Below are 57671 nucleotides of genomic sequence, written 5' to 3' on the forward strand. Positions count from 1 at the left end.
TCGATCAGGCCTTTGACTTCCACGATGTCACTGGGGGTGTCCAACCGCTCGAGCTCGACCATTCCCAGGTTGCAGTTTTGTAGGAAGTTGCCTTCGTAATCCCAAATGTAGGCGATACCGCCACTCATACCGGCCGCGAAATTGCGACCCGTCGAGCCCAGGACGACCACACGGCCGCCGGTCATGTATTCACATCCGTGATCTCCGACTCCCTCGACAACAGTGTGCGCACCGCTGTTCCGGACACAGAATCGCTCGGCTGCCCGACCTCGGAAGAAGGCCTGGCCCCGCGTTGCCCCGTACAGGCAAACGTTGCCCACCAGCATGTTCTCTTCCGCCTTGAAGGAACTTACTTTCGGTGGATAGATGATGACGCGACCGCCCGACAGGCCCTTGCCGACGTAGTCGTTCGCATCCCCTTCCAACTCCAGGGTCACCCCGGCAGCCAGGAAGGCACCAAAGCTTTGACCTGCCGAACCGGTCAAGTTGACCTTAATCGTTTCGTCTGGCAGACCGTTTTCGCCATACCGCTTGGCAATTTCATGGCTGAGCGTCGTGCCCACGGTACGGTTGATGTTGATGATCGGCGTTTCGATCTTGACCTTTTCCTTCTTCTCGAGGGCTGGCTGAGCCTGCTCGATCAGAGTGTTGTCCAAGGCCAATTCCAGGCGGTGATCCTGCTTCATCACGTTGTACTGTGGCGAATTCGGATTCTTGTTTTCCGCTGGCTTCAACAAGGCCGACAGATCGAGACCATCTGCCTTCCAGTGCTGAATTGCCTTGTTGGTTTCCAACAGGTCGACGCGGCCGATCAACTCGTCCATCGTCTTCACGCCCAACTTCGCCATCAGTTCGCGAGCTTCCTCGGCGACCATGAACAAGTAGTTGACGACGTGTTCTGGTTGACCCTTGAACTTCTTTCGCAGTTCTGGGTCTTGCGTGGCGATACCGACCGGGCAAGTGTTGAGATGGCACTTACGCATCATGATGCAGCCCAGCGTGATCAGCGGAGCAGTCGAGAAGCCCATTTCTTCGGCCCCTAGAATTGCAGCGATCACCACGTCGCGACCAGTCTTCAAACCACCATCGGTTTGCAGAACCACGCGGCTGCGGAGGTCGTTCATCACCAGGGTCTGGTGGGCTTCGACAATGCCGAGTTCCCATGGCAGACCGGCATGCTTGATACTGGTCAGTGGCGAAGCACCGGTACCGCCGTTGTCGCCGGCGATCAGGATATGATCCGCCTTGGCTTTGGCCACACCGGCAGCAATCGTACCGACACCGATTTCCGACACCAGCTTCACGCTGATACGTGCCGCGGGATTGGCATTCTTCAGGTCGTGAATCAGCTGCGAAAGGTCTTCAATCGAGTAGATGTCGTGGTGCGGCGGAGGACTGATCAGACCGACGCCTGGGGTCGAGTAACGAAGGCGAGCGATATATTCGTCGACCTTCTTACCTGGTAGTTCACCACCTTCGCCCGGCTTGGCACCTTGCGAGATCTTGATCTGCAGCTCGTCGGCGTTGGTCAGGTAATTGATCGTGACGCCGAAACGTCCCGAGGCCACCTGCTTGATAGCCGAACGCTTCGAGTCGCCATTTTCCAGCGGCTGGAAACGAACCGAGTCTTCACCACCTTCACCGGTGTTGCTCTTACCGCCGATACGATTCATCGCGATGGCGAGTGATTCGTGTGCTTCGCCCGAGATCGAGCCGTAGCTCATCGCCCCAGTGCAGAAACGCTTCACGATTTCGCTGGTCGGCATCACTTCTTCGATCGGAATCGAAGTCGTTTCTTCCTTGAAGGTCAACAGACCACGCAGCATGCAGCGGTTGCGGGCGTCTTCGTTGACAATCTTGGCGAACTGCTTGTAAGCGTCACGGCTGTTGGTGCGAGCAGCGACTTGAATGTTGGCAATCGCGTCAGGGCTCCAGGCGTGACGTTCGCCTTCGGCCCGCCAGTGGTATTCGCCATGGTTTGGCAGAACCGGCAGACGGCCATCTTCGCGAAGCGGGTAACCCAGTTCGTGACGACGCAGCAGTTCTTCGGCCAACACCTTGAAGTTGACACCTTGAACGCGGCTGGACGTGCCGGCGAAGCAACGCTTGATCACTTCTTCCTGCAGACCGAGTGCTTCAAAGATCTGGGCACCCTTGTACGACTGCAGTGTGCTGATCCCCATCTTGCCCATCACCTTCAGGATGCCCTTGGCAACACCCTTGCGGTAGGCGGCAACGATCGAGTCGTCGTCGGGGTAATCGGTGACCTTCACCAGACCTTCCGCACGAGCTTTCCACAGGGCCTCGAAGGCGAGATATGGGTTGATCGCGTCGGCACCATAACCCACCAGCAAGCAGTGGTGATGCACTTCGCGAGCTTCGCCCGTTTCCAGGATGATGCCGATCTGCGTACGCTTGGCGGCGTTCACCAGGTGATGGTGGACGGCACCGCAAGCCAGCAGCATGCTGACCGGGACGCGTTCGGCACTGATCTTACGGTCGCTCAGCACGATATTGCTGAAACCTTCGTCGATCGCCGATTCGGCCTCGGCACAGATACGATCGAGCGCCTTGACCAGGCCATCGGTACCTTCGCTGCGAGCAAAGGTCACGTCGATCACCTTGGTCTTCCAACCACGATGATCCATGTGCTTGAAGGCGGCCAATTCTTCGTTGGTCAGAATCGGATGCGGAACCAGCAAACGGTGAGCATGTTCCGGAGTCGTTTCCAACAGGTTGTTTTCTGGGCCGATGTAGCATTCCAGCGACATCACGACTTCTTCGCGGATCGAGTCGATCGCCGGGTTGGTGACCTGGGCGAACAACTGCTTGAAGTAGTCGTACAGCATGCGCGGCTTGTCGCTCAAGCATGCCAGGGCCGAGTCGTTACCCATCGAACCGATTGGGTCACGCTTCTGTTCGATCAGCGGCAACAGCATGAAATTGAGCGTTTCGGTCGTAAAACCGAAGGCCTGCATGCGGTTGAGCAGGGTTTCAGGATCGAAGCCGTGAGGCTCTTTGTTCGGGCTCAGTTCGGCCAGTTCGATCCGCTGTTCACGCAACCATTGGGCGTAAGGACGCTTGCGAGCGAAGCTGCTCTTCAGCTCGGCATCCGGGATCATACGTCCTTCTTCGAAGTCGATGAGGAACATACGACCTGGCTGCAGACGTCCCTTTTCGATCACGATGCTTGGATCAACAGGAATCACGCCCACTTCACTGGCCATGATCACGCGGTCGTCCGACGTGACGTAGTAACGGCTTGGACGCAGACCATTACGATCGAGCACGGCACCGATGTAGTGACCATCGGTAAAGGCGATCGAGGCTGGACCGTCCCATGGTTCCATCAAGCTGGAATTGAATTCGTAGAAGGCACGCTTGTCTTCCGACATGGTTTCGTGCTTCTGCCAGGCTTCCGGCACCATCATCATGACGGCTTCCTGCAGGGTACGACCGCCCATCAGCAGGAATTCCAGCACGTTGTCGAAGGTGCCTGAGTCGGAGCAATCTGGCTCGACGATTGGGAACAGCTTCTTCAGGTCGTCGCCGAACAGGTCGCTCTTGGCCACACCTTCACGCGCCTTCATCCAGTTCGCGTTACCACGAACCGTGTTGATTTCGCCGTTGTGCGACATGAAACGATTCGGCTGAGCGCGATCCCACGAAGGAAACGTGTTGGTGCTGAATCGCGAGTGAACCATCGCCAGGTGCGTGGTGTAATCTTCGCACTGCAGGTCGCGATAGAAAGGCACCAACTGGGCTGGCGTGAGCATACCCTTATAGATGATGACCTTCGTCGACAAGCTGCAGATATAGAACAGCGTGCGCTGCACGAGTTCTTTGTCACCGCGAAGGGCGTGGCTGGCACGCTTGCGGATGAGGTAGAGCTGACGTTCGAATGCATCGCCTTCCAGGCCTTCGCCGGCCGAGACGATCAGCATTTCGATTTCTGGCATACAAGCCAACGCGGTTGGGCCGATGTCGGCACCTTCCGGATTGATCGGCACCTTACGCCAGCCGACCAGCACCTGGCCATGTTCGGCAACCAGGGCTTCGACCGTGTCTTTGCAGTGCTGACGGGCCTTGGCATCGCGTGGCAGGAAAACGATCCCAGCAGCAAACTGACCTGGTTCAGGCAGTTCTTTACCAAGGTCTTGCTTGGCAACGCGGGCAAGGAATTCCAGCGGCAGTGCCGTCAACATACCGGCACCATCCCCGGTGTTGGCTTCGCAGCCACAACCACCGCGGTGATCCATGTTGACGTTCATCGCTTCGGCATCGAGGACCAACTGATGAGTTCGCTTGCCCTTGATATGGGCAACGAAACCGACACCGCAGTTCTCTCTCTCCATCGCCGGATCGTACAAACCTTCCTTACCGGGGCGCTCGATCCGATAAGTTTTCGGGGCCGGCTGGTTTGGCTGGATCATGGTTCTACCTTCTTCTAGCTAGTACGTCGGGCACGCGCCCGGATGTCTTCATGGGGGTGTTGGATCATGTCGGTAGACACAATCTCCGCAGGCTTGTTCCCCGTGGAGATCGAGTCTTCGACCGGGGAACGATTAAGAGCGTGCCGAAACTCCGTTTTCAAGGTCGCTTTCGGCGTCCGCAGCTTCGCCTTCAGCGAAAGTGGCCGCCACTTGTTTGACTTCCGACTCGTCGGCATGTGCTTCCGAGTTGTCTGCTTTTTCATGCAGCAATTGAATGAAACGGCGAGCCGTTTTCCCCAGTTCCTTGCCTTGCCGAGTGACAATTCCCAGCGGGCGAGAAAGGGGGGCTCCGTCAATGGGCACTGCGACCAGTGATCCGGTTTCGACTTCACGCGTTACCGTATCGATCGGCAGCAGACCGAAACCGGCGTCGATTTCGACGGCCCGCTTGATGGTTTCGATGTTGTCAAATTCCATGACAACTTGAACGTCGGCCCCGGCGGATGAGAGAACGAAATCGATTTCGCGGCGGATCTGCAGACGCGTATCGAAGCCGACCATTCGTCGACCATCGAGTTCGTCCAGCCAGACCGACTCGCGTTCGGCCAGTTCGCTACCGGGTGCGCAGATGAGGAACATCGGTTCCTCGCGCCACATATCGACCTTGATCGTCTTAGAGGCTTTCGGATAGCTGACCAAACCGAAATCGACCTGATCCGTCTCGACCAACTGCACCACCGTGTCGGGATGGTGGTACTGCAGACGGACATTCGCCTTGGGATGCTTGCCCAGGAATTCCTGGACACACGCATTCATGTGGCTGAGGCCGACCGAGTAAATCGAAGCGATGGTGACCTGACCGGCGAGTTCCTTGTGAAACGTGCGAACGTCTTCTTCCAGGGCGTAGTATCGCTGAACGAGCTGACGACACCCTTGGTAGTAAAGTTCGCCTTCAGCGGTCGGCACCAAAGGTCGCTTGGAACGATCAATAAGCTTCACCCCGAGTCGTTCCTCCAATTGGTGCACGACCTGGCTTGCGCCAGATTGCGAAATGCCGTTCTCGTCCGCAGCTCTTGAGAAGCTGCGTTGACCGACAACGTCGCAGAACACCTTGAGGGACTTTACGTGCATGAACGACTTCAGGAAGCGAAGGGGGAACTATGCAGAATTTAGATACTGACGAAATCCAAGATTAAAAACCGAAATGTAAGGTTATTGACCTAGACACGCAGCGTCAAGCATGTCGAGGTTTAAATTCCCTAAGTTTGGCGGGTCCTTCAAATCTCGATTTTCCTAAGTCGTTTTGCTATCACAAATTAACCTTTGTGAATGTGTCCTATTTGACGCCCTCTTGCGACGATAACTGTGCCTTGTTTTCCTTTACGCTTTTGCGCGAGATCGATGGTCAGGTCGCCATAGCGCATGAAAAAGGCACGTGCTAGCACGTGCCTGGTATTAGTGAGAGTTGAATTAGGGCCGCGAATTATCAAACATTCATCAACGGGGACAGCCGGTCGTCAGGAAATTCATCTCTTTCCATAGAAAATCGCGCAGCCACACCGCACGTATGAATTCGCGCCGACTGTGTTTTTACGGCACCTTGTTCGGCACGTACTCGTGATCACGCTTGCGAATCACTTCCGCTTTCAAGATGCGATCGGCAGGCGGACCTGACAGCGCCCCTGGTTCACGACGATTGATCTTCGACAAGATTTCTTTCCCTTCGATCACGCGGCCGAACACCGTATGGCGACCATCGAGGTGAGGTGTCGACTGAAACGTGAGGAAGAACTGCGAGCCACCGGTGTTCTTACCGGCGTGGGCCATGCTGAGCGTGCCAGCAAAGTGATCGCGGGCATCCTTCTCGTAGCATTCGCAGTAGATCTCGTAGCCGGGACCACCGCTGCCGTCCCCCTTAGGATCGCCACCTTGGGCCATAAAGTGCGGCAAAACCCGGTGAAATGACAGCCCATCGTAGAATTTTTTCTCGACCAGACTGACGAAGTTACCCACCGTATCCGGCGCTTCGTTCTCGTACAGTTCGATCACCAGGTCTCCCTTGGTGGTCGTCATTTTCACGCGTGGCAGGTCGTCTGCTTCCGCTTCTTTCTTGCGGAACTCTTCTTCCCGAGCCCACTTGTCCTTCAGCTGCGAAGCCATGACACCGCACTGGCCAACGCGTTCGCTGATCTCGAGCTTCTTTTCCTTCATCTTGTTGAAGGCTTCTTCCGCTTCGGCGAAGTGGTCCGTGCCAAAGGCGGCAACAACCTGGTCGCCCAGAAGTTGGTTCTCGTCGAAACCTTTATCCAGCAGCATGTGGACCATCTTGTAGGCATGCTCGTACGCATCCTTTTCGACCGAGTCGGAAAGGACCTTCGTCAGGAACATGCGGGCATCCGCGTCATCAGGATTCGTATTTAAACGCTCGATGGCGGCCTCTTCGATCTTCGGCAAAAGCTCCATCCCACCTTCCAGGACGTTGGTGTATTCCTGGCGAAGCTTTGGCAGGTCGGCCTCGGGAGCGAGGCGATATTGCTGCTGAATGCTGCGAAGTTCGGTGATCACCGCCTTCCATTCCACCATCAGCTTTTCAAATTGATCCTGAGGGACCGCTGCAGGTGCAGGGCTGGCTGCCGGCTCGCCTGGGGCCTGAGCCAAGAGGGAGGTAGGAACAAAGACAATCGCCAGAATCGCGATCCATTGAAGCCGCATAGACATCGGAAAGGAACTCCTCAGTGCATAGCAAACCCGGGCTGGGTTTACCTTTAGGGTTGGTCGTGTGTCCAGATTCTTTAACACCCGGGGCCCCCGGTCAAGCGGCATGCATGGAAATCGCATCGGTTCTCGGCTTACTTCATCTTAAATACGGAACGCCACCCAGTCGCATGAGGGAGAGCTTCGGCGATCCGTTCGCTCTGTTCTTGGACCGGTTCGACCGTATAGAAGACGTTCGGTCGGTGCGACCGAGCCACCTTTAACAAGGCAGCCACTTTGCGGCGATTGCAGCGGACGTAAATCAGATCGACCGGGCCTTCAACCCCTTCTCCTTCGAAGACCGTGGCCCGGAAACCCTTGCTCCTCAGGGCGTCGACCAGGTCGTGATTCTGCTGAGGCGAAATGATCCGGACCACCACCGAACCCAACGCCAGAAGCCGCTCCAGGCCGATGCCGACCGCATTCCCCACGGCAAAACCGCCGGCGTAAGCGACCATCAGGATCGGACTGTTCTGCACGCCGATAATTACCTGCGAAAGGGCCGCGATCCAGATCAGCACTTCAAAGAACCCCAGCGCGACCGATAAGGCCATGCGGCCTTGGACCACGCATATGGTTCGTAGCGTTCCCAGAGAAACGTCCACCATCCGCACACAAAAGATCAGCAGTGCCAACAGCCAAGGCGGCAGTTCCGAAAGCCACTCCATCGAGTCACCCACACAAACCAAGAACCAAATTAGAAGCGGCACATTCTAACGCGTTACATGACATCAGGGGATGCCGAAGAAGACCTCCTTGAGTCCAAGACGGACATCCACACGGGCCCAAAGCCTAGGACAATTTCCCAGAAATTGTTTAATAATCGTGCGCAACGGGCAAGAACGGCACTCGATGTCCGCAAAATGAAAGGTCGTCCGTGAAACCTTAGCCTGGCGGGACTAGAATCGCGCTTTTCAAGGGCCGCTTCGGCGGCTTGTTTGATCGCCTTCAGCTCTCGCCTCCAGATACGATCGGAGATCCCCATGTCGCTCGCCCGTCGTTCTTTTCTGCAGACTCTCTTGGGTAGCAGCTTTGCCTTGGGTGGACAGCGTTTGCTGGCCGCCTCCGAACCGGAAGCTTCGCCTGAAACCGCAAAGCCATTCACGGTCGCCTTCTTAACCGATACCCATCAGCCTGCTGGCAACCAGGACGTGATGCAGAAGGTGGGTTCGCTGATCGACGGCATCCAGGCCCGCGAAGCCGCTCCTGAGTTGTTCGTCTTCGGGGGCGACAATGTGATGGCGGTCGATGGCCGACAATCGGACGAACAAGCCGACATCCAGTTTCAGCAGTGGCAAGAGAACGTCAACGACCGCCTGAAGGTCCCCAGCCTAAGCTGCATCGGCAATCACGACATCCGCTGGCAAGACCACGACAAAGAGAACCCCGAGTCGTATCGCGAAAAAGACCGAGCCACCAAGACCTATGGCATGCCGGCCCGTTATTACACGGCCAAACATGGCGGCTGGCAGTTCTTCCTGCTCGACACCTTTCAGTACCAAGGCTGCGAAATCGACGAAGCGCAGTGGAAGTGGCTGGAAGAAGAACTCGCCAAGAGCGACTTGCCGGCGGTGGTCGTGACGCACGCTCCGCTGATGTCGGTCACTCATTTCTATGAAGCGTCGACCGACAAAGGAATCGGCAACGGTTACGCGATTCCATCCGGCTGGTCGCCGCAGCGGCTGAACGATTTGCGGCTGCTCTTCCGAAAGTATCCACGTGTAAAGCTTTGCTTGAGCGGCCACATGCACACGGTCGATCGCGTCGACGTCGATGACACGACCTACATCTGCGGTGGCGCGGTCAGTGGAAACTGGTGGACCGAAGGTGGCTACCTCGGCTATCCCAATTGCTGGATCGAACTGAAACTGTTCCCCGACGGTGCCTGGTCGCACCAGCGTCACGAGACCAGCTAGTCTTTGACCCCAGGGCGATTTCCCCAATAAAGGGTGGAGATACTGCGATGATCCGACCCGATCGAATCGCCCACGTGAACGTATCCTGGCGAGAGATCACCACTGGAAAACGAATGATCGAGTGCCAACCCAAACGGGAAGGTTGGCAGCACGTACCATGTCGGCGTCAATTCGATTCCCCGCCGATCTCGGTAAAGCCCGCTGGCCAGTTCAAAGTCGCGGTAGTACGGCGACCAGGGCGTTAAATTGAAGTCACCTATTACGATGGTCGAGTGGTCACCCATTTCGAGCTGCGGCTGCCGAATACGTTCCGCCAACCGTTCTAAATGCTCGTTCCGCGATCGAGCATTCTTTTTGCCGATGGGTGGCAACGGGTGGGTGCCGATCACACGGTAGGTTCTCTCTTCGACCTTGACCACCGCTTCGATCGAGTGGATTGCTTCGTTGAGCTGAAAGACGTCCGACTGCTCGATCGGGTGCTTCGAGTACAACCCAATCCCAAAGTTCCCCTTATCGCTCGGACGAACGATTCGGTGCGGATAGTCGCTCTCGGTGGCCTGGCGGATTTCATCTGCCCAGTGCGCGGTGATCTCGAGCATGATGAAGACGTCGGGGTCTTTCTCGAGCACGCTGTCGATCGCCTGCTGGTAGTTGGCGTTCGACGATTTCACGTTGCAGCAGGCAACCGTGATCATGGGGAAGTTCGCCGAAACGCCTGGCCGCGGCGACGCCGGCAGAAACCAAGGCAGATGAATCATCAGGCAGGCCAACGGCACCAGCATCCAGAGCCAATGCCGATAAGCACCACAGATCAATACCAGCAGGAGGGCGGCCAACTGTTGTTGGACACGAAGATTGGCCAGGATGTCGGCGATCCAATGTTCGCGGGCAAACCCGGTGACCAACGTTGCCGCGGCCAGCAATACAATGACGAGCGTGGAATAGATCCAACCGCGACGCAAGATCGCGTCTTTCCAGAATGATGCGGGAGGGGCGTCGTTCATCATCAAGCCTTTTACGACTCGATTTCGTACTCTTTCAGCTTCTTATGCAGCGTGTTGCGATTGATCCCCAATCGCGTCGCGGCCTTCGTTTGCACGTTGGCACAAGCCGACATCACCTGCACGATCAGCTCTTTTTCGACGCGATTCACAACGCGGTTATGCAGATCCTCGGCGTCCGTATCGGCGTCCTGCAAACCTTGCTGGACAACCTCGAAGGCCAACGTGTCGAAGTCCGCGACACCGCGTCCCAGGCTCATGGCCGAGCGGTTGTCGCCGGTCCGAATTTCAGGCGGCAATAGATCAAGCGTTAGTTCGTCACCTTCCGCCAGAACGACGGCTCGTTCGACATAGTTTTGCAGTTCACGCACGTTGCCCGGCCAGTTGTGATCTTGCAGGGCTTCCATCGCTTCGCGCTGGATGTGAACGACATGCCGATCGTTGACTTCGCTGTAGACATTCAGGAAGTGAGCGACCAGTTCAGGGATGTCTTCGCGACGTTCGCGGAGGGGCGGGATACGAATCGGGACGACGTTTAGACGCCAGTACAAGTCTTCGCGGAACTTGCCTTCACCCACCTCTTCCAGCAGCAAACGGTTACTCGCAGCGATCACGCGGGTATCGACACGAATCGTGGCGGTATCGCCGACGCGTTCGAACTCGCGTTCTTGCAGCACCCGCAGCAACTTCACTTGCAGGTGAAGCGATGTCGAGTTGATTTCGTCGAGGAAGATCGTACCGCCGTGGGCTGCTTCAAAACGACCGGTTCGATTGCCAATGGCTCCGGTAAACGCGCCCCGTACGTGACCGAACAGTTCGCTCTCGAGCAGGCTTTCGCTCAACGCACCACAGTTCACCTTCACGAATGGTCCCGACGCACGGCCACTCAGACGGTGGACGGCCGAGGCGATCATTTCCTTACCGGTACCTGTTTCCCCAAGCAGCAGAACTGAAGCGTTGGTCTGGGCGACTTTCCTGGTAAGACGATAGACATCCCCCATCGCCTTACTCGAGCCGATCAGGCCCGGGATAGGTGGTTCGTAGCCCAGGGGTGAATAGTCCTGGGTGTAACTGGATGTCGTTTCGGAATACAGTCCCATTGCTAACCTACGGGCCGATCTTGGCCGGTTGGTCGAAACGAACGTCTTGGGTCGGCGCCTCGATGATGTCCAGAATTTGTCCCAGGACGGCCTGCGTGTCGGAGTCCAATTTCTCCGAAGCATTGTATCGGTCGTACTGAGTGATAATCTGATCTTTCGACAACAAAATACCTCGTCGCGAAATCGCGTCTTTCAACGCTTCGACCGAGGCCTGACGAATCGCGAGGGGATGGAACGGGTCGCTGGCGTAGTCAATCAAAGCGACCTGGGCGGCTGGCGTCGCCAACTTGCCCAACAGCTTTGCCACGTCCAAAGCGACGCTGTCGTCGACCAAACGACGAATGGCGATCTCTTCCAGTTTAAGGAAGTTGTAGTAGTTGTAATCTTCTTCCGCGTCGAGCATTCGCGTGATCTGCGAAACGGCAAACTCGGCGTCGGCTTCCCGTTCTTCCGCCGAAACGAGCAAGCGTCCCTGCGAACGATAAAGATGCTGCAGCTGGAAGATGAAGCCCTCGGTATCGTTCGGGCGAATCATCACATGCGTCAGCGGATCGTTTTCGGTACGGGTTTCGAATTGGCTGACCTCTTCGATCGGCGAGATCAAACCGATCGGAAGATCGCCGGTTCGACGATCCTTTCGCAGGACCTGAACGGTTTCCATCACCGAAGGACGTGCCAGCGGTTTGCTGATGAAAATGGCTTCGACATCTGGCGACGAGTAGGCCGCTTTGAAGAGCTCGGCACCACCGGCGGTGACCAGTGGTTCCAGTCGCAGCTCTGCCAATAGCGAACCCATTTCCTGGGCACGTTGCTGCTGCAGCTCACCGATCACGATCAATCGCTTGCCTTGCGAGTTCGCCATAAAGCCCAGTGCGTCGAGCAACTCGGCCGAGCCGGCATACGGCGTCTTCGGATCGATCTCAAGGATCGCCTTCGCGGCAGCGCGACGCACGCGATAGACGGGCGACTGGAGGGCTCGCGCCAGTTGACTCAGATTACCATCGACTGCCAGCAGCAGATCCGCATTCTTGGTTGCGCCCAGCTGTTCGCAGGCAATCACCGAGGCATGAGCATACTTGCGGCCTTCGAGCGAACGCTTGAGCGCGGCCTCGACCACTTCGATGCCGTGGGCGGCGACCAACTGCTTCAGCAACTCGTCTGATTCTTCCAGCACCCCAATCCGCTGCATCTCGGCCAAGGTGCTCAGCATTTGAACTTCAGGGTTCTCACCGTCGATCGCATACAGATCGTGTAAGAGCTGACCTGCGACGACCACGTTGGCATCGGTCGCCGGCAGTTGATGGACTTCAACCTGCTTGGAGTCAGGGTTCCAACTCCAAAGATCGACCTCACCTTCCGCGTTGAGCGGGAACATCGGGGCGCCGTCGAGATAAGCGTTGACTCGCTTGGCCAGATAGGCCTTCGCTTCGGCCGTATCGGGTCGGTGGGCGACCACGTCGTCGAGATACAAACCGATCGCTTCTTTCAACTCGGCGTTGTCAGTCGTCACGAAGCTGCCCACGAGGAACGGCATCGCGGACTTCAATTGCATCTGACGAGCAACGTCGGCCAACTCGGCGACCAGGTGCGGGTCGTCACTATCAACCGCCGCCAACACTGGAGGATGCATGACCTGACCGAAGTGGACGAGAACCTTCTTGACCGCTGGGTATTCTGCTTCGCGGGCAGGATCGGCCAACACTGCGAACAAGGGATTCGCGGCAGCGGTACCCGCATCGATCAATTGACGAGCCGCCTTCGACTTCGCCGTGATATCGGAACTGGCCAACTGATCGACCGCCGTCTTGAGACGCGTTGGATCGTGCAGATAGGCCTGCAATTTATCGAGCAACAGCGTCGAAGCCTTGCCACCTTCCGGTTGAATGGTATCGAGCGTTTGCAATCGCACGAACTGAGCACTGCCGAGCTTGCGCTGGGCAGCCCAGACTTCTTCACCGGTGGGATCGTTGTCGATCAGCTTTTGCAGATACGCCTTACTCAGATCGGTTCGATCAAGATCGGCGGTCACGAGAGCCGCTCGGACCAGATCGGCAACGGTTGTCGGGTTCGACTCTTTAATTGCTTGGATGGCCGCCGTATCGACCGGAGGCTGTGCCGCGGGCTGTTCCGTCTGCTGAGCTGCCCCATCGCGCACGATGGACAATCCCAGTAGGGCCGCAAGAATCAAAGCAATCTGGAAGAAACGTTGCATCTGAGTTTTCGCAAGGTTAGTAGGATGGCATCTCGACTAAAAATGCCTGGTCCTTGGCACGGGAAAAGTCCTGAGCGGTCAGCTCAATTCTAATTGCTCCTTCCAGCGAACCACTTGCTTTTTCACTTCGCCGGGGGAAGTCGAGCCGTAGCTACGGAATGCAGCGACCGCTTTGGCGACCCCCAAGACGTCATAAACAGATTTATCGAGCGATTCGTTAACAGCCGTAAATTCATCCAACGGCAAATCAGCCAAACGGCAACCTTTGTCCATCGCGGTGGCGACCAGACTTCCAATCTGATGATGGGCGGTCCGCTGGGGGGTTCCTTTGCCGATCAAGTACTCCATCAACGTGGTCGCATCAAGGAAGCCATCTTCCAGACGCGAGTTGATCGATTCGACATTCAACTGGGCCCCTTCGACAATCGAAGCCGCCAGGTCGAGCGATCGATGGACGGTGTCGACCGAATCGAACAGCCGTTCTTTGTCTTCTTGCAGGTCGCGGTTGTAAGCCAGTGGCAGACCTTTGATCAGAACCAGCAAGGCCTGCAGGTTCCCAATCACGCGGGCCGACTTGCCACGAATCAATTCACAGACATCCGGATTGATCTTCTGCGGCATGATCGAACTGCCGGTGCAGAATTGCTGCGGAATCTTGATGAACTTGAATTCGACACTGGACCACAAAACCCATTCATCGGCCCAAACACTCAAGTGCTCCGCGATCATTGTCAGGCAGAACGCATATTCCACCAGAAAATCACGGTCACTCGAAACGTCGATACTGTTCGCCGCCACCGCTTCAAACTCGAGACGGCGTGCGACATTGTCGCGATCGATCGGAATCGTTGTCCCCGCCAGGGCAGCGGTGCCCAAGCTGCAGACATTCACACGACGCCGACAATCGGCCAGGCGTTCGCGGTCACGCTGAAACTTCTCGGTATAAGCCAGCCAATAGTGAGGTGCCAAAACCGGCTGGGCTCGCTGCATGTGCGTATAAGCAGGCAGGATCACGTCCATGTCGGCTTCGCATCGCCCGACAAATGCCTTCTGCAAACCTTCCAGCAGCTTGTCGGTCTGGTCGATCGCATCGCGAACCCAGAGCCGGGCATCGGTCGAAACCTGATCGTTTCGGCTTCGTCCGGTATGCAATTTACGCCCCACGTCACCCAAACGAGCGACCAGAGCGCTTTCGATGTTCATGTGGACATCTTCCAGTTTCTCGTCGAACTGGAACTCGCCATTTTCGATCTCGCCCTTAATTAGCGCCAGGGCGGTAGTAATTTGAGTTGCCTCGTCTTGAGTCAACACACCGACATCGGCCAGCATTTCTGCGTGCGCAATCGATCCACGGATGTCCTGGGCGTACAGCCGGTGGTCGAAGCTGATGCTTTCGGTGAACTTTTCGACCCGAGCGTCGACTGCGGAGCTAAAAACGCCGCTTTGAGAGGGGCTGTTCCGGGACAAGGGTGCCTCAGAATTATGCAAGGTTGGGAGTGCGGTCAGAACCGTAAAACACTTTAAATGCTAAGTGGATCGGTGTGGACTGTCAACGCGCCAGACTAGCAGCTGCGCAGTAATTAAGCATTGAACGGAAGTTATTAACGGGCATTGATTGATACAGCCGGAATGATGCGCGCAATCGACCAGCAGCCGGTCAGTTCTGGGGCCTCCCGCCTAAAGAGCGCGCCGCGGAGGCCTGGCAGAGAATTTTGAGGTTTCTTTACCAGTTTCGCCAAACGCCTTGCTTTGGCCACCTTCGCTTGGCATTTCTAGTTTCGCACTCCTGTTTTTCTGCCTCAATGGATTGCGGTTTCTCCGCAGCATCCGAGATTCCATCCCTTTTGGAAGCTTTCTGCCCCTTGTTATCGCTTCGAACGTGGGGTTAAATTGGTGGGATTTTGCACCTTGATCCGACGCAGACAAGGGTAGAAATACGCCTGTGCTGCCCCTTAACTTAAGCTAAGGACTGAGCCCCCAGTGCCGCGACGCGACGATATCAAAAAGATCTTGATCATTGGTTCCGGTCCCATCGTGATCGGCCAGGCTTGCGAGTTCGACTATTCGGGTACTCAGGCCTGCAAAGCGCTTCGAGAAGAGGGGTACGAGGTGGTGCTGGTGAATTCCAACCCAGCCACCATCATGACCGATCCCGATACGGCCGATGCGACGTATATCGAACCGCTAACACCTGACATTCTGGAAAAGGTCATCGCCAAGGAACGTCCTTGCGCGTTGCTGCCAACGCTGGGCGGCCAGACCGGCTTGAACCTGGCAATGGATCTTTCCAAGGCCGGGATCCTCGACAAATACGGCGTCGAAATGATCGGTGCCCGCGCCGACGTGATCGCCAAGGCGGAAGAACGCGAACAGTTCAAGCAGGCGATGGGCAAGATCGGCCTGGAAGTCTGTCGTGGTGCCACCGTCCACACGGTCCAGGAAGCCCGAGCCGTTCTGGAAGAAGTCGGTTTGCCAGCCGTTGTTCGCCCAAGCTTCACGCTGGGTGGCTCAGGCTCGAGCATCGCCTACAACCGCGAAGAATTCGACAGCCTGGTCCGCAACGGCCTCGATCAGTCTCCCGTTACGGAAGTGCTGATCGAAGAGTCGATCATCGGCTGGAAAGAATACGAAATGGAGGTGATGCGCGACAAAGACGACAACGTCGTGATCATCTGCTCTATCGAAAACTTCGACCCGATGGGGGTCCACACCGGCGACTCGATCACGGTTGCCCCAGCCCAGACGCTGACCGACAAAGAATATCAGCGCATGCGTGACGCCTCGTTGGCAGTCATCCGCGAGATCGGTGTCGAAACGGGGGGCTCCAACATTCAGTTCGCCACCGATCCGAACTCGGATCGTATGATCGTCATCGAAATGAACCCACGTGTGAGCCGCAGTTCGGCTCTCGCATCGAAGGCCACCGGCTTCCCGATCGCCAAGATCGCCGCCAAGCTGGCCGTTGGCTATCGCCTGCACGAATTGCCGAACGACATCACCCGCGAAACGCTCGCCTGCTTCGAGCCTTCGATCGATTATGTCGTTACCAAGATTCCACGGTTCGCCTTCGAGAAGTTCCCGGAAGCGGACAGCACGCTGACGACCCAGATGAAGAGCGTCGGCGAAACGATGGCGATCGGTCGAACCTTCAAGGAATCGTTCCAGAAGGCTTTGCGTGGCCTGGAAGTCGGACGCTTCGGCTTTGGCTGCGACGGCAAAGACCTTTGGGGCACCGACGAACAGCCATCCGAAGACGAAATTCGCGCGAAGCTGGCCAAGCCAAACGCCGAACGTCCCTGGTACCTTCGCTACGCCCTGAAGTCGGGCATGTCGGTGGAACAGCTCTACGACATCACCGGCATCGACCCCTGGTTCTGCGACCAGATGAAGCAGCTGGTCGAATGTGAAGACGAAGTGGCAGCTGTCGGCGACATCTCGAAGCTGAGCAACGAACAACTGCTGCAAGCCAAACGCTGGGGCTTCTCCGATCGCCAACTGGCCACGCTCCTGCGAAGCAGTGAGCTGGAAGTTCGTAGCGAACGCAAGAAGCGTGGCATCGTCGCGACCTTCAAGTCGGTCGATACGTGTGCCGCCGAGTTCGAGGCCTACACGCCTTACTACTACTCGACCTACGAAATCGAAGACGAAGTTCCGGTCAAAGCAGAAGGCCAGAAGCGAATCATGATCCTGGGTGGCGGTCCGAACCGCATCGGCCAGGGGATCGAGTTCGACTACTGCTGCTGCCATGCCTCGTTCGCCCTCCGCGAAATGGGTATCCAGTCGGTGATGGTCAACAGCAACCCAGAAACGGTCAGTACCGACTACGACACGTCGGACCTGCTGTTCTTCGAGCCGCTGACTACCGAAGACGTGCTGAACATCTGCGACCGCGTTCAACCTGATGGCGTGATCGTGCAGTTCGGCGGTCAAACGCCTTTGAATCTGGCACGCGGCCTGGCAACGGCCGGTGTTCCAATCATCGGTACCAGCGTCGATACCATCGATGCCGCCGAAGACCGCGAACAGTTCCAGCAACTGCTCAACCGTTTGAACCTGAAGCAGCCCGCCAACGCGATCGCTCGCAACATGAGCCAGGCCCGAGCTGAAGCCGCTAAGGTTGGTTATCCCGCCCTGGTTCGCCCGAGCTTCGTGCTGGGTGGCCGTGCCATGGAAATCTGCTACGACGACAAGCAGTTCGAGCGATTCGTCGCCGAAGCGTTCCTGGTCGCTCAAGGCCAGCCAGTGCTGATCGACCGCTTCCTGGAAGACGCCACCGAAGTCGATGTCGACTGCATCAGCGACGGCGATACGGTCGTCGTTGCCGGTGTCATGGAACACATCGAAGAAGCAGGCGTGCACAGTGGTGACTCGGCTTGCGTGATTCCGCCTTACAGCCTGCCAGGCCCGGTCGTTCAAGAGATTCGCGAAGCGACCATCGCCATGGCCAAGTACCTGAAGGTGGTCGGCCTGATGAACGTTCAGTTCGCGGTCAAAGCGGAAGACGGCAAGATGAACGTCTACGTTCTGGAAGTGAACCCACGTGCCAGCCGTACCGTTCCTTTCGTTGCCAAAGCGACCGGCATGCCGGTCGCTAAGATTGCCGCCAAGGTGATGGCTGGCTGCACGCTGGCCGAACTTGGTATCACTGGCGAACCTATCCCGGCTCACGTTTCGATCAAAGAATCGGTCTTCCCGTTCCGCAAGTTCCCTGGCGTCGACATTGTCCTCGGCCCTGAAATGCGATCGACGGGCGAAGTGATGGGGATCAGCGAACGTTTCTCGATGGCATTCGCCAAGTGCCAATTGGCAGCCGGCGTTGTGCTGCCGAAGCCAGACGATGGCAAGATCTTCGTCAGTGTTTCCGGTCGTCACAAAGATCAGATCGCCGACATCTCGCGTCGCCTGAAAGACCTTGGCTACGAACTGCTGGCCACCGATGGTACCGCGCGTCGTCTGGAAGAAGCAGGCGTCCCCGCCCAGCGGATCAAGAAGCTGGCCGAAGGACATCCGAACCTGCTCGACCTGATGATCGATGGGGCGGTATCGCTGGTGATGAATACACCAAGCGGAAAGGGTGCCCGAACCGACGAAGGCCGCATTCGTGCCGCCGCCGTCCAGCATGGCATTCCATGTATCACGACCATCCAAGCCGCTGAAGCCGCCACCAAGGCGATGGAAGCTTTGCGTGAAGAAGGCATGGAAGTCGAGTCGCTGCAAGACCGCTTCAAAGCAGTCCACATCCACCAGACGACCTAGCGTTTGCTCACCAGCCTCACGCTGGACGAACTAAAAAACCAAATGGTCTGGCAGACACCATGCTGCCAGGCCATTTTTGTTTGCCGGATCGTCCCTCTTTGAAGCCAATCGAGCCTCATAGGCCCAACTCTCTTCGACGACGTTTTCTAGTCACCCTCTTTTAATAGGGGGTTCTTCTTGATCACGATCGGCGGTTTTTCGAGTGCCATTGCGGCGTTCAGCTCGATAAAGTGTTGCCACTGTTCGGGCACATCTTCTTCGGGGAAGATCGCCTCCACAGGGCACTCCGGCTCGCAGGCCCCGCAGTCGATGCAGGTTTCTGGATCGATATAGAGCATCGTTTCCCCTTCCCGAAAGCACTCGCAGGGGCAAACCGTCACACAGTCGGTATATTTGCAGCCGTCGCACGGAGAGGTAACCACGAACGCCATCAGAACCTTCCTTTCTCTTGGGTGTCTACAATTCAGGAAGCCAAATGACTTCCCTGGATGTAGGTACATTCCGATTCCCTCGCTCTGCGGCCACGCCAAGGGAACTTTTTTGAAAGAATCCGTTCGTGCCTTCGCTCCGTAGCTTCGACCAACTGAACTCAATCGAGCTCCTGAACCTGTTAGAAAATCAGGTCGCTGGGGCCTCGAGCGAGATCTTTCGTCGCTACTGGCCCAGGCTTCTGCCATTGATTCGCCAGAACCTGTCGGCTCAACTGCGGCAGCGTGTCGATGCGGAAGACGTAGCTCAGTCGTCTCTGCGAAGCTTCTTCGTCCGGGCCCGCGACCGGCAATTTCGCCTTGACCACGGAGGAGATCTTTGGCGACTGCTGGCTGCCATCTCCGTGAACAAAGCGAGAAAGCAAGCACAAAAGCATACCGCCGCGAAACGCAGCATCATGCAAGAAGTGATCGCGAATCCAACGGAGTTGCCACGACATTTCAGCGAAGCGGTGACACCAAGCCAAGCGATCGCCATCAAAGAGATTGTGGATCAGCAGCTGACGAAACTGCCGCCAGAACAGATTGATGTGCTGACGCGGTATCTTGCAGGCGAGTCGCTGGCCACCATCGCTCAGAGAAGTGACATACCACCCCGAACACTCCGCCGCTGGGTGCAACACTTTCGAGAATCGCTCGAGCATTCGTTGATCGATGTCGCTTTGCCCATTCAGCGACCGAGCACCACGCTTGCCTGGGAAGACTACCTCTTGAAGCAGCACGTGGGCAGTGGTGGATTCGGCAAGGTTTATCGTGCGGTCGAAAAGAAGCGACAACGCACCGTCGCAATCAAGTCACTCCATAAACGACTGCAGCAAGACCAGATGGCTGTCGCGTCGTTTATTCAAGAGGCGAGACTGCTGGCCAAGATCCATCACCCAAACGTTGTCGGCGTGCATGGCCTGGGACAATATCCTGGCGGTAGCTACTTTCTCGTTCTCGATTGGATCGATGGAGAAGACCTTCAACAGAAGTTGAACCGCGGTGAATCCCTCGAACTCGATGCCTTGCGTATTGTTCGCCAGGTCGCCATTGCAGTTCGCGCGGCACACCAGGCCCAGATCATTCATGCCGATTTGAAGCCGAGCAACGTGCTCGTATCTCGGAGCGGTGGGATTCACATCACTGACTTCGGATTGGCTACGCTCCGAAGCCAAGGCTCACACGCGATCTTACCGCGTGGCGGAACACTGGCTTATCTCGCACCAGAACAACTGGACGATGCCCCGCTCGACTTTCATGCCGACAATTATGGAATCGGTGGGCTGTTCTTCACGCTTCTGACCGGAAGACCACCTCGCGTGGGTACCACCGCCGAGATCACTCAGCAACTAAAATCAGGCCAGCCTCTGACTTGGCCCAAGACGACCTATTCAGGCGAAACCATTCCGCCGGACGTGCTTCGATTCCTGCAGACCTGCCTCGCGTTTGCTCCAGACGAACGGTTCGCGAGCGTTGATCAACTGCTGGCCGCCTTGGCGAAACTATCGTGGCCAAAGTATTCCTGAGGCCTGCCTACTTCAGCGACGCTTCAAAGTCTTTCACTTTTTGTTCGACACCACGCTGAAAACCGGCAGGTTCGTTCTCGGCCATCTTCTTCATCTGCGGAAGGTATGGCTTGGCATCTGGACCGAACTTGATGATCGCGTCCAGAGCCGTGTGACGAACGAAGCTGTCATCGGACATGAGTAGAGGTGCCATCGACGGCAAGGCAGCCTTGGAGGAGGGTGCCAACTTGCCAAGAGCCTCAAGCGTGGCTTGCCGGGCGTCTCCGTCGGCCAGAAGCTTTGGTGCCGCCTTGGCTAAAGCAGGCCCGGCCGACTTCATTTCGCCTAAGCCTTTGAGCACCCTGTAAGCGACCTCTGGTTGCTTGAGGGCGAACCCAACCAGCGGCTCTACCACCTGGTCTTCGACCGTCGGGCCCATCTTCAGTAAAGCATCCGCGGTGTAGTGCGTCGCTTCTGGCCCTTCGATCTGGGCGATCACCAACTTGATGAGCGGGATCGACTTCGGGCCCAACTGCTGGATCGCTTCCATCAACGTCAGGTCGTCGTCTCCTTCTTCCAGTCGCTTCCGTAGTTCGGCGATGACTGGCTGGGCATCCACATTGTCCGGAGCGGCCAGGGTTGCGGCGGCTTTGACCGCTTCGGAATCCTCCACCTTCAACAGCGTCGCGATGCACAGCTCTGGTTCGCAGTTGATCTTGGCGACCGCCTTGATTGCTTCTCGGCTGACATAGTCATTCTCGGACTGGACCAGCTTCAGCAACTGAGGGATTGCGGGCTTGGCCTTCTGGCCCATCTGAGCCAATGCGTTCGCAGCCCAACGCTGGGCATAGACCTTTTCGTCTTCGGTTGCCTTGATCAACTCAGCGATGGCTTGATCGGGACTGACAAGCTGATCGGCGTTGCTTTCCACCCAACGCATCGAGTCGATCCGGGTGCCTGAGAAATAAGCCCCGTTAATCGAAGCAAGCATGACCGGTTCCATCGGTTCGACAGGCATGCCCCAGTATCGCAAGACAAACATCGCGGCGGCACGAATGCCTGGCGCTAACATCTCGTCGGTGGCAATCACCTTGATCGGAGCGACCAACGGCTCCCAGTTCTTCTTACCGTCAGAGTCCTCGCGAAGCTTGTCGACCCATTGCAGCGAGAGAACAGCAATCTCACGCTGGGCATCGGTCAGCTTCGCGTCGTTGATCGTGCTCAGAATTGCTGGCACCGAGTCGAGTTGCAACTGACGCAAACCGACGACCTGGATCGATTCGCTGCGGATTGCTTCATCGACCAGGGCCAGGTATACCGATTCTGCTTCGACCGGATACTTGGCCAGCGCCGTCGCCGCCGCTTGCCGAACGTCGCGATCGCCATCTTCGGCCACCGATTTCTTTAAAGGATCGATCGCGATCGGAAACTTCGGATCGCAATTCCCCAGGGCTTCGGCCGCGCTGCGACGAAGCGAGTTCGTGTCGGAGTTCAACAGACTATCGACCATCATTTTGACGATCTTCTCACTGGTCGGTCGTGCCTTGCCCAGGGCTTCCAGACAAACGCCGCGGAGGAACTCACTATCTGCGTTTTCGGTGACTGCGATCATTCGTTCGATCACTTCTGGCGAACACTTCGGCAAGAAGCCTGCTCCGCGGACCGCCATTTCGGCCAGACGATCTGGCTTGTCGCGCGACATGAGCATGATCAGTTCTTTTTCACAGCCAAGCCGTCCGAGCGTTTCGCAGGCGTAGTATTCCTGATCGTTCAGTGCGTCGAAGACAATCACCGGAACGACTGGCAGCGATGCTTCGCCGATCTTGGCAAACGTTGAAATATCCATGCTGTAAAATAGGTCCTTTTCCTGCTGCATGAGCCTTAAATGTCGACGCGTCAGGTAAGGCACCGCAGGTGCAGCCTTCGGACCGAAGGCCTCAATGACGCTGGCAATCGCATGATTCGTTTCTTGATTGGTTTCGACGTCGAGTTGATTTACCAGTTCCCCCAAGGCAGCCTCGGCACCATCATCTCGCAAGTTGGAAAGCGATAACGCAGCACGCTCCCGAACTCCGGGATCTGGATCGGATAGCGCTGCCCGCAGAGCCAAGATCGCCAGCGGCTGCGACTTCTTGTCGACCAGCCAGATCGAATTGGCCGCTTCCTTGCGAACCTCGGCCTGAGGAAACCTCAGCAGCCCACGCCCGAGGGCTTTCACGGCATCCTTCGTTCCGAGGCTATCGTTGATCGCATTGATCAACTCGTCCGATTGCTTGGCGTTGGGGTCTTCTTTACCAGAGAACGCGGGCGGAGCCTTCGGGACGCCAGGGATAACCAGTGGAGGCAAATCGGCCAGCTTTTCGACCCACGCATCGTAGAAGCCTTCAGCCGTTGGATCTTGCAGCACATCCGGCGACAGGGCATAGAGCGACGGCGAAGACAAGACGATGGCAATGAAGACGACGACCCAGCGAAGCATGGAACGGCCTGCGACTCTTTCGGGGAGGAAGGGTAGGATGCGGGTCAGTTTAAACAGGCGGCTTGCGCATCTCAAACAGTTTCCCGACTGGTTCGACTCACATCGCCAAAATGGCGAACCTTTGTGGTAGTTTTGTTGTCCGGCCGGTTTCTACCGGCATCCATCTTTCCATTTCCGTTCGCCTGGTTACCCACGGAGTTCCCCATGGACGTTCGTCACTTCAATCGCGATGCGTGGAACCGCCAGGTCGAATCGAACGATCGTTGGACGATCCCCGTCAGCTCCGAAGAGATCGCCCAAGCCAGGGCAGGGGAGTGGTCGCTGATCCTGACTCCGACCAAACAGATTCCACGAACGTGGTTTCCGGCGACCATGACTGGCGTGAAGATCTTATGCCTTGCCTCAGGGGGTGGTCAGCAAGGACCGATCCTGGCGGCAACCGGGGCAGAAGTCACCGTGCTGGACAACTCACCCAAGCAACTCGCCCAAGACCAACTCGTCGCCGAGCGTGATTGTTTGACTCTGGCAACCATCGAGGGAGACATGGCCGACCTGAGTGCGTTCGCCGACGAGTCGTTCGACCTGATCTTTCACCCCTGCTCGAACTGCTTTGCCGAGAACATCCTACCCGTCTGGCGAGAAGCGTTTCGCGTGCTGAAGCCTGGTGGCGAACTACTCGCGGGCTTCTGCAATCCGCTCCGCTTCCTCTTCGACGAACGAGCCCAGGAAGAAAAGCAGGAACTGGTCGTCCGTCACGCACTGCCATATTCTGATCTGACCAGCCTGACCGAGGCCGAACGCGAACAAGCGATGCAGACCCGGCCGCTGGAATTTGGTCACACGCTCGCCGACCAGATCGGTGGCCAACTTCAAGCAGGCTTCCATCTGATTGACTTCCTGGAAGACCGCTTTGACGAGACCGATATGATCTCGCGCTACATCGACACCTTCATCGCGACGCGTGCCCGTAAGCCCTAATCGATCACCGGCAGGGGATTGGCTCTTTCGGTCTGGCACTGCATCAGCAGTCGCACGTTCTCGTAGGCCGTTTCCCAGTTGCCGGTGTTGGTCTGCTGAACGATCTGCTGAAGCCAGTTCGATTCTGCAGCATTCAACTCACCAGCTTCTTCCGATTGCGTGATCATCTGCGAGATCTTCGCCACGCGGGCCTGGCTGCGACCGCTACATGCGGAGCTAAGGGCCATCGCATAGTCGTAGCCCTTCCGGCCGATCTCGCCGTAAGCTGGCCGCTGCAGCCAATAGCCAACGGCGACCAGCAAAATCAGGACTATCGATCCCAATACGATCCATCGAGATGCATTCGCAGGCATAGCTAAAACCCTCGCGACTGAATGACTTCGCCTTCGTTCATGCTGGCCAACTCGGCCGCCAAGATCAGGTCGATCGTTTCTGGCTGAAAGCCGACCGAACCATCGCCATACATCACGTTGCCGCCGCCAGGATGCTCGGAATACATCTGGCCAACGTGTAGCGTCGGATAGTTCATCGGGTGAATGATCGGGCTGCCGGTGATATCGAGTTCGCCTCCTGAAGGGCCGACGTGCATCATCACCAGTGTGGCGGCCGCATCAGGTCCATTCTCTGGTGTTAAAAACCGAGGATGCGTGAACGCCCCCGGCACGACGCCAACCCAGGTTTTGTCGCTTAGCTTCGAGGAGTGCTCGCTGATGAACAGCGTGTTGGTCGTTCCGTCGGTGATGTCGCGAAAACGGACGCGTGAATTGCGATAGAACGGTCCATCGGCAACCTTCGACGCGTCGCCATGAATCGTAACAGTCTTGGTGGTTCCTGCATAAATGTCGGTGAAGACCAGCCCGCTCGCCGAGGAGCCACATTCGCCCCAGCACGACTCTTGCCCGTGACTGGCCAAGTAATGGGAACGACCAACGACAATTGGATCGCCAAATCGAGTCAACGCGCCCGCCGCTTCATCGCGAAGAGTGAACGGTTCCGTTTCTCCACTGACGGAAGGGCAGAGGAAACCGGTCAGTGGCGTAGCGATGGCCGCGCGATTGGTTGCGTTCCAAATGGGACTTCGCCAGTCGATCGCATCGGCTACGTTGCCCTGCTCCAGGAAGGGTAACAAGAGTGCTCCCCATCCCCAGCCAGGTGCGGCGTCCCACGTATCGCCATCAATCGCTGCCGAACTGGGGCCACTGCCATCCCGCGTTGCGTGACTGATATATCCCGAAGGAAACACGCCATGCGTCGACGCATAGTTATGGATCGCCAAACCGATCTGCTTCAGGTTGTTGGTGCATTGCATTCGCCGAGCTGCCTCGCGGGCTTGCTGCACGGCCGGCAACAAGAGGGCGATCAGCACACCGATGATCGCAATGACAACGAGCAGTTCCACCAGGGTAAACCCGCGAAATGCGCGGGCCTCGAGGTAAATGAAACCAGATTTCCCCAATCGCCAGCGTGTTGGCTGCATCAAATTAGCCTTCTCAAGTATTTGATTTTGAATACTCAAAATACTAGGGCAAAGTAAATCGCCGCGTCAACAGCCAAAACTTATTTTTTGAGATACCAAAATCGGCAGCCTATTTCGGTGAATCGGATTCACTGGGAGAAAGCGGCAGAACAACAGGCATTTTACCGTTAGACGGTGGCGACGAACTCGTGACCGATTTTTACCTGGATGAGGCTGGTCTCGAGATCGAAGTAGATCACCCGACCTGAGGTCCCCCCGACATGTTTCGAGATGACAGGGATGTTGTTCGCCTTGAGCAACTCGAGCGACTTATCGATGTTCTTACGTCCCACTTCCTGGCCCGGAGAGGAGATTTTAAACATGTTCGCCCCGCCGCATACCTTGGCCACGATCGCGCGACGACGGGCTCCATTTGCGGCCAGTTGCTTCAACATTTCTAGGATCGCCGTGTCTACGAAGCGGCCTGGCTGCTTCTGACATCCCTGGCTGTCGCTCAACATGACATGGGCCAACGCACCAAGCTGAGTCTCTTTGCACCATAGTGCGATCCCGACGCAGCTTCCCAGCAGCGTTTCCAGCACATTCGGCGACGCAGATGCGACGATTCCCGCCATTGGGACGCGGATCGAAGTCTTGCTAAGATTCGAGGTTGCCATAGGTCTGCCCTGTCTCTATTAGCGCTCCTACCCCGTAGTATTTGGGGTGCGTGAAACTCTAGCTCACCTCCATTTGGGAAAAGGGTTTCGCCGCCAATTCCTCCCAGTTCTGCGTTGATTACGGGCCGTTTCACGTCGTATTGTCCTGGATCTACCGATTAATCCATTGTTTGCGATTGGTGCCTATATGTTGTTCTTTCATTGAACTTACAACTATGGATATATCCGCGATATCACCTTGTTTTTCGAGTGAATATTGACCTTGCGTTGACTAATTGGTACTAAATACTTTACAAGTTGCTGAGGCTCTGATAACCTCCGCTTGTTTATCCCCTCAAGCATTTGCAAAGAAGAACTATGGCCAAGAAGAAGGCGAAACCAGCGGCGGCCGACGCGAAAGACCGCATCCCGCGAAAGGAACCGTACGACAGCGACCGTATGAGCAACGTGGTCGAACGCCTCCGAGAACAAGCAGGGCGTCTCTCTCAACTCGCACGCACCCTGGATGATGCCGAAATCGACGAAGTCGTCATCGACGGGCATGCGATGCTGCTGCGTGGCTTAAATCAGATCGATAACTTCGCGGACAATGCAGCTCGTGCCGTGCGAGAAGCTCGCACGATGAAGTTCGGTTAAGATCCTCACCCAGGATCTCTCGGACCGGACTCCTTCCAAGTGTCCTCGCTTGAAGGAACTTTTTGCTGCATCCCATCGACGCGGAGAATGCCAATGGCCGATAAACAGGTCTCTTGGGCCGCGTGGGGCTGGTTGACGCTGCTTGGAATGATGCTGGTGATTCCAATTCTGGGAGTCGCCTTGGATCAAGCGGCGGTTCTGGGATCGCTGCTCTTCCCTTTGCTCGCTGGTACGTTTCTAGGAACGGCCACGCTGCTGGCAGCCATCTACATCAAGCACCCGCCGTGGTGGTGGACGATTGCATTGGCGGCGTGGAGCCTGACCATCGTCTTGTTCCATCGCCAGCTTGGCCTGCTGATTACCGGAGCCGTGCTCGGCTGCGTGATCGGCTTCTTTCGTGAACCGATCTTTCAGGCAGGCCGTCGCTGCGTGGCATGGTACTTATCGCGACGCAACGCCTCGAAGTTCGACTAAGCCCGCACGGCTTAGTCGTCCGATTCTTCCTTGGCTGCGTCTGTCATCGGCTTCGATTCGTCATCCTTGCTTTGGTTCCACAGCATTTCAATGACGCGAAAACCTTCGGGGTCGTGCTGTTTGAACTCCGACTTCACGAACGGATAGAAGTCGTTCGTCCCGAACATCGCTTCGGTACCTTCCGCGAAGTACTCACGTTCGTTCTCGATCGCGTAATGCGACTTCTTCTTGCCATTGATATGCAGCACTTCTTCATAGGTACCGGACTTCTTCGCCTGCTCGAAGGCAGCGACCACCCGGGCATCGTCGTACCCTAAGACGCGATCATGATAGCCATGGGCCATCTCGTGCATCAGCATGTAAGGCTGAGCAATACACCACTGCAGGAACGTCTTCGCGCTGGAGATCTCGACCGCCTTTGCTTTCTCGCGGAGGAAGCCATTCTTACCCAGCCAGTCTTCCGAGACGTGATAGCAGGCACAAGGATTCGCGTGCGTGTTGTCTTGCTCCAGCCAGATCGGAATCTTCTGGATCTGAACAACGGCGTCCTTGGGAAGTCGCCGCTGGATGTCGTAGAGCTGATGGTCGATCAGTTCGAGCGCGGCGTCGCCGGTCTCTTTATCTTCCCGCATTAGCGATTTATGGACATAGACATCCCAGCCGCGGATGTTTGTCTGATGATAGGCGGACAAAGGGTCCGGGGTAGGCACCTTCTCTTCAGAAGCCTCTGCCCCCAATAACAGCGACAACGCCACGATCCAATGCATAGGTTTTCTCCGTGAAGCAACGAGAAGGTAGTCTACCTAAGGATAGTTCCATTCTCGATCAACGGCAAAACCGAGGGAATAGTCCCTCTGGCATAAAGAAGCCAAGGGAGCAAGGCCTGGCACCGGCTTATACGGCCGAGAACTGCTCGGCGTATTCCACAATCCAAAGATCGATCAACTCGCGGAAGTCATGTTCGTCGACTTCGGCCAGTTTCTCGAAGTGGTTTCGATGGAACAGTTCCTTGTTCTGGATGGTTCCTTTGCCCGTCAGTTCCAGGACATGAACCGACGAGTAAGGACGGATAGCCAGTTCCAGTCGGCTGTAGAGACTTCGCCGCTTGCCACCCGTCAAGTCGAGGTCGTCGCGCACGCAAGCGCCCCCCCAGCCTTGATCCCCAAACAGCGTTTCGTATTGAAAGCCTGGAAAGTGGTTGGGCAGCTTCTGCAAACAGGTTTCGATATAGTCCGAAATCTTCAGACGAAGCCGACTATGCAGTTCACGACATTCTTCTTCCGTCATTGCCGCGGCTTGCTCGGCGTGCCGCTTGGCTTCGCTACGCTTTTCACCACGTTCGATGGCGCGTTTGAGTCGGTCTTCGAAGTCTGTCATGAGAACATCTTTCCTGGAGCGAAAGACAGAGATACAAGATGCCCCTATTATGACGCCTGCGGCGGATGGACAAAACCACCGTTTTCGCAGCAGGCGTCCGTACCTTCCGGGACGAAGCGAGGCACGACGAGGCGAGAGACTACTTGCCCTTCGGCTTCTTCTTCGGGTCGTCGCGCTGCATGTCGAAGAACTGCGCCAGATCTCCAAACGATCGGAGCGGCTCTTTCCCTTCCTTCATGGCGTCGGTCAGCGGTTTGACAGGCTTCGGCTTTGGCTTCGAGCGACGTTCGGCGTGATGAGGCTTGCCCCCATGCTTTCCCTTGCCACCGCCACCTTGTGGCTTGTGACCTGCCTTGTTCTTGGGGCGTTGTGGCCGATCCTGACGTGGCGGACGATTGCCTTGCGGACGCTCCGGCTTCCCCTTCTTTTCGGTCTCGATCGCAGGATCGATGGCCGTCAGCGAGACGCGACGACGTTCGCGATCGATCTCGATAACCCAGACGCGAATTACATCGCCAACACTGACCACTTCGTGAGGATCGCCCACGTATCGATCGGCAAGGCGGCTGATATGAACCATGCCGCTGTCGTGCAAACCAATGTCGACGAACGCACCGAAGTCGACCACATTCAGCACGGTGCCCATCATTTCCATGCCTGGCTCGAGGTCTTCGAGCTTCAGCACGCCCCGACGGAACAGGGGTGGTGGGAAATCGGCACGCGGGTCGCGACCAGGACGCGAAAGGGCACCCATGATGTCGCGAGCGAGGTGAACGCCGATGCTGAGTTCTTCTGCCAGCTGATCGACATTGGCCGAAGCAATCTTGGCCAGCAATTGCTTATGCTTCTCGTCCGAGACGCCAATCTCGACCGGAGCAGGCTGCGGGGCTGGAACGTCGGCAGGGTCGATCGTTTCGACTGCCGAATCGGTTTCCGCTTGCGAAACTTCGGCTGGTGCTTCTTCCGTAGCCACTTCAGTTGCTTCGGCGGCTTCTGCCGGAGCAGCTTCCGCTGCTGGCTCTTCCGTGGCGACCGCTTCGGCAACTGGTGCTTCTGCTTCGGTCGCTTCTTCCGCAGCAGGTGCCGCGGCTTCTTCCAGCACGCCAAAGCCGGTTGGCTTGGCTGCGATGGGCGGAGGCGAAGGAACAGTCGCCAACACCTCGGTCAGCGAGCAGCCCAGCTTCTCCAGCAATTGCGTCGCGACTTCGTAACTTTCCGGGTGAATCCAGGTCGCATCGAGAGGATTCTCGGCGGGGACCACTTTCAAGAAGCCGGCGGCCTGAACGAAGGTCGCTTCACCAATGCCGGCGACTTCGCGAATCTCTTCCCGCGAACGGAACGGGCCCTTGGCCTGGCGATGCTCGTAAATGCGACGTGCCGTCAGCTGATTCAAGCCCGAGACATAGCTCAGCAGGGCAGGGCTGGCGGTGTTCACGTCGACGCCGACATAGTTCACGCACGATTCGACCACGTCGTCCAGCGAGTCACGCAGGTGCTTCGCTTTGACGTCGTGCTGGTACAAGCCCACACCGATGTTGGAAGGATTGATCTTCACCAGTTCCGACAGCGGATCAAGCAGGCGACGGCCGATGCTGATGGTACCGCGGATGGTGGCGTCGAACTTCGGGAACTCTTCTCGGCCCAGTTCGCTGGTCGAGTAAACACTCGCCCCGGCTTCGTTAACAATCAGGTAACAGATGTCGCGATCTTTCAGTTCGTCGGCGATTGCACTCGCCACGATCTGCTCGGTCTCGCGACAAGCGGTGCCATTGCCGATCGCGACAATCTGAGCATCGAACTGCTTGATCATCTCGACAATGCGCGAGCGACTCTTTTCCACGCGATCCTGAGGACCGATCAGGTGAATCACCCCGGTACCCATCACGTTGCCGAAGGGATCGATAGCGACCAGCTTGCAGCCACTGCGGAAGCCAGGATCGATGGCCAGTACGCGCTTCCCACGAACTGGAGGCTGCAGCAACAGCTTTCGCAAGTTGCAGGCAAACACTTCGATCGCGTGCGTCTCGGCCTTCTCGGTCAGCTCGCGACGAATTTCGCGTTCGATGCTTGGAATGATCAAACGATTGAGGCTATCGCGGAGCGACTGCTTCAGGAACTCGGCGTGCGTGTGACCTTCCGGGATGACGGCATCTTCAGCCGTCTTCACGATCTTGTCGAAATCGACTTCGATTCGCACCTTCAAGAATCGGGTGCGGTCGCCACGATTGATTGCCAGCACGCGATGCGGCGGGATCTTGGAAACCGGTTCGTGGTAGTCGTAATAGTCGCGGAACGCCTTGTCCTTCTTGGCACGTTCCTTTTCTTTCTGACGCTTACGCTTCTCGCGGCGGATCTCTTGGATGGTTGGCTTCTTCTTGCCATCCTTCTTTTCTTCAGCCTTGGTTTCGGTCGATTCCGCAGACGCTGCATCGTCGGCAGCGACTTCGGTCACATCCGAAGTGGTTTCCACTTCTTCGCCGGTGGCTTCTTCCGAGTCGTCGTGATAATCGTCGTCGTTATCGGACTGGCCTGAGTTTTCGATCCGGGTGCTGGTCAACTGTCCGGTCTTCCAGAACAGTTTCCGCAAGCGACCACGCAGCATGGCATGTTCCGAGAAGACTTCGGCCACGATGCAGCCTACGCCCTGCACCACGGCGTCGACGTCGGCGAGCGACTTCTCGGCATCGACGAAGGCTTCAGCCCGAGCACGAAGCTCTTTGGCGGTTTCGGCGTCATCGAGCACTTCCTGAGCGAGTGGCTCTAGACCGCGTTCGCGTGCCTGGGTCGCGAGGGTCTGCTTCTTGGGCTTGAAGGGAAGATAGAGGTCTTCCAGCAGCTTCTGCGTCTGGGCCTTTTTGATTTGTTCGGCGAGTTCTTCGGTCAGCTTTTCCTGCGACTGGATCGACTTAAGGATCGTCCGTTTGCGCTCGTTGAGCTGACGCAGCTTGGTGTTGCTGCTTTGAATCGCACGGATCTGCTCTTCATCGAGCCCGCCCGTCTCGTCCTTACGGTAACGAGTAATAAATGGGACTGTGTTCCCATCGTCGAGCAGTTCGACCGTGCGTTGAACTTTGTCGAGAGGAATACCAACTTCACGGGCAACGATTTGAAGGTCCGTGACGATTGTCGTATCCATGTGGAAGCCTGGTGGGAGCTGTCGCAAACTTGCGTGTCGAAGAGTCGACGTAAACGCAGATGCTGTTTGACTAAAGCGATATCGGGAACCCGATGATACCAGCACGGCAACATAGGGGCAGCGGTGCCGCTTGTCAAGGATTAGGGGAGAGATCACGCCCCATATTTAACCGACGTTTCGCACCTTTTGGTCTTGGCCACCTTCCGTAGGTGCCTTTTGATCACAAATCAGGGGATGTCGAGGATCTGCACAAGAGATACCACCACACCGCCGGTAACAATCCTGAGCGCGCAAAAAAAGTGCCGCCTTCCCTAAGGAGCGACGGCACTCGCGTCTTCGTGTTCCAATCTGCGACGATCGTTTAGTAACCGATATCCATCGGTGCTGGGTCCAGGAAGTCTCGAGGACCACGCGTCGTGTAGTAGGGGTAAGTGATCTGGGCCGAACCATTCCCACCCTGAACGGCTGGTGGCGGGGCGCTAACGCTGGTCGGGTTGTTGCACGGGTTCGCCCCGATCCGATGGCAGCAGCCACTGCCCGCCAGAAGGCAAACGGTTGCCAGAATGAAGAACAAACGATTCATGTTGTCTTTCCTCGCGCGGAAACGGGCACGGCGTTGGGTCATTTGGGTCCTGAAGTTCCTGTCACATGGTGGATTGCGGATCCACAACAGGAACTGGGCACTCGCCACGTGTCTCTGACATGCGAGTCCAGTACGTTTGATCGGCGTCAGATCCGGGAAAATTGAACAATTCAGGGCAATCCCAACTTAGGGAGCCTGATTTCCGCACAGAAGCGGTCGAAAGCGTCAAGATGCTAGCAGGCAATTACTGCAGCTGAGCGTTGACCCACATCTGGGCCTGGCTTGCGGTGAGGTTCGCCAGAATGCGCGTTTCGGTCTCGATCAGCACTTCGGCCAGCTTGGCCTGGAAGGCCTCGGCGTCGTGCTTTAGTTGCAGCCACAAGCGTTCCATCTCGGCGCTGGCCTCCAAGGCGATCTTGCGGACCGATAGCACCTGGTGCGGCGTCAGGTCCATTTGTGCCAGCAGCGGAGTGTCTTGCTGGAACAGCATCAGCTTTTCCACACGATGCAGCGTCGGCAGTGTCTGGGTGAAAGCAATCAGCTCGGTCATTTCTGGAGTATTCGGGACCACGTAGCCATGTGTCTTGGCGTGGGCGATCTCTTTTCGCCAGACTCGTTCAGGTCCCTGAGCACTGGAAAACTGTGCTACCAGATCGCTCCAGACCACCTCGACTTGCGGCATCAATCCTGCGACCTGACCCGAGAACGAATGAGCCGTGCAGTACAGCGAGAAGACCATGGCCAGGACCATCGCCCCGATTAGCCGGAGGTTACGGCCCAGCGAATTGCGATCGTCCTCGTAGAGCTCGCGAACCACTCGGGTCCCCAGGCGGAGGCACACCCGAGAGCGTGTCGCCGAGGCCGAATCGTCCTCGCGGGGGACGATGCTGATGATTTGTACTTCGTAATCGCTATGCCCAACGATGCAGAGCCTTGCGATCTCGCCAAAGAGCATGCATTCCGATTCGCAGGTGAAACCTTGTTCACCTAGTTTGCGGCGTGGAATTTCCACCGCGACGGCAAATCCCGACATCGACTCGTCCAGCAGCTCGGCCTTGAAGGTGTCTCGTCCCACGCGAAGCTGGGCTTTGACCCTGGTTGGGGCTACTGAAAAGCGCATTGAGTTTCGACGGTCGGCTTTCATCGGACTACACATGCAGGAGAAAAGGCGAAGAGTTAACCGAAGTATAGATTTGAAAACCCCTGGTCTGCCGAATCAAAATTAGCCAAATGCAGTAGAATCTGCTTGACCGCTGCCCCCGGAGCCGAAACGCAGTGAGTAATCGATACAACCGGCACAAACTTTTTCTGATTTGCCTCGTCGGGGTTAACTGACAACAATAAATTGTTACCAGTCCGTTCTCGTCCCTAGCTGCTGATCCCATAAAAGCTTATGAGTGTTGCCCCCAGCGTGGCCCAGATGACGGTCGACTGTTACCGCAAAGCCGGACAGATCTTGCGAGGATCTTCTCTCCGGCACGGAAACGTTGTCTGCCTGGACCGCGATAATTCTGACGACGTCATGGTTACAGCCGATTTGCACGGCAACCGGACGAACTTTCGTCGGATCCTGGAAATCGCCGATCTCGAGAACCATCCCCGGCGGCACCTGGTCTTCCAGGAGGTCTGCCATGGGGGGCCCACCTATCCCAAGGCTGGCGGCTGCATGTCGCACCTGATGCTGGAAGACATCGCCAAGCTGGTGATCCAGTTCCCCAACCAGGTCCACTTTCTGATCTCGAACCACGAGCTTGCCGAGCTGACCGACTTTCCGATCATGAAAGCGGGCAAGATGCTGAACTTGATGTTCCGCTGCGGCATGGGTCAGATGTACGGCGATGCCGTCCCGATGATTCGCGCGGCCCAGCTCGAGTTCCTAGGCAGCCTTCCCATCGCGATCCGCATTGGCGAGCGACTGATGGTCACCCACAGCCTGCCCAAGGGGTGTGATGACGAACCTTTTGATATCACGATCTTCGACCGCGAAATCAACGCCCACGATCGGGCCTGTGGTGGATCGCTGCATCGCCTGGTGTGGGGCCGCGACTTCCGTCAAGAGAACGTCGACTACCTCGCCCAGCAGTTAGGCATCGATTTGTTCATTACCGGCCACGAACCTTGCCAGCATGGTTTCTCATCGCCGAATTCGCGACAGATCGTCCTCGACTGTTGCAGCCGGCTTGGCAAGTACTTGATGATTCCGATGGCCGGCGAGCTGACTCAAGACGAGCTGCTCAACCAGATTCATTCCCTGCATGCTCCGGTGCTGGAGACCATTTCCTAAGATGGGAAACGATCCACTCTTTGAAGACGACTCCACCAGCGAAATGGAGCCAGCTTCGAAGCGCCCTTGGCGCCCTCAGTTTGGAATGGGGGCGATCATGCTGATGATGTTTCTGTTCAGCATGTTGTTCGTCATGGGTCACTACATGCTGAACACCGGAAACGAGAAAGACAACACGCACAACTTTCCGTTTCTGTTTCTAACGCTGGCCACCCCGGTCTTGCTGCTCACCGTCTTAAGCATCGGCCGCGAACTGATGCGTTTGTGGGAAAAGGCAATGCGCGATCGAGATCGCCACTAGCCGCCCATCTTAAACATGGCCGATGCCCCTTAGCTGCCAGCCTCTTCCGCTCGCAGTTTTGCCAGCTCTTCGGCCGTTGCATTGACCGTTTGCCGAATCTGTTCTTCACTATGGCAACTGGTGATGAAGAATCGCAGACGAGCCGCTTTTTCTTCAACCGCCGGATACATGATCGGCTGCACGTTATAACCGCGAGCATACAGAGCCCGCGACAACTTCAGTGCCAACAGCGAGTTGCCCGTGATCACAGGGACCACTGGCGTATTGTTACTGAGGCCGGTATCCAGCCCCTTTTCTTTGGCCAGCTTCAGGAAGAGCTTCGAGTTGCTCATGCACTTAGCGACCACTTCCGGATGCTTTTCAATCCGCTTGAACGAAGCCAAGGCGGCGGCGGCGTTCGATGGCGGCATACCAACGCTGAACACGAAGCCCGGAGCCGTGTACTTGAGGTACTCGATCATCGTCTTCTTACCGGCGATGTAACCACCGCAACTACCCAGCGATTTGCTGAGGGTCGCCATCAGGAAGTCGATTCGCGAACCAGGAATGCCGTAGTGTTCGCAGATCCCGCGGCCCGTCTTGCCCATCGTTCCGATCGAGTGGGCTTCGTCGACGAACAGCATCGCCTTGTACTTCTCTTTGATCTCGACCAGCTTCGGCAGATCGCAGTAGTCGCCATCCATGCTGTAAACGCCTTCGACGACGATCACCGCGCGGCGATACTTGCCACGCACTTCCGCCAACATGCGTTCGCATGCGGCCGTGTCGTTGTGCGGAAAGGCGCGTCGCTGGGCACCCGACAAAATACAGCCTTGCACCAGGCTGTTATGGGCCAGTTCGTCATGCAGGATCAAGTCACCCGGGCTCATCAGGTGCCCGATCGTCGTTTCGTTGGTCGAGTGACCACCGACGAAACAGACCGAAGACTCGACACCCAGGAACTCGGCGATCTTTCGTTCCAGCTCGCCATGGATCGTCTTCTCGCCCGAGACCACACGGCTGGCCGAGACGCTGGTACCAAACGTATCGACCGCCGCTTTGGCCGCGGCGGTAACTTCCGGATCACCACTGCTGCCCAGGTAGTTGTAGCTGCTGAAGCAGATGAACTCGCGACCGTCGATGATCGCCGTGTCGCGGGTCGTCCCTTCGTGCACATCGAAGTACGGACTATCCATCCCCATACGGGCGAACGTCGCAATACGATCTTGCAGAGCGACCACTTCCGGGAACTGATCGGTCTGGAATTCTGAGTCAGGAATGTCTTCGATGGCCCGAGCCGGTTTTTCTTTCGCAGCCGGGGAGGTGGATGCCTCGCCCGACGAAGCAGTGAAGTCCCCTTCGACGCCGATCAGTCCTGCCACGGCCGTAGCCAGGCTGGTGACCGTGGTGTCTTGCGAGAACTCTTCGACCGGAATATCGACATCGAGTTCGGCTTCGATCGCGTTCTTCAGCTCGATCCCCATCAGCGAGTCGAGCCCCATCTCGGCCAATGGCTTGGCCCGATCGATCTGCGACGCGGCGATGCCTAGCGTCTTCGCGGCTTGATCGGCGACGTAGTCCGAGATCATCGAGGCCCGTTTCTCTTCGTCGGCCGATTGCAATCGGTCGCGAAGCGAACCACCAACGGCGGTCGCGGCGGTTCGTTCCTGTCGATGAATCTTGGCCAGTTCATCGAGCAGCCTTGGATGCTTGTTGCGGCCGAACTGCTTCAGGAACTTGTTCCACTCGACCGGGAATACACCCACGTTGGCATGTCGCGTTGGAAGCAGTTCTTCCATTGCCAACAAGCCTTGTGGCGGAGCAATCATGCCCAAGCCAATCCCCGCGAACCGACGAGCATCGGTTCCCTTGGCCATACCACCACCGCTCCATGGTCCCCAGTTGATGCTAAGGCCTGTCAGACCTTCAGCCCGTCGGCCAGCACACAAGGCATCCATGAACGCATTGGCTGCGGCGTAGTTGGCCTGACCGGGCGAGCCAATCATGGCGGCGATCGACGAAAAGCAGACAAAGTAATCGAGCGGCAACTCGCGGGTCTGCTGATGCAGGTACCACGAACCGTCGACCTTCGCCGGCAACACCTTCGAGAATCGCTCCCACGATTGCTGCGGAATGGTGGCATCGTCCAGCACACCGGCCGCGTGGAACACGCCTGCCAGGGGCGGCAGTTCGGTTTGTACATAACCCAACGCCGCGGCGACCTGATCGCTTTGCGCGGCATCCATGGTCAGTACCGAGATCTTCGCCCCTTCGTTTTCCCACTGGGCGATGCGTTCGGCGGCTTCTTCGTTCGCCTTTCCGCTGCGACTGGTCAGCACCACGCTCTTCGCGCCCTGGTCAACCAGCCACTGCGTGACCTCCAGACCAATGGCACCGGTACCACCAGTGATCAGGTACGAAGCATCCCCACGCACCAGCGGACGCTCGCTGGTGGGCGGAGTCATCTGCAGCACCACCTTGCCCAGGTGCTTGGCTTGCTGCATGAAGCGGAACGCCTCGACGGCGTCTTCAATGCGATAGGCTTGCAGCGGAAGGGGTGCCAGTTGATGCGATTCAAATTGCGGCAGCAGTTCGGTCAGCATCTCGGCGATCAGCCCTGGTGCTTTGCGTTCTTCGTCGCCCAGATCGAATGGGAAGTACTCTGCCTTCGGACGCAACTCGGCGACCTGTTCGGCAGTCCAGATCCCGATCTTGCCGATCTCGACAAATCGTCCCTTGGCGGACAGGCACTCAAAGCTCTTCGGAATGAACTCTTGGTTCAAGCTGTTCAGGACGACATCGACCCCTTGGCCATCGGTATCATCCAGAACCTGCTGACTGAACAGCGTCGTTCGCGAGTCGTAAATATGCTTGATACCCAGCGAGCGGAGGAAGTCCCACTTGCCTTGGCTTGCGGTCGCATAGATCTCGGCGCCGACTGCTTGGGCGATTGCCACGGCGGCCTGACCAACACCACCAGCGGCGGCGTGGATGAGAACGCGTTCTCCCTTGCGAAGCTTCGCCAGACGCACCAAACCGTAGTGAGCCGTTAGAAATGCCAGCGGAATGGTCGCGGCTTCGTCGAAGCTCTGATTGCTCGGCTTCTTGGCGACGTAGTTCTGATCGACCAGCAAATGGCTCGTCATGCTGGCGGTCGAAAGGGCGATGACTTCGTCACCCACCTTCAGGTTCTTCACCTTACTGCCAACAGCCGTGATGACGCCGCTTCCTTCGAAGCCAAACGTCACGTCAGCTTCGCTGAGAATGCCGATCTCTTTTTCGTATTCCTGAAGCATACCCAAGGCACGCAGCACATCGCGGAAGTTCAAGCCGGACGCCTTCACGGCGATCTCGACTTCGGTCTCGCCAGGAGCGGTTCGCGGCTTGGAGACCAGTTCCAGGTTGGTCAGCATGCCGAACTTCTTCAGGCCGAGCTGATACGACTGCTCTGGCACGGTCAGCTCGCCATCGTCTGCCAAACGCATTGGCATCAAGCGTGCCGAGAAACGCCGCTCGCCTCGCAAGGCAATTTCGGTTTCGGCATCGGGGACCCAGACTTCGCCGAACAAACGTCCGGCCGACTCGCGATCGGCGGCGTCGACATCGACCCGGGTGCACTGCAGCTTCGGCATCTCGTTGGCGATCACGCCTGCCAGACCCCATGTCGCGGCTTCCAGCGGGTGACCAATCTTGTCGCCCGCAAAGACCTGCTGGCCTGACAACGTCACGACATACAACCGTGGTGCCTGGTCTTCCAACGCACCCAAGGCCTGGGCGACGTGCAGTAGTCCCTGGCAACCGAGGGCATGATCGACCATTGATTCGTCGGCCTTGCCTGACAAATCTTGCTGAGCCCACAGATAGATAACGCCGCGTAGTTTGCGATTGCCACCCAGCTTCAGCGATTCCAGCAGATCGGCGAACTGCGACGGTTCGGCCGGATCGAGCGTGGCGTCTTGCGGTCCGAATTCCAGTTCCGTGCCTGGAGCGATTTCCATCACGTGCTGCTTGCGCTGCCGCAACTGATCGACCAGGTACTCGGTCATCGGACGGCCATCACCGAAGACAAGCCAGACCGATTCGTCCGCTTCATCAACCGTCAACGGCTTGCCGATACGATGCGTTTCGAGCCATTGCACTTCGTGGTACCAACGATCGACATCGGCGACCAAACGCTTCTGTAGATCGATCTTCGCCAACCGGGCCAGCTTCAAGCCGCGAACTTCGGCAAGCACTTCCCCTTCTTCGTTGGCGAGAATGATATCGGCTTCGACCTGAGGCATTCGCCCTGGCTTGCGGCCGGTAATCTTCGACCAGCAAGCAACCCGCTGCGGCGAATGTTCTTCAAAGCAGGTGATGCTTTGCACACCGATCGGAATGAACGTCGTGCCCGGCGTGAGGTCGTCGGCCAGCAAGCTGCCCACCGTCTGGAAGCAAGCGTCCAACAGGGCAGGGTGGAGGCTGTAGTTGCGAGCGTCGCTTTGCAGTTCGGACGGCAACGCGACTTCCGCCAGCGATTCGCCATCGCCATTGCCCAGGCGTTTGATGCCCTGGAAGGCGTGACCATACTGCAAACCACTTTGCTTCGCGCCGAGATAAAACTCGTCGACTTCGACCTGCTTCTCCATGCGGAAGAAGACATCTTGCAGCTCGGCCTTTTCAGGACGAGCCGTGGCCGGAGCAATTTTACCGGCGGCATGCAGCTTCCAGATGGTGTCGTTGTCGTCGGACGTTTCCGCACTAAGGATACGGAACGAAGCATAGCCGAACTCTTCCGGCAATAAGATGACTTGGATCGTCTTCGAATGCTGTTGTTCGAAGACCAATGGCTGCTGAACGGTCATCTGCTCGACCGCGAACAGGCCTGATTCGAACTGCGCTTTAGCGGCCGCCAACGCCAGCTCTACGTAGCCTGTCGCTGGGAAGACCGGATTGCCGAACAGCTGGTGATCGTTCAGATAGGCCGGGAAGCCAGGGGCCAGGTTCGTCTGGAACAAGACCTCGTCGGTCGCGGTCGGAATCTTGACGCCCAACAGCGGATGCGAAGTCCGCGTTGGCATCAACCCAACCCCGGTTCCGAAGTCATCGCCACTGGAGACCGGCATCGTGTCAGGAGCCCAATAGCGGCTCCGCACGAACGGATAGGTCGGCAGTTCAACGCGACCAAACTGATACGGTGCATCGAACGACTTCCAATCGATCGCCACGCCCAACTGGTACAACTCGCCAACCGAATCGAGCAAGATCTGCCAGTCGTCACGACCGCTGCGAAGGCTCGGTAGCCAAGCGTTCTCTTTGCCTGGCACGCTCACGCGGCCGAGGCTTGAAAGAACGGGCTGCGGACCGACTTCGATAAAGACGTTGCCACCCTTGGCGGCGATGGCTTGGATACCATCGGCGAAACGGACTGCTTCCCGCAGATGCTGACGCCAGTACTCCGGCTTGGTGAACGCATCTTTGCTCAACTGACCGGTCAGGTTCGCCGCGATCGGGAACGACGCCGGCTTCATGGCAATGGCGGAAACGGCTTGCTGGAACTCTTCCAGGATCGGTTCCATCAACTGCGAATGGAACGCGTGCGAAACGGTCAGACGCGTGGCCCGAATGCCTTCGTTCTGACAAAGGGTCGCCACTTCGTCGATTGCTTCGGCAGCACCGCTTAGTACGGTCTGCTGCGGGCTATTCACCGCCGCGACGTTGACCTTCTTCGACAAACCATTGAGCAGCGTCTCAACCCGATCGGAAGCAGCCGACACGGCCAGCATCGCACCGCCAGCCGGCAGGCTTTGCATCAGCTTGCCACGCAAGGCAATCAGTTTCAAAGCATCTTCCAACGTGAAGACACCCGCAACACACGCCGCGACATATTCGCCGACGCTATGACCGATGGCCATGCTGGGGGAAACACCCCACGACAACCACAACTGAGCCAAGGCGTATTCGGTCGCGAACAACGTTGGCTGCGACATGGCCGTTTGATGAATCGTTTCGTCGCCTGCTTCGCCGAACAGAACGTCCAGCAGCGGAACGTCGTACTTGGCGAGTTCGCTGGCACAGCGATCGATCGCGTCGCGATAGACTGGCTGCGTGTCGTACAGCTTCCGTCCCATGCCGACGTACTGCGAGCCCTGACCGGTGAACAGGAACACCACCTTGTTACGGCGACGAACGGGTTCGCTGGCGGATGATGCCTTCGAGCCCTTCTCGACCAGCTTGTTCAAGCCGGCGATCGCATCTTCCTTCGTCGCGGCAGTGATCGCGGCACGCACCTCCAGCGTCGAACGGCCAGTGGTCGCACTATGAGCCAGATCGGCCAGCGAGACGGCATCGCTTTGCAGCGTTTCCAGGTAACGCTCCGCCAGCAGCGGCAACGCATCGGCGGTTTGCGTCGAAACCGGGATCAGGTGGCGCGGTCGTTCGGCCTGAGGGGCATCGACTGTCTTGGCTGGCTTCGAGACGTAATCGCCGACGATCACATGGCAGTTGGTGCCACCAAAACCGAAAGCACTGACGCCAGCCAAACGATTGCCTGGGGCGGCATTCCATTCGGTTGGCTGGGTGACGATTTCGACGTTGGCGTCGCTTAAATCGATGTAAGGATTCAGCGTCTCGAAATTGAGATGAGGAGGAATCTTGCCCTTGCTGACCGCCAGGATCAGCTTCAACAAACCGGCAACACCGGCGGCCGATTCCAAGTGACCAATGTTCGTTTTCACGCTTCCCAAGCGAAGTGGCTGCTTGGCGTCGCGCTGCATCCCGAGGACATTCTTCAGGCTCCGTACTTCGATCGGATCGCCCAGCGAAGTCCCAGTCCCGTGTGCCTCGATCAGTTCGATCGATTGCGGCTCGACACCAGCATCGGCCAACGCTGCGTGAAGGACCTCTTGCTGCGACGGACCATTCGGCGCGGTCAGCCCGTTGGTGAGACCATCCTGGTTCACGGCGGTACCATGGATGACAGCGAGGATGCGATCGCCATCGCGCTCGGCATCGCTCAGTCGCTTCAGAATGACGGCACCGCAGCCTTCGCCACGGACGTAGCCATCGGCCTTGGCATCAAAGGTTTTGCAGCGACCATCGGGGGCCATCATGCGGGCCTGGCAGAAGGTGATCGTGCCTTCAGGCGTCAGAATCAAGTTCACGCCGGCGGCCACGGCCAGATCGGTCTCGCCTGCTTCGAGGGCCTGGCAAGCCAAGTGCGCCGCGACCAGCGACGAACTGCAAGCGGTATCAACCGCGATGCTTGGTCCGCGGAAGTTGTAGAGATAGCTCAATCGATTGGCGGCGATCGAAAGACTGGTGCCGGTCGCGCTGTAGGCATTCAGCGAATCGAGCCCGCGGAACATCAACCGCGCATAGTCGCTGTTGCTGATACCGACGTACACACCGGTAGCGCTGTCACCTAGCGATTTGACAGGGATGCCGGCGTTCTCGAACGCTTCCCAGGTCACTTCCAACAGCAGTCGCTGCTGCGGATCCATTTTCTCGGCTTCGCGTCCGCTGATACCGAAGAGGGTCGGATCGAAGTCGCTGACGTTGCCCAGAAAGCCACCGCGACGCGTATACATCTTGCCGGGCGTGGCTGGTTCCGGGTCGTACAGACGATCGACATCCCACCGATCTGGCGGGACCTCGACGATGGCGTCGCGACCTTCGATTAGCAGATTCCAGAAGGCATCCGGGCCGTCGGCACCGGGCAAACGACAACCGATTCCGATAACGGCAATCGGTTCATGTTTTGGCTGCATCGAAAAGGCTTCCGTCGCAGGTGGATAGGAGCAGGCACGCCAACGGCAGACATTGGGTCAGTTGGCTATTTCTGGCCCGCAAGATAGTTCGAGAATTCTTCGATCGTGGGGTAATCGTAAACGATCGTGGGATCGATTCGTTTACCGAGCCAGGTCTCCAAATCGCCCGTCATCCCGATGGCCGTGGCCGAATCGAGGGCGAAGGAATCGAAGGTAGCGCTAGGGTCAATGGTGTTGGGATTCGTTTCCAACAGCTTGGCTAGATAATCGATAATCCAATCTTGGATTTCTTCCGCGGACTTAGGCGCATCGCCGGAAGGTGCGGACTGATCGGCTGTCATTGATCACCTCGTGACTAAAGGGTAACACGCCAGTTTACCCGTTATTCACCCGATCGACCACTGACCCAACCGAACGTTTTGATCTCTGGGGAATCGACGTGGGTGGTGCCGACAGCACCCACAAACCCTTCGCACGGAACGAGTTCCATCAATCGAACCGACGGCGTATTGGGGAAGACATGAAAATGATTGACCACCTTCCGAGCATCCGGGGCCAGCAGATCGAGGGTAACCCGGTCGAGAGGAGCCCGTAGCCCGACGCCAATCGTCTTCAGATAGGCTTCTTTGTGGGTCCAAAACCGCAGGAAATGGCGATGCTGCTCGGTTTCCTGGTGGGCACAGATATCTTTGCGTTCCGCGTCGGAGAGACATCGTTCGAGCATGCTGGCGAAGCTGCGTACCTCGCGGATGCGTTCGATATCGACCCCAACTTCTGCCCCTTTGGTCACTGCCACGACCGCCAGTTCGCTCGAATGCGTCAGGTTGAACTGAAGCGTTCCGGCTTGGCCGGTGATGACGTTTGGCTTGCCGTAACTGCTTGCCTGGTAAGCGATTTTGGCAGGTACTACGCCCAAATAACGTGACAAGATGTCGCGCAGGGCCGCGTGATAGACGACGTACTGCTGGGCGAGGTTTTCCGTGAAGAACTTCGATGCCCGCAGTTGCTCGGCGTCTGAGAGGCTTTTATGAAGCTGGTCGACGTCGGCCAAGCCGTCTTCAAGCGAGACCCGCCAAAGGTGCAGATCGTTGGTTCCTATTTCCAATTGCCGAGCAGGAAGCGGCAAAGGAAACGGCTTGGTGGAAAGTTGAATCATCGGTGGTGGGCCCGTTCGGGGGGGTGCCATGATCGGACATTCATCCGCAATATGGTCGAATTCGGCGAAATGCTGGGTCTGCGGCCATTGTTTCCAGGTCGAGAAGCGTAATCAGCAGAACCCCAATAGCTTCGCGCGATCGCAGCCAAAGGATACTTCACACCCATCGCAGAGGTGGAAATTACGCTAAATTCACTCGATCTCCCAGATTCACGTCGCTCCGAATAGGACCTAAATCGACTGGAGCAGGAGGGAAGCCTAGGCGAACTAGACCAAATATTCCGGCTCCAAGCAAGCGGCGCCAATCCCCACCAACGAGCGATCCCCCTGAAAGGGCCGCTCGGGCTAGCACTGACGTTGCGAGAAGATTATCGCAAAACCGATCGAAAGGTTGAGCTGATTTTCGCCAGATTTCGCGCGACAAGTCGTTTGAGACGCAACTTTTACATTGCCCAGACTATCTACCCGGCATACCGGGTGGGGTCGGGCAACCCGTGAGCAGAGAAGGCTTCTTTCCGTTCGACACACGCTCCGCACTTTCCACAATGCAGTTCGAGACCCTTGTAACAGGTCCAAGTCTTCTCGAACGGAACACCCAAATCGAAGCCTCGTTTGGCGATCTCGCCTTTGTCCATATGCACGAAGGGTCGCCATAGCTCGATCGGATTCCAGTCGCACAGCCGGGCCGCGTTGTCCATAGCATCGGCAAATTCAGGCCGGCAGTCGGGATAGATCGCATGGTCGCCGCTATGGGCACCATAGGCGACCGCCTGACACTTGTTGCTGGCCGCCCAGGCAATCGCCACCGAAAGCAGGATCATGTTTCGATTCGGGACGACCGTCTGCTTCATGCTCTCTTCGGCGTAATGCCCTTCCGGGATTTCCATCTCACGGCCGGAAAGACTGTTGTTGCCGAAGATCGGGTTGATAGCCGACAGATCGGCGACCTGGTGCGGAACGCCGACCCCTTCGCAAAGTTGCCGGGCAAAGTCGAGCTCTTTCACGTGGCGCTGGCCGTAATCGACCGAGATGGCCCAGGCCTCGTGACCTTCGTCCAGAATGTGATAAAGCAGTGTTGCCGAATCCATTCCGCCCGACACCACCGCGACAACCTTCGCCATTTGCAGCTCCGTAGAAAGCCAGATTTGAATCCAATCCAGTCTAGCGCAGTTGACTGCGATCGAGAACCAGCGAATCGAGGTTGCCCCCGCCTAAAAAACTTGCAAATCGGGCGAATCTTCCGTTACACTGACCTGCATCTTCCTGCGAGCCTTCCCTTCTCGACACGCCCTTGGCCTGTCACCTCCCTTCCTTTTCCTGTCGAGTTATCCCGCAAAGGGTTCATCCATGCGTGCTTCCTCTCTATTCATGGTGGTGCTGATCGCATTCCCTGCGATCGCAGCGGCTGAAGACGCTGCGGCCGATCAGGCAGGTCAGGTCAGCTACTACCGGGACGTTCGACCAATCGTGCAAGCGAACTGTCAGGGATGCCACCAACCGGCAAAGCGGGGTGGCGACTTCCTGATGACCGATCACAAATCACTGATGACCGCTGGCGAATCTGGGTCGGCCTCGGTGGTCGCTGGCGATCCGGCGGCTAGTTACCTGGTCGATTTGATCACACCGGTCGACGGCAAAGCCGAGATGCCCAAAGGGAAGACGCCTCTTTCCGAGACCGATCGCAAGACGATCCTGAACTGGATCTTGCAAGGTGCGAAGGACGACACGTCAGAGTCCGCCAAAGTAACCTTCGATGCCGAACATCCACCGACCTACGTGCGTGCTCCCGTGCTGACCTGCGTTGCGTTCTCACCCGATGGCCAACTGCTTGCCGTATCTGGCTATCACGAAGTGCTTTTACAAAAGGCGGATGGAAGCGGAGTCGCTGGACGACTGGTTGGCATGTCCGAGCGAATCGAATCGGTTGCCTTCTCGCCGGATGGTAAGCGTCTGGCCGTGGCAGGCGGTTCGCCGGGAAGACTGGGTGAACTGCAGATGTGGGACGTTGCCGAGCGCAAACTTCTCTATTCAGTCCCCGTTTCGTACGACAACGTTTATGGTGCCAGTTGGTCCCCGGACGGCAAACTGGTGGCAATTGGCTGCGGCGACAACTCGGTCCGGGCCTTCGATGCTGAGACCGGCCAGCAATCGTTCTTCAATGGTGCTCACGAAGACTGGGCCCTCGATACGGTCTTCTCGAAAGATGGCAGCCACCTGGTTTCGGTGAGTCGAGACATGGCGGTGAAGCTGTATGAAGTGAAGACACAGCGATTCGTCGACAACGTCACCAGCATTACGCCTGGTGCCTTGAAGGGTGGCATCAATGCGGTGGCTCTTCAGCCGGGACAAGATCAGGTGTTGATCGGCGGCGCCGATGGCGTGCCGAAGATCTATCGCTTGTTCCGCGAAAAGGCTCGCAAGATTGGCGACGACTTCAACAAGATCAAAGACTTCCCAGAGATGCCAGGCCGTATCTACGACGTGGCATTCACTTCCGACGGCAGCAAAGCGGTGGTTTGCAGCAGCCTGGATGGAGCGGGCTTCATTCAGGTTCTGGATGTCAGTGAAGGAAAGAAACTGGTCGACCTGGAAGGTCCGCTGCAAGCGATCTACTCGGTAAGCATCAGCCCTGACAACAAGCAAGTCGCCTCGGTTGGTTTCTCCGGTGACGTCCTGCTGCACGACCTCGAAACGGGCAAGAAGCAGCAAACGTTTCCTGCCGTGCCGATTTCCCCGCAGACTGCGGCCGCCCACTAAATCGCCTTCAAGCATCCATCGTATGGGATTTGAAATATGTTCCTGAGAACCTCACTTGCCTGCCTTCTGCTGATCGGCATCACCGGCGTGGCCTTTGCGGATTCAGCGTCGAACACCATTCCGGCCGGCAAGCACATCGAGAAGATCTCGGCCTTCCCGGATAAGGTCTCGCTGGAAGGTCCTTTCGGCTACGCCCAGATCTTGATCACGGCCCATCTCGATACCGGCGAACAGGTCGACCTGACACGCTCGGCGAAGCGAATCGATCAGGTCGATGCCGTCTCGATCACCCCCAACGGCCTGGTCAGCGCCAAGCATGACTTTCAAGGCGAGTTGGTCTTCGAGGTTGCCGATCAACAGGTCAAGATTCCACTGGAAGTGAAGGGGACCACGGCCGAGTATCAAGCCGACTTCGTTCGCGATGTGACCCCAGCGATGAGCAAGATGGGCTGCAATCAGGGAACCTGTCACGGAGCCAAAGATGGCAAGAACGGCTTCAAGCTTTCGCTGCGTGGTTATGATCCGGTCTACGATCACCGGGCATTGGTCGACGACGTCGCCGGTCGCCGGTTCAACAGAGCCGTGCCCGAGCAAAGCCTCATGCTGCTGAAAGCGGTTGGGGGCGTTCCGCATGTGGGTGGTCAATTGACCGAGCCCGGCGAGCGTCGTTACGAGATCTTGAAGAACTGGATCGCCGGTGGTGTGCAATTGGATCTCGATGCCCCCAAGGTCGAGAAGATCGCGATCTTCCCTGAGAACCCAACCGTGCCGCTGCCAGGCATGACGCAGCAGTTTGCGATCTACGCCACGTTGACCAATGGCGAAGTCCGTGATGTGACCGCCGATGCGTTTATCTCGAGCGGCGATATTGAAATCGCCACCGCCGACGACCAAGGCGTGCTGAACCTTTTGCGTCGTGGCGAAGCCCCGGTATTGGCCCGCTTCGATGGTGCCTACGTCGCCACGACGGTTACTGTGATGGGGGACCGCACCGGGTTCGAGTGGACGCAGCAGCCTCAGTTCAACTACATCGATCAACTGGTCGACGAGAAGCTGCAACGTGTGAAAGTGCAATCGTCCGGGCTCTGCACCGACGACCAATTCGTGCGTCGCATCTACCTCGACCTGACCGGCCTTCCGCCCACCGCGGACGAAGTGCGAACGTTCCTGGAAGACGATCGCCCGTCGAAAGAGAAGCGAGACGCACTGATCGATCAATTGGTCGGCAGCGGAACCTATGTCGAATTCTGGACCAACAAGTGGTGCGATCTACTGCAGGTCAATCAAAAGTTCTTGGGCGATCCTGGCGTGCATGCTCTGCGAAACTGGGTGATGGACTCGGTCGCTGCCAACAAGCCTTACGACGAGATGGTCTACGAAATCTTGACCGCGTCTGGTTCGACGCTCGATCACCCGGCCAGTGCGTACTACAAGATCCTGCGGACGCCGGAAGACACGATGGAGAACACCACGCAGTTGTTCCTGGCAGTTCGCTTCAACTGCAACAAATGTCACGACCATCCTTTCGAGCGTTGGACCCAAAACCAGTACTACAACCTGTCAGCCTACTTCGCCCAGGTCGGTCGAAAAGAAGACAAACGCTTCGCCGGCCAGAAAATTGGTGGCTCGGCCGTGGAAGGTGCCACGCCGCTCGTCGAAGTGATCTACGACACCGGCAGCGGCGAAGTGACGCACCAGTTGACCGGCAAGGTGACTCCACCGGAGTTCCCCTACCAAAGCGATCTGGCCGACAATCAGTCGACCCGGCGTGAAGAGTTGGCCGACTGGCTGACCGATCCGTCGAACCAGTACTTCGCCTCGAGCTACGTCAATCGCATGTGGGGCTATTTGATGGGTCGCGGAATCATCGAGCCGATCGACGACATCCGCGCCGGCAACCCGCCGACGAACCCGGAACTGCTGGAAGCGTTGACGAAGAGCTTCGTCGACAGCGGCTTCGACACGCGTCATATCATGCGTGAGATCTGTAAGTCGCGGGTCTATCAGCAATCAATCGCGACCACGCGCTGGAACGAGGACGACGGCATCAACTTCTCGCATGCCGTTCCGCGGCGGCTTCCGGCGGAAGTGCTGTTCGACTCGATCCACCAGGTGACCGGTAGCAAGTACAACCTGCCACAGCTTCCCGGAGGCTTCCGAGCGGCTCAGCTGCCAGGCACCGACGTCCGGATTCCGTTCCTGGATGACTTCGGTCGACCAGCTCGCGAAAGCTCTTGCGAATGCGAACGGGCAACCGGCGTGATGCTGGGCCCGGTGATGAAACTGGTCAATGGCCCGGTCATCAGCAACGCCATCGCCGACCCGAACAACGAATTGACGCACCTCGCTTCGCAGATGACCGACGATCGCGAACTGATCAACGAGGTCTTCCTCCGCTTCCTCGGTCGCCATCCGAGCGAAGAAGAAGTGAGCATGAGCGTCGAACTGCTGAACGAGCCAACGCCTGACTTGGAAATCGCCCAGAAGGCCCTGCAACAGCATCGCGAACAACTGCTGGCGAAAATGCCGGCCTGGGAAGCTTCGCTCCAGCGGATTGCCAGTTGGACGCCGCTTGCCATGCAGGAAGGAACTTCCACCGCAGGGGTCTCGTTCGAGAAGAAAGAAGATCAATCGCTGCTGACCACCGGCCCCATCACGAAAGACGAGTATCAATTGGTCTTCGACGTGCCGGCTGGCTTGCTGACCGGTCTGCGACTGGAAGCGTTGCCAGACGATTCGCTTCCCGCCAAAGGACCTGGCCGAGCCCAGAATGGCAACTTCGTGTTGAACGAATTGAAGGCGATGGTCCGGATGCCAGACGGAAGCGAAGGCCCGGAAGTGAGCTTCCATCGGGCTGAGGCGACGTTCTCACAATCAGGCTGGGACGTCCGAGGCGCAATCGATGGTAACCTCGGCAGCGGCTGGGCGGTCAGTCCTCGGCTGGGTGAAGTCCATACGGCCCTGTTCGAGGTGGATGGCGACGTCGAGGTTCCCGTAGGTGCCAAGCTGGTGGTTCGCCTGGTCCAGCAGTACCAGGACAGCCATCACCTGCTGGGAAGGTTCCGCCTGTCGGCTACCAGCAGCGAACGACCGGTCCGGCTCGAAAATAATTTGCCAGCCGATATCCGACAGATCATCGCCAAGCCAACCGATCAACGGACGCCAGAAGAGCAGCAGAAGCTAGTCACGCTGTTCATTTCGGGCGATACGCTTCTCAAAGACCTAGAAACCAGGCTCAGCCAGGCCCAGTCGCTCGACCAGAATCGGCGGCTTGCAGGCCTGCAGGATCTGGCGTGGGCTTTGATCAACAGCCCTGCGTTTCTGTTCAATCGCTAGCAAGCGGCAAACCCCATAAAGTGGGCTATCGACTCGATTTCGGTAGCCCACCTCTTTGAATGGGCCTTGCGGTCTGCCAAAATCATCGCGGTTAATTGGGGGAAACCTTTTTCGGTTTCGAGCGGTACTGTAGATGTACAGCCCCATTCGCGAACATGCTGAAGACGCACAACCTGACAAAACGATACGGCAGTTTTCTCGCTCTGGACCACGCTCAAATCGTGGTTGCCGAGGGAGAATGTTGCGGCGTTCTTGGTCCCAATGGTGCCGGGAAGTCAACACTCTTTCGCCTGTTGATGGGCTTCCTCCAGCCGACCGATGGCACGGCACACATCGGCGGGAAAGACTGCCAACGCGAAAAGACTGAAGTCCATAGCCTGGTTTCTTACTTGCCAGGCGATGTTCGTCTGTTCGACGAAATGAAAGGGAAGCAGGTCCTCGAGTTCTTCGCCGATATCCATCCGCGCGGTAATCGAGAGCGATCCTACGCCACGGCCAAACGCCTGGATCTAGATATTAGCCGCCGCGTCGGCTACATGAGCACCGGCATGCGGCAGAAACTGGGCCTTTCAATTGCCCTGGCGACCGATGCACCGGTGCTGATCATGGACGAGCCGACCACCAGCCTCGACCCGAACGTTCGTGGCGAAGTGATTCGCATGATTGGCGAGGCCCACAAGTCAGGGCGAACCGTGTTGATCTGCTCGCACGTGTTGTCCGAAATCGAAGACATCTGCGGTCGAGCGATCATCATGCGGCAAGGAAAAGTGGTGCACGACCAGTGCCTGCAAGATCTGGCTCGCCGCCATTCGGTCGTGTTCGAGCTCAACCAATCACTGCCCCGGATTCCGGATGAAATTCGTCCGCGCGTGCTGACAGCTCGCCAGACCGAGACGTCGGTCCGCCTCGAAACCGAAGGCGAACTTCGCGATGTGATGGCATGGCTCACGCAGCTTCCGATCACCAACCTGAAGGCGAATCGGATGGGGCTACGAGAAGTCTACGATCGATTCCATGCCCCTGTTAGCGAGCATGCCGCATGAATCTGGCGATGTTAAGGCAAGTCTGGCGCGAGTCGCGTCTGCTGATGCTGGGGTGTTCGATCGCATTGTTCGCCTTCTGCTGGATTCGCGTGTGGATTGTTGGTCGTATCGACATGAGCCGCTTTCAGGGAATCCTCGAGATCTTGCGGCCAGAGTTCGAGAACTTCTCGGCCGTCGACTTCGAGCATGCATTAACCTACCCAGGCCGCGTGGCGTTCACCTTCACCGAGCCGATGGTCATCATCCTAGTGGTGGCCTGGGCGATTGCCCGGGGAAGCGATTCGGTCAGTGGCCCGCTGGGGCGTGGCACGATGGAAATGATGCTTTCGCAGCCGGTCAGTCGCTTTCAGTACTTGATGAGCAAGAACCTGGTCTGCATCTTCGGCACGCTGCTGATCGCCGCCAGCGCGTATGCAGGCATCGCCGGTAGCATCACCTACACCTCGGTGAAGAAGGAATCGCCACCGATCAAGATGCAGATTCCGCTGGTCAAAATCGAAGTCGAGATTCCATTCACCAAAGATCCGAACGCCCCGACGCGGATGCCACTGTCGGACTTTGTCGATCGGCAAGACATGATCCCATCCGCATTGAACCTGATGGGCTTGGGTTTGTTCTTTGGCGGGTTCACCACGCTGATGTCGGCCTGGGATCAATATCGCTGGCGGACGATCGCGATCGCGGCCGGGTTCCTCATCATCCAACTGATGCTGCGGGTGCTCTCGCTTTCGATGGAAGATGTCGCGTGGCTGAAATACACGACCATCTTCTCGTTGTACGAACCGGAAGTGTTGGTTAGCTATGCCGTGCATAGCCAGGATGCGGCCTGGAGTTTCTTGTTCGAGAAGACGGCCGGTGATTGGCGACTGGGTGGGCTTGGTTACTTGACCCTGCTCGGCGGAACCGGATTGCTCGGATTCGCCACCGGGACCTGGGTATTTTGTCGACGCGACCTTCCGGCACCGGTATAACTAGCCGCGGCGAGTCCCGGCCAAGCGGTCGGCCGTGAAGCTTGCCACCATGCGGCAACTCGTCCTGAAGTGATCTAGCGATGAACCAACCTGACGATTCCTCGAACCCGACACTTCTCGTCAACAAGCACCTATCGCCGCTGGCGAGTGCCGCGGTCGCTTCAGTACTGGCGTTTGGCTATTTGATCTACAAGTCAGGCGACGTCGTGCGGGCCTTGCTGGTCAGCGCGATGGTCTTTCCGATCATGGCTTTCATTTTGTGGAAAGCGCAGTCCCTGTCCGAGAAGAGCAGGGCCCAGCCGAAGCACGTGAAGACCAGCCGCGGAGCAGACCCATCGGCTTCCGAAGAAACCTCGGCCTGATGCCGCTTGCTTCGATCCGTCCATGAAAAAAGCCACGTCGAGATGACGTGGCTTTTTTATGCGAAGCACGGGAGGAGGGACTCGAACCCCCAACCCTTGGTTCCGAAGACCAATGCTCTATCCATTGAGCTACTCCCGCTCGCTGTTGCGGTAATCGAATGATGATACCATTTTAGCACTTGGACGCAACTACGGGGTCGGACAGTTCTTACGCGTTTCAGGTTCGGTTTAGCGCCACTTTTCCGACTCGCTTGCGCACTACTCGCGAAGTGCCCGTTTGTGGGGCATAATGTTAAATGGCAGCCAGCTGCCGGTAAACCTTATCGCTTCCCGAATGAAATTCCACAAGTTTATGGCCTACATCACGTTGCGGATCATCGACGGCGCCGACCGGGGAGCGGTATACGAAGGACTTGAGACGCCAGTTTCCATCGGACGCGAAGAGGGAAACACGCTCCAGCTGAAGGACGACCGCGTCAGCCGCTTTCATCTGAAAATCCAGGAAGACCATAACAAGGTCGTTCTGACCGATCTGGAAAGCACCAACGGAACGCGAGTCAATGGCGAGGACATCCATCTACGGATCCTGCGTCATGGCGACATGATCCAGGTTGGCCGATCGGTCATCATCTATGGCTCGGAAAAGCAAATTGCGGTTCGACTGGCGGCTTTGCGGCGACAACAGGAAGAAAAGAACAACGATCTGCCCGATGACGATCGTACCGTCGGACCCGACGATAGCCCTGATATCGAGTCTTCGCTCGAGTTCGAGCTGAACTGGAACGCTCAGCAAGACGATCTGCAAGCTGCCATCTACACGCTGCAGCCACCCGAGTTGCCGGAACGTCTCAGCCCGGCCCAAGCCGCACAGCTTGCCGAACTGATGGATTACGTGCACATTCGGATCCGTCATCTGCTGGTCAGTGTCGAAATGAACGAGCGCACCGAGAGCGTCACCCTTTCGATGCGGGAGTGGCAAAACCTGCTCGATCTGCAGTCTCGGCTGTCGATGCTTTTGCGAAATATCGGCGAGCCGGAATAACTTCGAAATTCACCGACTGACAGGCCCACCACCGGCGGTTCAAACCGCCTGGAAGTTACGCCATTCGGTTTTCATTCGGCGTTAACCTGATAGAATCACGCTGTTGATCCATCTTCTTGCCGCCCCTCTCTCAACATCGTGCGGCCTAGTCCACGGAGCGGAGTCCGAATGAGCCAACCGTTCGTCCATTTGCATTGCCATTCGCATTACAGCCTTCTGGACGGAGCGGGCCCGATTCCCAAGCTCGTCACGCGTGCCAAAGAGCACGGCATGAACGCCCTGGCCCTCACCGATCACGGTAACCTGCACGGGGCACTCCAGTTCTATAACAAGTGCAAAGAGAACGAGATCAACCCGATCATCGGGTACGAAGCCTACATCGCCCCCGGCAGTCGCCTGGAAAAGTCGGGCGGGATGCGCGGCTCGAACTATCACTTGACGCTGCTGGCCCAAAACAAGACCGGCTTCAAGAACCTGGTGAAGCTGGCATCGGCTGCTTACCTGGAAGGCTTCTACTTCAAGCCGCGTATCGACAAAGAGTTGCTCGAGAAGTTCAGCGAAGGAATCATCTGTCTCAGCGGTTGCGTATCGAGCGAGTTCTCGAAGATCGTAATGCGTGGGACCGATACGGCCGAAGTGATCAAAGAAGCGGAGGAAACGGCTGGTTGGTTCCACAACGTCTTCGGCGACCGTTACTTCGTCGAGATCATGAACAATGGGCTCGATATCCAGAAGCTGCAACTGGAAGGGGCCGTCGACATCGCCAAGAAGCTGGGCATGCCGTTGGTCGCCACAAGCGATACCCACTATGTCGATCAAAGCGATGCCGAGGCTCAGGATATTCTGCTCTGCGTGAACACCGGCAAGTTCCGCACCGACGCCAGCCGTATGAAGATGGAGAACGATCAGTTCTATCTTCGTACGCCGGACGATATGTACGCCAGCTTCCCAGGGCTGGAAGATGCTTGTGCCCGTAGCCAAGAGATCGCCAACACGGTCGACATCGACTTGGAACTGGGCAAACGTCACTTTCCTTCGTTCAAGATTCCAGACAACAAGACGGCCGACGATTACCTCCGCGAGCTTTGCATCCAAGGCTTGTTCGAGCGTTACGAAGGCAACGAAGAGATGCTGCCCAATGGCGAGCTGAGCGAAGTCGTCATGGCTCGTCTCGACCGCGAACTGGGCGTGATCAGCAAGCTCGGTTTCCCGAACTACTTCTTGATCGTGTGGGACTTCGTTGTGGAAGCTCGACGCCAGAACATCCCGGCCACGGCTCGTGGTAGCGGTGTGGGGGCGTTGGTCTGTTACGCGCTTTATCTCAGCCACGTCTGTCCGATCAAGTACGACTTGCTGTTCGAGCGATTCCTTGACGAAAACCGCTTGGAAGCCCCCGATATCGATATCGACTTCGATAAAGAACGTCGCGGGATGGTCATCAAGTACGTTAAGGACAAGTACGGCGAAGCGAACGTGGCCCAGATCGGGACATTCGGTACGCTGGCAGCGCGAGCCGCGATCAAAGACGTTGGCCGCGCGATGGGCCTGCCACTCGATATGGTCAACGAAGTGACCGGCATGGTCCCTGACCAGTTGGGCATCAAGCTGAAAGCGGCGCTCGAACAAAGCGCCGACATGCAGACCGCTTACAACTCGAATCCCGACATCAAAGAGCTGCTCGATCTGGCGATGAAGATCGAGGGTCTGGCCCGTAACGTCGGTACCCATGCCGCGGCGGTGGTGATCGCCGACGAACCGCTCGAAGAATATGTTCCGCTTTGCCGCGTTTCCGGCAAAGACGACATCATCACCCAGTGGTCGATGAACGACGTCGAAGCGGCCGGTTTGCTGAAGATGGACTTCCTCGGACTGAGGAACTTGACGATCCTTCGTAACGCGGTCGACCTGATCAAGAACGTCCGAGGCGAAGACCTCGACATTCTGCGACTTCCGCTGGAAGACCGCGAAACGTTCGATCTGCTTCGTCGCGGTGAAACGAAGGGTGTGTTTCAGCTGGAAAGTGGTGGTATTCGCGACCTGCTCAAGCGAATGCGGCCCGACAGCTTCCTCGACATCATCGCGACCAATGCGTTGTACCGACCAGGTCCGCTGGAAGGCGGGATGGTCGATGACTACATCGAAGTGAAGCATGGCCGCAAAGAGGCTGTGTACAAGCACCAGGTGCTCAAGGACGTTCTGGAAGAGACCAACGGCGTGATGGTCTACCAGGAACAGGTGATGCGGATTCTGAACCGGCTCGGTGGGATCCCGCTCGCCAAAGCGTATACGTGTATTAAGGCGATCAGTAAGAAGAAAGAATCGATCATCCAGGCCAACCGCGAGCAGTTCCTCGTCGGTGCCCAGGAAAAAGGTCTGACCAAGCAGGAAGCGACCGACTTCTGGGACATGATCGTGAAGTTCGCTGGTTACGGCTTTAACAAAAGCCACTCGACGGCCTACGCCCTGGTTGCCTATCAAACGGCGTACCTGAAGGCGCACTACCCGATCGAGTTCATGGCGGCACTTCTTTCAGGCGACATCTCGGGTCGTAACTTCAAAACCAAAGACTCGCTCGTCGAACACATGGAAGACGCCGAGCGCATGAATATCGAAGTTGCCCCGCCCGACGTGAACTTCTCTGAAGAAGAGTTCACCGTCAAAGATGGCAAGATCGTGTTCGCTTTGAGCGCGATCAAAGGCTGCGGTGGTGGTGCGGCGGAAGCGATTGTCGCGGCTCGCGAAAAAGATGGGCCATTCACTGACATCTACGACTTCTGCGAACGAGTCGATCCTTCGCAGTGCGGCAAAAGTGCCATCGAAACGCTGATCAAGGCAGGTGCCTTTGACAAACTGGGTGGTCATCGTGCTCAGTATGTTGCCGCTCTCGACAAGGCAATCCAGTCGGGGGCATCCGCGATCGCCGACCGCAAGGCTGGCCAGAAGAATCTGTTCGCCGCGGTCGAAGATCCCGTCGAAGAAGCGAAGACGGTCACCTTGCCCGATGTCCCACCATGGCCTGACAAAGAACTGCTGGTTTACGAGAAGGAGTGTCTTGGCTTTTACTGGTCAAGCCATCCACTGGCAGAGTACTCGCGCAAGTTCGAGATGTGCTGCTCGCATCGCACTTCCAGCCTGGGCGGCGTGAAAGACAAGACCGAAGTCACGCTAGGCGGGATGGTCGGTTCGATCAAGTTGGCCCACACGCGAAAGGCTCGTGCCGGTAGCACGCACACCAAGTACGCCAACTTCGACCTGGAAGATGTCGACGGCGGTATCCGCTGCATCTTGTGGCCGGAAGACTACGCCAAGGTCGGCGAAACGCTTCGCCCTGACGGCGTGTACATTGTTTCCGGACGGATCGACCGACGTGGCGGCGATGACGAAGAAGCGAACCTGATCGTGAACGAATTGATTCCGATCGAAGATGTCGAAACCCGTTATGCCCGTGGTGTCGCCGTTCGCGTCGACGAACAAGTGCATGGCGAAGACAAGCTGCGAACACTCGTGGAAATCGTCCGCGGCTATCCTGGCAACTGCGAGCTGCGTTTGATCCTGGTGCTGGGAGATGGTCGCCAGGTGGCGATGAAAAGCCAGAAGGGGGTCGACCTCTCGCCAGAGATGCGCACGCGTATCGACGAACTGCTAGGAGATGGCAACTTCGAGCTACTACTCAGACGTCCGGCCAAAGGCGGGATGCGGACGTCGGCGTAGTCGGATCTAGATTACCGGGAAATAAACAAAGGCTCGAAGTTACCTTCGAGCCTTTGTTGTTGGCTATTCTTCGGTCTGCCCAAGCATTGCTTTCATGCCAGGAGGCGCGACGAATTTTGGGATCTTCCCCTCGGGGACCAATCTGCTGTCGACCAGTTCAATGGGCGGAAGCTCGGTCATTCCATCCTCAACCGTCACCGTCATGAAAGCATCTTTCACGTTCCAGTACGCATTGTTGAGTCGGTCGACCGGCATGGTCGGAGCGATTGGCCATTGCATCAGCACGTAGTACTCTCCGGCCGGGGCTCCATCGCCCGGCTTGTAGGTCTGCAGCGTGTAAGTTCCGGTCTCGTCCACGACACCAGAGGGATCAACCCCACGCGAATCGAAATGCGAGCCTGTTGGCTTCAAACGAACGACCAGTCCTTGAGGAATTTCTCCGTTGACACGGGCCGTGCCGGTTACCGAACAGGTCTGCGCCTGCCAGGACGGGCGCGAACTGCACCCCAAGGAGACCAGCATCAATACAAGCAAAGCG

38 protein-coding genes and 1 tRNA gene (2 of these 39 only partly in view) are annotated in these 57671 nt (G+C 57.3%); 15 read left to right on the forward strand and 24 right to left on the reverse strand.

The genetic code is table 11. The annotated features are described in order from the left end of the window. From gltB to AB1L30_RS19490, 4 genes are all read right to left on the reverse strand, one after another. Window positions 1-4433: the 5' portion of a glutamate synthase large subunit gene (gene gltB, locus AB1L30_RS19475; protein WP_367015160.1), read on the reverse strand. 178 nt of this gene lie to the left of the window's left edge; the window shows 4433 of its 4611 coding nt (coding positions 1-4433); it begins with the start codon at window positions 4431-4433; its stop codon lies beyond the left edge, outside the window. Between the two features lie 132 nt (window positions 4434-4565). After that, a complete protein-coding gene (locus AB1L30_RS19480; RefSeq protein ID WP_367015162.1) occupies window positions 4566-5564 on the reverse strand; it encodes a LysR family transcriptional regulator in 999 nt (332 codons plus the stop codon). A gap of 459 nt (window positions 5565-6023) precedes the next feature. Further along, window positions 6024-7151 carry a peptidylprolyl isomerase gene (locus AB1L30_RS19485; protein ID WP_367015164.1) on the reverse strand — a complete coding sequence of 376 codons (1128 nt, stop codon included), beginning with the start codon at window positions 7149-7151 and terminating at the stop codon, window positions 6024-6026. 131 nt (window positions 7152-7282) lie between these two features. Next, the gene (locus AB1L30_RS19490) at window positions 7283-7855 is read right to left on the reverse strand and encodes a DUF5698 domain-containing protein (RefSeq protein WP_345090066.1); all 573 of its coding nucleotides are present in this window, start codon (window positions 7853-7855) and stop codon (window positions 7283-7285) included. 315 nt (window positions 7856-8170) lie between these two features. Here AB1L30_RS19490 and AB1L30_RS19495 point away from each other — a divergent pair, with 315 nt between their 5' ends. Next, window positions 8171-9103 (forward strand): metallophosphoesterase, encoded by a 933-nt coding sequence (locus AB1L30_RS19495; RefSeq protein WP_367015166.1) that lies wholly within the window; start codon window positions 8171-8173, stop codon window positions 9101-9103. Here the strand turns inward: AB1L30_RS19495 and AB1L30_RS19500 are convergent. The 4 genes from AB1L30_RS19500 to argH form a co-directional block, all read right to left on the reverse strand. Further along, window positions 9100-10110, reverse strand: a complete 1011-nt coding sequence (locus tag AB1L30_RS19500) for an endonuclease/exonuclease/phosphatase family protein (protein ID WP_367015168.1) — start codon at window positions 10108-10110, stop codon at window positions 9100-9102. The genes AB1L30_RS19495 and AB1L30_RS19500 overlap by 4 nt on opposite strands. An 8-nt stretch (window positions 10111-10118) precedes the next feature. Then, on the reverse strand, window positions 10119-11204 hold the full coding sequence (locus tag AB1L30_RS19505; RefSeq protein WP_345090060.1) for a sigma-54 dependent transcriptional regulator: 1086 nt from the start codon (window positions 11202-11204) through the stop codon (window positions 10119-10121). A 7-nt stretch (window positions 11205-11211) separates the two neighbouring features. Further along, on the reverse strand, window positions 11212-13416 hold the full coding sequence (locus AB1L30_RS19510) for a hypothetical protein (RefSeq protein WP_367015170.1): 2205 nt from the start codon (window positions 13414-13416) through the stop codon (window positions 11212-11214). A 78-nt stretch (window positions 13417-13494) separates the two neighbouring features. After that, window positions 13495-14883, reverse strand: coding sequence for an argininosuccinate lyase (gene argH, locus AB1L30_RS19515; protein ID WP_345090054.1), 1389 nt, complete (start codon window positions 14881-14883; stop codon window positions 13495-13497). Between the two features lie 513 nt (window positions 14884-15396). Here argH and carB point away from each other — a divergent pair. Further along, complete coding sequence (gene carB / locus AB1L30_RS19520) at window positions 15397-18672, forward strand: carbamoyl-phosphate synthase large subunit (RefSeq protein ID WP_367015172.1); 3276 nt, start codon at window positions 15397-15399, stop codon at window positions 18670-18672. A 146-nt stretch (window positions 18673-18818) separates the two neighbouring features. Here carB and AB1L30_RS19525 read toward each other — a convergent pair whose 3' ends face one another. Further along, window positions 18819-19103, reverse strand: a complete 285-nt coding sequence (locus AB1L30_RS19525; protein ID WP_367015174.1) for a 4Fe-4S binding protein — start codon at window positions 19101-19103, stop codon at window positions 18819-18821. Between the two features lie 125 nt (window positions 19104-19228). Between AB1L30_RS19525 and AB1L30_RS19530 the strand changes: the two genes are divergently transcribed. Beyond that, the gene (locus tag AB1L30_RS19530) at window positions 19229-20668 is read left to right on the forward strand and encodes a protein kinase (RefSeq protein ID WP_367015176.1); all 1440 of its coding nucleotides are present in this window, start codon (window positions 19229-19231) and stop codon (window positions 20666-20668) included. A gap of 7 nt (window positions 20669-20675) precedes the next feature. On the opposite strand, the gene AB1L30_RS19535 is transcribed toward AB1L30_RS19530, so the two are convergent. After that, window positions 20676-23126 carry a HEAT repeat domain-containing protein gene (locus AB1L30_RS19535; RefSeq protein ID WP_367015178.1) on the reverse strand — a complete coding sequence of 817 codons (2451 nt, stop codon included), beginning with the start codon at window positions 23124-23126 and terminating at the stop codon, window positions 20676-20678. A 204-nt stretch (window positions 23127-23330) separates the two neighbouring features. Here AB1L30_RS19535 and AB1L30_RS19540 point away from each other — a divergent pair, with 204 nt between their 5' ends. Beyond that, window positions 23331-24104, forward strand: a complete 774-nt coding sequence (locus tag AB1L30_RS19540; RefSeq protein WP_367015180.1) for a class I SAM-dependent methyltransferase — start codon at window positions 23331-23333, stop codon at window positions 24102-24104. Here AB1L30_RS19540 and AB1L30_RS19545 read toward each other — a convergent pair. The 3 genes from AB1L30_RS19545 to AB1L30_RS19555 form a co-directional block, all read right to left on the reverse strand. Further along, a complete protein-coding gene (locus AB1L30_RS19545; RefSeq protein WP_367015182.1) occupies window positions 24101-24427 on the reverse strand; it encodes a hypothetical protein in 327 nt (108 codons plus the stop codon). The two genes, AB1L30_RS19540 and AB1L30_RS19545, sit on opposite strands and share 4 nt — an antisense overlap. 32 nt (window positions 24428-24459) lie before the next feature. After that, a complete protein-coding gene (locus AB1L30_RS19550) occupies window positions 24460-25581 on the reverse strand; it encodes a DUF1559 domain-containing protein (RefSeq protein WP_367015184.1) in 1122 nt (373 codons plus the stop codon). Window positions 25582-25748: 167 nt separating this feature from the next. Next, window positions 25749-26237: a chemotaxis protein CheD gene (locus AB1L30_RS19555; protein WP_367015186.1), complete on the reverse strand. Its 489-nt coding sequence runs from the start codon at window positions 26235-26237 to the stop codon at window positions 25749-25751. Between the two features lie 357 nt (window positions 26238-26594). Here AB1L30_RS19555 and AB1L30_RS19560 point away from each other — a divergent pair, with 357 nt between their 5' ends. Both AB1L30_RS19560 and AB1L30_RS19565 read left to right on the forward strand, forming a co-directional pair. Next, on the forward strand, window positions 26595-26873 hold the full coding sequence (locus AB1L30_RS19560; protein WP_367015188.1) for a hypothetical protein: 279 nt from the start codon (window positions 26595-26597) through the stop codon (window positions 26871-26873). 93 nt (window positions 26874-26966) lie between these two features. After that, complete coding sequence (locus AB1L30_RS19565; protein WP_367015190.1) at window positions 26967-27347, forward strand: hypothetical protein; 381 nt, start codon at window positions 26967-26969, stop codon at window positions 27345-27347. 11 nt (window positions 27348-27358) lie between these two features. Here AB1L30_RS19565 and AB1L30_RS19570 read toward each other — a convergent pair whose 3' ends face one another. From AB1L30_RS19570 to AB1L30_RS19590, 5 genes are all read right to left on the reverse strand, one after another. Next, window positions 27359-28114: a hypothetical protein gene (locus AB1L30_RS19570; RefSeq protein ID WP_367015192.1), complete on the reverse strand. Its 756-nt coding sequence runs from the start codon at window positions 28112-28114 to the stop codon at window positions 27359-27361. 127 nt (window positions 28115-28241) lie between these two features. Next, complete coding sequence (locus AB1L30_RS19575; RefSeq protein ID WP_367015194.1) at window positions 28242-28724, reverse strand: hypothetical protein; 483 nt, start codon at window positions 28722-28724, stop codon at window positions 28242-28244. Between the two features lie 139 nt (window positions 28725-28863). After that, a complete protein-coding gene (locus AB1L30_RS19580; RefSeq protein WP_367015196.1) occupies window positions 28864-31860 on the reverse strand; it encodes a Tex family protein in 2997 nt (998 codons plus the stop codon). A 361-nt stretch (window positions 31861-32221) separates the two neighbouring features. Next, window positions 32222-32443 carry a hypothetical protein gene (locus AB1L30_RS19585; RefSeq protein WP_345090013.1) on the reverse strand — a complete coding sequence of 74 codons (222 nt, stop codon included), beginning with the start codon at window positions 32441-32443 and terminating at the stop codon, window positions 32222-32224. 244 nt (window positions 32444-32687) lie between these two features. After that, a complete protein-coding gene (locus AB1L30_RS19590) occupies window positions 32688-33563 on the reverse strand; it encodes a hypothetical protein (protein WP_367015198.1) in 876 nt (291 codons plus the stop codon). A gap of 273 nt (window positions 33564-33836) precedes the next feature. On the opposite strand from AB1L30_RS19590, the gene AB1L30_RS19595 reads away from it, so the two are divergent. Both AB1L30_RS19595 and AB1L30_RS19600 read left to right on the forward strand, forming a co-directional pair. After that, window positions 33837-34727 carry a metallophosphoesterase gene (locus tag AB1L30_RS19595; protein ID WP_367015200.1) on the forward strand — a complete coding sequence of 297 codons (891 nt, stop codon included), beginning with the start codon at window positions 33837-33839 and terminating at the stop codon, window positions 34725-34727. Window positions 34728-34824: 97 nt separating this feature from the next. Continuing rightward, complete coding sequence (locus tag AB1L30_RS19600) at window positions 34825-35028, forward strand: hypothetical protein (protein WP_345090005.1); 204 nt, start codon at window positions 34825-34827, stop codon at window positions 35026-35028. Window positions 35029-35057: 29 nt separating this feature from the next. Here the strand turns inward: AB1L30_RS19600 and AB1L30_RS19605 are convergent, their stop codons facing one another. The 4 genes from AB1L30_RS19605 to queC form a co-directional block, all read right to left on the reverse strand. Continuing rightward, window positions 35058-42755: an aminotransferase class I/II-fold pyridoxal phosphate-dependent enzyme gene (locus AB1L30_RS19605; RefSeq protein WP_367015202.1), complete on the reverse strand. Its 7698-nt coding sequence runs from the start codon at window positions 42753-42755 to the stop codon at window positions 35058-35060. A 65-nt stretch (window positions 42756-42820) separates the two neighbouring features. Then, window positions 42821-43096: an acyl carrier protein gene (locus AB1L30_RS19610; RefSeq protein ID WP_367015204.1), complete on the reverse strand. Its 276-nt coding sequence runs from the start codon at window positions 43094-43096 to the stop codon at window positions 42821-42823. Between the two features lie 41 nt (window positions 43097-43137). Next, window positions 43138-43941: a 4'-phosphopantetheinyl transferase superfamily protein gene (locus tag AB1L30_RS19615; RefSeq protein WP_367015206.1), complete on the reverse strand. Its 804-nt coding sequence runs from the start codon at window positions 43939-43941 to the stop codon at window positions 43138-43140. Window positions 43942-44372: 431 nt separating this feature from the next. Continuing rightward, window positions 44373-45032, reverse strand: a complete 660-nt coding sequence (gene queC, locus AB1L30_RS19620) for a 7-cyano-7-deazaguanine synthase QueC (protein WP_367015208.1) — start codon at window positions 45030-45032, stop codon at window positions 44373-44375. A 226-nt stretch (window positions 45033-45258) separates the two neighbouring features. Between queC and AB1L30_RS19625 the strand changes: the two genes are divergently transcribed. The 5 genes from AB1L30_RS19625 (at window position 45259) to AB1L30_RS19645 (ending at window position 52380) form a co-directional block, all read left to right on the forward strand. Continuing rightward, entirely contained in the window at window positions 45259-46668 is a 1410-nt protein-coding gene (locus tag AB1L30_RS19625; protein WP_367015210.1) for a c-type cytochrome domain-containing protein, read from the forward strand. Window positions 46669-46704: 36 nt separating this feature from the next. Next, a complete protein-coding gene (locus AB1L30_RS19630) occupies window positions 46705-50004 on the forward strand; it encodes a DUF1549 and DUF1553 domain-containing protein (RefSeq protein WP_367015212.1) in 3300 nt (1099 codons plus the stop codon). A gap of 155 nt (window positions 50005-50159) precedes the next feature. Then, complete coding sequence (locus tag AB1L30_RS19635) at window positions 50160-51047, forward strand: ABC transporter ATP-binding protein (protein ID WP_367015214.1); 888 nt, start codon at window positions 50160-50162, stop codon at window positions 51045-51047. Then, window positions 51044-52018 (forward strand): ABC transporter permease subunit, encoded by a 975-nt coding sequence (locus tag AB1L30_RS19640; protein ID WP_367015216.1) that lies wholly within the window; start codon window positions 51044-51046, stop codon window positions 52016-52018. Before AB1L30_RS19635 ends, AB1L30_RS19640 begins: the two co-directional genes overlap by 4 nt. A gap of 80 nt (window positions 52019-52098) precedes the next feature. Then, window positions 52099-52380 (forward strand): hypothetical protein, encoded by a 282-nt coding sequence (locus AB1L30_RS19645; RefSeq protein WP_367015218.1) that lies wholly within the window; start codon window positions 52099-52101, stop codon window positions 52378-52380. Between the two features lie 66 nt (window positions 52381-52446). Here the strand turns inward: AB1L30_RS19645 and AB1L30_RS19650 are convergent. Further along, a tRNA-Arg gene (locus AB1L30_RS19650) sits at window positions 52447-52519 on the reverse strand. 195 nt (window positions 52520-52714) lie between these two features. Here AB1L30_RS19650 and AB1L30_RS19655 point away from each other — a divergent pair. Then, on the forward strand, window positions 52715-53422 hold the full coding sequence (locus AB1L30_RS19655) for an FHA domain-containing protein (protein WP_345089974.1): 708 nt from the start codon (window positions 52715-52717) through the stop codon (window positions 53420-53422). A gap of 168 nt (window positions 53423-53590) precedes the next feature. Beyond that, window positions 53591-57133, forward strand: coding sequence for a DNA polymerase III subunit alpha (dnaE, locus tag AB1L30_RS19660; protein ID WP_367015220.1), 3543 nt, complete (start codon window positions 53591-53593; stop codon window positions 57131-57133). A 63-nt stretch (window positions 57134-57196) separates the two neighbouring features. Here dnaE and AB1L30_RS19665 read toward each other — a convergent pair whose 3' ends face one another. Continuing rightward, window positions 57197-57671 carry the 3' portion of a hypothetical protein gene (locus AB1L30_RS19665; protein ID WP_367015222.1) on the reverse strand. It continues 50 nt past the right edge of the window, so the window shows 475 of its 525 coding nt (coding positions 51-525); its start codon lies off the right edge, out of view; the stop codon is at window positions 57197-57199.

The sequence above is a fragment of the Bremerella sp. JC817 genome (genome assembly GCF_040718835.1).
Taxonomy (GTDB): Bacteria; Planctomycetota; Planctomycetia; order Pirellulales; family Pirellulaceae; genus Bremerella.

Bases quoted from the DNA above. Each gene is read 5' to 3' on its own strand.
- AB1L30_RS19640 (WP_367015216.1), top strand. From the start codon at position 51,044: ATGAATCTGGCGATGTTAAGGCAAGTCTGGCGCGAGTCGCGTCTGCTG.
- AB1L30_RS19605 (WP_367015202.1), bottom strand. From the start codon at position 42,755: ATGCAGCCAAAACATGAACCGATTGCCGTTATCGGAATCGGTTGTCGT.
- AB1L30_RS19600 (WP_345090005.1), top strand. From the start codon at position 34,825: ATGCTGATGATGTTTCTGTTCAGCATGTTGTTCGTCATGGGTCACTAC.
- AB1L30_RS19565 (WP_367015190.1), top strand. From the start codon at position 26,967: ATGGCCGATAAACAGGTCTCTTGGGCCGCGTGGGGCTGGTTGACGCTG.
- AB1L30_RS19525 (WP_367015174.1), bottom strand. From the start codon at position 19,103: ATGGCGTTCGTGGTTACCTCTCCGTGCGACGGCTGCAAATATACCGAC.
- AB1L30_RS19655 (WP_345089974.1), top strand. From the start codon at position 52,715: ATGAAATTCCACAAGTTTATGGCCTACATCACGTTGCGGATCATCGAC.
- AB1L30_RS19535 (WP_367015178.1), bottom strand. From the start codon at position 23,126: ATGCTTCGCTGGGTCGTCGTCTTCATTGCCATCGTCTTGTCTTCGCCG.
- AB1L30_RS19610 (WP_367015204.1), bottom strand. From the start codon at position 43,096: ATGACAGCCGATCAGTCCGCACCTTCCGGCGATGCGCCTAAGTCCGCG.
- AB1L30_RS19555 (WP_367015186.1), bottom strand. From the start codon at position 26,237: ATGGCAACCTCGAATCTTAGCAAGACTTCGATCCGCGTCCCAATGGCG.
- AB1L30_RS19570 (WP_367015192.1), bottom strand. From the start codon at position 28,114: ATGCATTGGATCGTGGCGTTGTCGCTGTTATTGGGGGCAGAGGCTTCT.
- AB1L30_RS19495 (WP_367015166.1), top strand. From the start codon at position 8,171: ATGTCGCTCGCCCGTCGTTCTTTTCTGCAGACTCTCTTGGGTAGCAGC.
- dnaE (WP_367015220.1), top strand. From the start codon at position 53,591: ATGAGCCAACCGTTCGTCCATTTGCATTGCCATTCGCATTACAGCCTT.
- AB1L30_RS19625 (WP_367015210.1), top strand. From the start codon at position 45,259: ATGCGTGCTTCCTCTCTATTCATGGTGGTGCTGATCGCATTCCCTGCG.
- AB1L30_RS19575 (WP_367015194.1), bottom strand. From the start codon at position 28,724: ATGACAGACTTCGAAGACCGACTCAAACGCGCCATCGAACGTGGTGAA.
- AB1L30_RS19485 (WP_367015164.1), bottom strand. From the start codon at position 7,151: ATGTCTATGCGGCTTCAATGGATCGCGATTCTGGCGATTGTCTTTGTT.
- AB1L30_RS19580 (WP_367015196.1), bottom strand. From the start codon at position 31,860: ATGGATACGACAATCGTCACGGACCTTCAAATCGTTGCCCGTGAAGTT.
- AB1L30_RS19505 (WP_345090060.1), bottom strand. From the start codon at position 11,204: ATGGGACTGTATTCCGAAACGACATCCAGTTACACCCAGGACTATTCA.
- AB1L30_RS19585 (WP_345090013.1), bottom strand. From the start codon at position 32,443: ATGAATCGTTTGTTCTTCATTCTGGCAACCGTTTGCCTTCTGGCGGGC.
- AB1L30_RS19480 (WP_367015162.1), bottom strand. From the start codon at position 5,564: ATGCACGTAAAGTCCCTCAAGGTGTTCTGCGACGTTGTCGGTCAACGC.
- AB1L30_RS19550 (WP_367015184.1), bottom strand. From the start codon at position 25,581: ATGCAGCCAACACGCTGGCGATTGGGGAAATCTGGTTTCATTTACCTC.
- queC (WP_367015208.1), bottom strand. From the start codon at position 45,032: ATGGCGAAGGTTGTCGCGGTGGTGTCGGGCGGAATGGATTCGGCAACA.
- AB1L30_RS19615 (WP_367015206.1), bottom strand. From the start codon at position 43,941: ATGGCACCCCCCCGAACGGGCCCACCACCGATGATTCAACTTTCCACC.
- AB1L30_RS19490 (WP_345090066.1), bottom strand. From the start codon at position 7,855: ATGGAGTGGCTTTCGGAACTGCCGCCTTGGCTGTTGGCACTGCTGATC.
- AB1L30_RS19595 (WP_367015200.1), top strand. From the start codon at position 33,837: ATGAGTGTTGCCCCCAGCGTGGCCCAGATGACGGTCGACTGTTACCGC.
- AB1L30_RS19630 (WP_367015212.1), top strand. From the start codon at position 46,705: ATGTTCCTGAGAACCTCACTTGCCTGCCTTCTGCTGATCGGCATCACC.
- AB1L30_RS19560 (WP_367015188.1), top strand. From the start codon at position 26,595: ATGGCCAAGAAGAAGGCGAAACCAGCGGCGGCCGACGCGAAAGACCGC.
- AB1L30_RS19645 (WP_367015218.1), top strand. From the start codon at position 52,099: ATGAACCAACCTGACGATTCCTCGAACCCGACACTTCTCGTCAACAAG.
- AB1L30_RS19500 (WP_367015168.1), bottom strand. From the start codon at position 10,110: ATGATGAACGACGCCCCTCCCGCATCATTCTGGAAAGACGCGATCTTG.
- AB1L30_RS19510 (WP_367015170.1), bottom strand. From the start codon at position 13,416: ATGCAACGTTTCTTCCAGATTGCTTTGATTCTTGCGGCCCTACTGGGA.
- AB1L30_RS19635 (WP_367015214.1), top strand. From the start codon at position 50,160: ATGCTGAAGACGCACAACCTGACAAAACGATACGGCAGTTTTCTCGCT.
- AB1L30_RS19590 (WP_367015198.1), bottom strand. From the start codon at position 33,563: ATGCGCTTTTCAGTAGCCCCAACCAGGGTCAAAGCCCAGCTTCGCGTG.
- AB1L30_RS19540 (WP_367015180.1), top strand. From the start codon at position 23,331: ATGGACGTTCGTCACTTCAATCGCGATGCGTGGAACCGCCAGGTCGAA.